This is a genomic window from Pseudomonas sp. MPB26 (assembly GCF_046605355.1).
Taxonomy (GTDB): domain Bacteria; phylum Pseudomonadota; class Gammaproteobacteria; order Pseudomonadales; family Pseudomonadaceae; genus Aquipseudomonas; species Aquipseudomonas cedrina.
Genome location: NZ_CP176793.1, coordinates 1,071,938 through 1,126,799, shown reverse-complemented (window position 1 = coordinate 1,126,799; position 54,862 = coordinate 1,071,938). Strand labels below are relative to the sequence as shown.

Annotated in this window: 55 protein-coding genes and 5 tRNA genes (2 of these 60 cut by a window edge); 36 read left to right on the top strand and 24 right to left on the bottom strand. The window is 61.2% G+C overall.

The window, feature by feature from the left end; translation table 11 throughout:
- The 5 genes from prfA to ACLH0H_RS05285 form a co-directional block, all read left to right on the top strand.
- Positions 1–808, top strand: the 3' portion of a protein-coding gene (gene prfA, locus ACLH0H_RS05305; protein WP_076951063.1) for a peptide chain release factor 1. Its footprint begins 275 nt before the window's first position; only the last 808 of its 1,083 coding nucleotides appear in the window; its start codon lies beyond the left edge, outside the window; it ends in the stop codon at positions 806–808.
- Positions 809–820: 12 nt separating this feature from the next.
- Positions 821–1,651, top strand: a complete 831-nt coding sequence (gene prmC / locus ACLH0H_RS05300) for a peptide chain release factor N(5)-glutamine methyltransferase (protein WP_307387233.1) — start codon at positions 821–823, stop codon at positions 1,649–1,651.
- Positions 1,645–2,400 carry a molybdopterin-synthase adenylyltransferase MoeB gene (locus tag ACLH0H_RS05295; RefSeq protein ID WP_411381240.1) on the top strand — a complete coding sequence of 252 codons (756 nt, stop codon included), beginning with the start codon at positions 1,645–1,647 and terminating at the stop codon, positions 2,398–2,400. Before prmC ends, ACLH0H_RS05295 begins: the two co-directional genes overlap by 7 nt.
- Complete coding sequence (gene murI, locus ACLH0H_RS05290; protein ID WP_411381239.1) at positions 2,393–3,187, top strand: glutamate racemase; 795 nt, start codon at positions 2,393–2,395, stop codon at positions 3,185–3,187. The genes ACLH0H_RS05295 and murI overlap by 8 nt, the downstream gene beginning before the upstream one ends.
- Positions 3,188–3,300: 113 nt before the next feature.
- The gene (locus tag ACLH0H_RS05285) at positions 3,301–3,819 is read left to right on the top strand and encodes an acyloxyacyl hydrolase (protein WP_065875195.1); all 519 of its coding nucleotides are present in this window, start codon (positions 3,301–3,303) and stop codon (positions 3,817–3,819) included.
- A 136-nt stretch (positions 3,820–3,955) separates the two neighbouring features.
- Here ACLH0H_RS05285 and ACLH0H_RS05280 read toward each other — a convergent pair whose 3' ends face one another.
- The 7 genes from ACLH0H_RS05280 to ACLH0H_RS05250 form a co-directional block, all read right to left on the bottom strand.
- Positions 3,956–4,261: a YkgJ family cysteine cluster protein gene (locus ACLH0H_RS05280; protein WP_076951068.1), complete on the bottom strand. Its 306-nt coding sequence runs from the start codon at positions 4,259–4,261 to the stop codon at positions 3,956–3,958.
- 75 nt (positions 4,262–4,336) lie between these two features.
- Positions 4,337–5,116, bottom strand: coding sequence for an SDR family NAD(P)-dependent oxidoreductase (locus ACLH0H_RS05275; RefSeq protein WP_411381238.1), 780 nt, complete (start codon positions 5,114–5,116; stop codon positions 4,337–4,339).
- A gap of 153 nt (positions 5,117–5,269) precedes the next feature.
- Complete coding sequence (gene phrB, locus ACLH0H_RS05270; RefSeq protein WP_411381237.1) at positions 5,270–6,715, bottom strand: deoxyribodipyrimidine photo-lyase; 1,446 nt, start codon at positions 6,713–6,715, stop codon at positions 5,270–5,272.
- Positions 6,716–7,645, bottom strand: a complete 930-nt coding sequence (locus ACLH0H_RS05265; RefSeq protein ID WP_411381236.1) for a MerR family transcriptional regulator — start codon at positions 7,643–7,645, stop codon at positions 6,716–6,718.
- Positions 7,646–7,648: 3 nt separating this feature from the next.
- On the bottom strand, positions 7,649–8,608 hold the full coding sequence (locus tag ACLH0H_RS05260; RefSeq protein ID WP_411381235.1) for a YbgA family protein: 960 nt from the start codon (positions 8,606–8,608) through the stop codon (positions 7,649–7,651).
- Positions 8,609–8,722: 114 nt separating this feature from the next.
- On the bottom strand, positions 8,723–8,938 hold the full coding sequence (locus ACLH0H_RS05255; RefSeq protein ID WP_411381234.1) for a TIGR02450 family Trp-rich protein: 216 nt from the start codon (positions 8,936–8,938) through the stop codon (positions 8,723–8,725).
- The gene (locus ACLH0H_RS05250) at positions 8,935–9,921 is read right to left on the bottom strand and encodes an NAD(P)/FAD-dependent oxidoreductase (protein WP_411381233.1); all 987 of its coding nucleotides are present in this window, start codon (positions 9,919–9,921) and stop codon (positions 8,935–8,937) included. Before ACLH0H_RS05250 ends, ACLH0H_RS05255 begins: the two co-directional genes overlap by 4 nt.
- A 211-nt stretch (positions 9,922–10,132) precedes the next feature.
- Here ACLH0H_RS05250 and ACLH0H_RS05245 point away from each other — a divergent pair, with 211 nt between their 5' ends.
- Positions 10,133–11,032 (top strand): TIGR01777 family oxidoreductase, encoded by a 900-nt coding sequence (locus tag ACLH0H_RS05245; RefSeq protein ID WP_411381232.1) that lies wholly within the window; start codon positions 10,133–10,135, stop codon positions 11,030–11,032.
- Positions 11,033–11,046: 14 nt separating this feature from the next.
- A complete protein-coding gene (gene hemH / locus ACLH0H_RS05240; RefSeq protein WP_411381231.1) occupies positions 11,047–12,072 on the top strand; it encodes a ferrochelatase in 1,026 nt (341 codons plus the stop codon).
- Between the two features lie 326 nt (positions 12,073–12,398).
- Here the strand turns inward: hemH and ACLH0H_RS05235 are convergent, their stop codons facing one another.
- The gene (locus ACLH0H_RS05235) at positions 12,399–14,495 is read right to left on the bottom strand and encodes a TonB-dependent siderophore receptor (protein WP_411381230.1); all 2,097 of its coding nucleotides are present in this window, start codon (positions 14,493–14,495) and stop codon (positions 12,399–12,401) included.
- 112 nt (positions 14,496–14,607) lie between these two features.
- Positions 14,608–15,762, bottom strand: coding sequence for a Do family serine endopeptidase AlgW (gene algW / locus ACLH0H_RS05230; protein ID WP_186688092.1), 1,155 nt, complete (start codon positions 15,760–15,762; stop codon positions 14,608–14,610).
- A 101-nt stretch (positions 15,763–15,863) separates the two neighbouring features.
- Between algW and ACLH0H_RS05225 the strand changes: the two genes are divergently transcribed.
- The 3 genes from ACLH0H_RS05225 (at position 15,864) to cysN (ending at position 19,705) form a co-directional block, all read left to right on the top strand.
- Complete coding sequence (locus tag ACLH0H_RS05225; RefSeq protein ID WP_307387220.1) at positions 15,864–16,622, top strand: Nif3-like dinuclear metal center hexameric protein; 759 nt, start codon at positions 15,864–15,866, stop codon at positions 16,620–16,622.
- Between the two features lie 257 nt (positions 16,623–16,879).
- Positions 16,880–17,797, top strand: a complete 918-nt coding sequence (cysD, locus tag ACLH0H_RS05220; protein WP_186688095.1) for a sulfate adenylyltransferase subunit CysD — start codon at positions 16,880–16,882, stop codon at positions 17,795–17,797.
- A gap of 9 nt (positions 17,798–17,806) precedes the next feature.
- A complete protein-coding gene (cysN, locus tag ACLH0H_RS05215; protein WP_186688098.1) occupies positions 17,807–19,705 on the top strand; it encodes a sulfate adenylyltransferase subunit CysN in 1,899 nt (632 codons plus the stop codon).
- A 115-nt stretch (positions 19,706–19,820) separates the two neighbouring features.
- On the opposite strand, the gene ACLH0H_RS05210 is transcribed toward cysN, so the two are convergent.
- The 3 genes from ACLH0H_RS05210 to ACLH0H_RS05200 all read right to left on the bottom strand — a co-directional run bounded on the left by ACLH0H_RS05210 (position 19,821) and on the right by ACLH0H_RS05200 (position 23,190).
- Positions 19,821–20,720 carry an acyltransferase gene (locus tag ACLH0H_RS05210; protein WP_411381229.1) on the bottom strand — a complete coding sequence of 300 codons (900 nt, stop codon included), beginning with the start codon at positions 20,718–20,720 and terminating at the stop codon, positions 19,821–19,823.
- On the bottom strand, positions 20,721–22,820 hold the full coding sequence (gene pta, locus ACLH0H_RS05205) for a phosphate acetyltransferase (RefSeq protein WP_411381228.1): 2,100 nt from the start codon (positions 22,818–22,820) through the stop codon (positions 20,721–20,723). It lies immediately after the preceding gene.
- A 79-nt stretch (positions 22,821–22,899) separates the two neighbouring features.
- Positions 22,900–23,190 carry a DUF3565 domain-containing protein gene (locus ACLH0H_RS05200; protein WP_411382370.1) on the bottom strand — a complete coding sequence of 97 codons (291 nt, stop codon included), beginning with the start codon at positions 23,188–23,190 and terminating at the stop codon, positions 22,900–22,902.
- Here ACLH0H_RS05200 and ACLH0H_RS05195 point away from each other — a divergent pair.
- Positions 23,189–23,674, top strand: a complete 486-nt coding sequence (locus ACLH0H_RS05195) for a peptidylprolyl isomerase (RefSeq protein ID WP_003171645.1) — start codon at positions 23,189–23,191, stop codon at positions 23,672–23,674. The two genes, ACLH0H_RS05200 and ACLH0H_RS05195, sit on opposite strands and share 2 nt — an antisense overlap.
- Before the next feature lie 293 nt (positions 23,675–23,967).
- Here ACLH0H_RS05195 and rpsT read toward each other — a convergent pair whose 3' ends face one another.
- Positions 23,968–24,246 (bottom strand): 30S ribosomal protein S20, encoded by a 279-nt coding sequence (rpsT, locus tag ACLH0H_RS05190; RefSeq protein WP_003188401.1) that lies wholly within the window; start codon positions 24,244–24,246, stop codon positions 23,968–23,970.
- Between the two features lie 253 nt (positions 24,247–24,499).
- Between rpsT and murJ the strand changes: the two genes are divergently transcribed.
- The 6 genes from murJ (at position 24,500) to ispH (ending at position 32,017) form a co-directional block, all read left to right on the top strand.
- Positions 24,500–26,038, top strand: a complete 1,539-nt coding sequence (gene murJ / locus ACLH0H_RS05185; RefSeq protein WP_411381227.1) for a murein biosynthesis integral membrane protein MurJ — start codon at positions 24,500–24,502, stop codon at positions 26,036–26,038.
- 119 nt (positions 26,039–26,157) lie between these two features.
- Entirely contained in the window at positions 26,158–27,096 is a 939-nt protein-coding gene (ribF, locus tag ACLH0H_RS05180; protein WP_057725854.1) for a bifunctional riboflavin kinase/FAD synthetase, read from the top strand.
- Positions 27,097–27,110: 14 nt separating this feature from the next.
- Positions 27,111–29,942: an isoleucine--tRNA ligase gene (ileS, locus tag ACLH0H_RS05175; protein WP_411381226.1), complete on the top strand. Its 2,832-nt coding sequence runs from the start codon at positions 27,111–27,113 to the stop codon at positions 29,940–29,942.
- A complete protein-coding gene (gene lspA / locus ACLH0H_RS05170; protein ID WP_411381225.1) occupies positions 29,935–30,444 on the top strand; it encodes a signal peptidase II in 510 nt (169 codons plus the stop codon). Before ileS ends, lspA begins: the two co-directional genes overlap by 8 nt.
- Positions 30,437–30,889, top strand: a complete 453-nt coding sequence (fkpB, locus tag ACLH0H_RS05165) for an FKBP-type peptidyl-prolyl cis-trans isomerase (RefSeq protein ID WP_186688113.1) — start codon at positions 30,437–30,439, stop codon at positions 30,887–30,889. The genes lspA and fkpB overlap by 8 nt, the downstream gene beginning before the upstream one ends.
- Before the next feature lie 180 nt (positions 30,890–31,069).
- Positions 31,070–32,017: a 4-hydroxy-3-methylbut-2-enyl diphosphate reductase gene (gene ispH, locus ACLH0H_RS05160; RefSeq protein WP_411381224.1), complete on the top strand. Its 948-nt coding sequence runs from the start codon at positions 31,070–31,072 to the stop codon at positions 32,015–32,017.
- On the opposite strand, the gene ACLH0H_RS05155 is transcribed toward ispH, so the two are convergent.
- Positions 31,971–32,552: a GspH/FimT family pseudopilin gene (locus tag ACLH0H_RS05155; protein WP_411381223.1), complete on the bottom strand. Its 582-nt coding sequence runs from the start codon at positions 32,550–32,552 to the stop codon at positions 31,971–31,973. The genes ispH and ACLH0H_RS05155 overlap by 47 nt on opposite strands.
- Positions 32,553–32,745: 193 nt before the next feature.
- On the opposite strand from ACLH0H_RS05155, the gene pilV reads away from it, so the two are divergent.
- From pilV to thiO, 5 genes are all read left to right on the top strand, one after another.
- The gene (gene pilV, locus ACLH0H_RS05150) at positions 32,746–33,231 is read left to right on the top strand and encodes a type IV pilus modification protein PilV (RefSeq protein ID WP_411381222.1); all 486 of its coding nucleotides are present in this window, start codon (positions 32,746–32,748) and stop codon (positions 33,229–33,231) included.
- Positions 33,228–33,935, top strand: coding sequence for a PilW family protein (locus ACLH0H_RS05145; RefSeq protein WP_411381221.1), 708 nt, complete (start codon positions 33,228–33,230; stop codon positions 33,933–33,935). The genes pilV and ACLH0H_RS05145 overlap by 4 nt, the downstream gene beginning before the upstream one ends.
- Before the next feature lie 7 nt (positions 33,936–33,942).
- Positions 33,943–34,473: a PilX N-terminal domain-containing pilus assembly protein gene (locus tag ACLH0H_RS05140; protein ID WP_411381220.1), complete on the top strand. Its 531-nt coding sequence runs from the start codon at positions 33,943–33,945 to the stop codon at positions 34,471–34,473.
- An 11-nt stretch (positions 34,474–34,484) separates the two neighbouring features.
- On the top strand, positions 34,485–34,886 hold the full coding sequence (locus tag ACLH0H_RS05135) for a type IV pilin protein (protein WP_411381219.1): 402 nt from the start codon (positions 34,485–34,487) through the stop codon (positions 34,884–34,886).
- Positions 34,887–34,948: 62 nt separating this feature from the next.
- Positions 34,949–36,058 carry a glycine oxidase ThiO gene (gene thiO / locus ACLH0H_RS05130; protein ID WP_411381218.1) on the top strand — a complete coding sequence of 370 codons (1,110 nt, stop codon included), beginning with the start codon at positions 34,949–34,951 and terminating at the stop codon, positions 36,056–36,058.
- On the opposite strand, the gene ACLH0H_RS05125 is transcribed toward thiO, so the two are convergent.
- Positions 36,045–36,278, bottom strand: a complete 234-nt coding sequence (locus ACLH0H_RS05125) for a PP0621 family protein (RefSeq protein WP_034102076.1) — start codon at positions 36,276–36,278, stop codon at positions 36,045–36,047. The two genes, thiO and ACLH0H_RS05125, sit on opposite strands and share 14 nt — an antisense overlap.
- A gap of 122 nt (positions 36,279–36,400) precedes the next feature.
- The gene (locus ACLH0H_RS05120; protein WP_314560830.1) at positions 36,401–37,426 is read right to left on the bottom strand and encodes an outer membrane protein assembly factor BamD; all 1,026 of its coding nucleotides are present in this window, start codon (positions 37,424–37,426) and stop codon (positions 36,401–36,403) included.
- Positions 37,427–37,575: 149 nt separating this feature from the next.
- Between ACLH0H_RS05120 and rluD the strand changes: the two genes are divergently transcribed.
- From rluD to ACLH0H_RS05085, 7 genes are all read left to right on the top strand, one after another.
- A complete protein-coding gene (rluD, locus tag ACLH0H_RS05115) occupies positions 37,576–38,538 on the top strand; it encodes a 23S rRNA pseudouridine(1911/1915/1917) synthase RluD (protein WP_005784662.1) in 963 nt (320 codons plus the stop codon).
- Positions 38,535–39,260 carry a peptidoglycan editing factor PgeF gene (gene pgeF / locus ACLH0H_RS05110; RefSeq protein WP_411381217.1) on the top strand — a complete coding sequence of 242 codons (726 nt, stop codon included), beginning with the start codon at positions 38,535–38,537 and terminating at the stop codon, positions 39,258–39,260. Before rluD ends, pgeF begins: the two co-directional genes overlap by 4 nt.
- A gap of 147 nt (positions 39,261–39,407) precedes the next feature.
- On the top strand, positions 39,408–41,972 hold the full coding sequence (gene clpB, locus ACLH0H_RS05105; RefSeq protein ID WP_411381216.1) for an ATP-dependent chaperone ClpB: 2,565 nt from the start codon (positions 39,408–39,410) through the stop codon (positions 41,970–41,972).
- 301 nt (positions 41,973–42,273) lie between these two features.
- Positions 42,274–42,349 (top strand) — tRNA-Asn (locus tag ACLH0H_RS05100).
- 9 nt (positions 42,350–42,358) lie between these two features.
- Positions 42,359–42,435 (top strand) — tRNA-Pro (locus ACLH0H_RS05095).
- Between the two features lie 5 nt (positions 42,436–42,440).
- Positions 42,441–42,516: transfer RNA gene (locus ACLH0H_RS05090), tRNA-Lys, on the top strand.
- Between the two features lie 94 nt (positions 42,517–42,610).
- Positions 42,611–42,687 (top strand) — tRNA-Pro (locus ACLH0H_RS05085).
- A 176-nt stretch (positions 42,688–42,863) separates the two neighbouring features.
- Here ACLH0H_RS05085 and ACLH0H_RS05080 read toward each other — a convergent pair.
- The 3 genes from ACLH0H_RS05080 to ACLH0H_RS05070 are packed head-to-tail and all read right to left on the bottom strand — an operon-like array spanning position 42,864 to position 45,082.
- On the bottom strand, positions 42,864–44,162 hold the full coding sequence (locus ACLH0H_RS05080; protein WP_411381215.1) for an NAD(P)/FAD-dependent oxidoreductase: 1,299 nt from the start codon (positions 44,160–44,162) through the stop codon (positions 42,864–42,866).
- A 60-nt stretch (positions 44,163–44,222) separates the two neighbouring features.
- Entirely contained in the window at positions 44,223–44,396 is a 174-nt protein-coding gene (locus ACLH0H_RS05075; protein ID WP_411381214.1) for a DUF3094 family protein, read from the bottom strand.
- Between the two features lie 56 nt (positions 44,397–44,452).
- Entirely contained in the window at positions 44,453–45,082 is a 630-nt protein-coding gene (locus tag ACLH0H_RS05070) for a DUF1780 domain-containing protein (protein WP_411381213.1), read from the bottom strand.
- A 103-nt stretch (positions 45,083–45,185) separates the two neighbouring features.
- Between ACLH0H_RS05070 and ACLH0H_RS05065 the strand changes: the two genes are divergently transcribed.
- Positions 45,186–45,875, top strand: coding sequence for an energy-coupling factor ABC transporter permease (locus tag ACLH0H_RS05065; protein WP_411381212.1), 690 nt, complete (start codon positions 45,186–45,188; stop codon positions 45,873–45,875).
- A gap of 64 nt (positions 45,876–45,939) precedes the next feature.
- Positions 45,940–46,155, top strand: a complete 216-nt coding sequence (locus ACLH0H_RS05060) for a hypothetical protein (protein ID WP_003171680.1) — start codon at positions 45,940–45,942, stop codon at positions 46,153–46,155.
- Here ACLH0H_RS05060 and yacG read toward each other — a convergent pair.
- From yacG to ACLH0H_RS05040, 4 genes are read right to left on the bottom strand one after another with little or no spacing between them, the layout of a single operon-like run.
- Positions 46,152–46,352 carry a DNA gyrase inhibitor YacG gene (gene yacG / locus ACLH0H_RS05055; RefSeq protein ID WP_003188437.1) on the bottom strand — a complete coding sequence of 67 codons (201 nt, stop codon included), beginning with the start codon at positions 46,350–46,352 and terminating at the stop codon, positions 46,152–46,154. The genes ACLH0H_RS05060 and yacG overlap by 4 nt on opposite strands.
- On the bottom strand, positions 46,349–46,972 hold the full coding sequence (gene coaE / locus ACLH0H_RS05050) for a dephospho-CoA kinase (protein ID WP_411381211.1): 624 nt from the start codon (positions 46,970–46,972) through the stop codon (positions 46,349–46,351). The genes yacG and coaE overlap by 4 nt, the downstream gene beginning before the upstream one ends.
- Positions 46,969–47,835, bottom strand: coding sequence for a prepilin peptidase (locus tag ACLH0H_RS05045; RefSeq protein WP_411381210.1), 867 nt, complete (start codon positions 47,833–47,835; stop codon positions 46,969–46,971). The genes coaE and ACLH0H_RS05045 overlap by 4 nt, the downstream gene beginning before the upstream one ends.
- A complete protein-coding gene (locus ACLH0H_RS05040) occupies positions 47,832–49,040 on the bottom strand; it encodes a type II secretion system F family protein (RefSeq protein WP_411381209.1) in 1,209 nt (402 codons plus the stop codon). Before ACLH0H_RS05040 ends, ACLH0H_RS05045 begins: the two co-directional genes overlap by 4 nt.
- A 202-nt stretch (positions 49,041–49,242) precedes the next feature.
- On the opposite strand from ACLH0H_RS05040, the gene ACLH0H_RS05035 reads away from it, so the two are divergent.
- The 4 genes from ACLH0H_RS05035 to ACLH0H_RS05020 all read left to right on the top strand — a co-directional run bounded on the left by ACLH0H_RS05035 (position 49,243) and on the right by ACLH0H_RS05020 (position 51,680).
- Positions 49,243–49,656, top strand: coding sequence for a pilin (locus ACLH0H_RS05035; RefSeq protein ID WP_411382369.1), 414 nt, complete (start codon positions 49,243–49,245; stop codon positions 49,654–49,656).
- A 35-nt stretch (positions 49,657–49,691) separates the two neighbouring features.
- Positions 49,692–51,092 (top strand): O-antigen ligase family protein, encoded by a 1,401-nt coding sequence (locus ACLH0H_RS05030; RefSeq protein ID WP_411381208.1) that lies wholly within the window; start codon positions 49,692–49,694, stop codon positions 51,090–51,092.
- A gap of 48 nt (positions 51,093–51,140) precedes the next feature.
- Positions 51,141–51,216 (top strand) — tRNA-Thr (locus tag ACLH0H_RS05025).
- Between the two features lie 158 nt (positions 51,217–51,374).
- A complete protein-coding gene (locus ACLH0H_RS05020) occupies positions 51,375–51,680 on the top strand; it encodes a DUF6388 family protein (protein WP_076951111.1) in 306 nt (101 codons plus the stop codon).
- A 143-nt stretch (positions 51,681–51,823) separates the two neighbouring features.
- Here the strand turns inward: ACLH0H_RS05020 and nadC are convergent, their stop codons facing one another.
- Positions 51,824–52,672, bottom strand: coding sequence for a carboxylating nicotinate-nucleotide diphosphorylase (gene nadC / locus ACLH0H_RS05015; protein WP_411381207.1), 849 nt, complete (start codon positions 52,670–52,672; stop codon positions 51,824–51,826).
- A gap of 191 nt (positions 52,673–52,863) precedes the next feature.
- On the opposite strand from nadC, the gene ACLH0H_RS05010 reads away from it, so the two are divergent.
- Positions 52,864–54,862, top strand: partial view of a DUF1631 domain-containing protein gene (locus ACLH0H_RS05010; protein WP_411381206.1) — the 5' portion only. It continues 134 nt past the right edge of the window; 1,999 of the gene's 2,133 nt are visible here — the first part of the coding sequence; it begins with the start codon at positions 52,864–52,866; its stop codon lies off the right edge, out of view.

Genomic DNA, 54,862 nt, shown 5'->3' with positions numbered 1-54,862 from the left:
CGAGCTGGAAGGCGACCTGCAACGCATGCTGCTGCCCAAGGACCCGAATGACGGGCGCAACGTGTTCCTTGAAATCCGTGCCGGTACCGGCGGCGACGAGGCGGCGATCTTCTCGGGCGACCTGTTCCGCATGTATTCGCGTTATGCCGAGCGTCGCGGCTGGCGGGTCGAGATCCTGTCTGAAAACGAAGGCGAGCATGGCGGCTATAAAGAAGTCATCGCCCGAGTCGAAGGCGATAACGTCTACGGCAAGCTCAAATTCGAGTCCGGCGCGCACCGCGTCCAGCGCGTGCCGGCGACCGAATCCCAAGGCCGTATCCATACCTCGGCCTGCACCGTCGCCGTTTTGCCCGAGCCGGACGAACAGGAAGCCATCGAGATCAACCCGGCCGACTTGCGCGTCGACACCTACCGCTCGTCGGGCGCCGGTGGCCAGCATGTCAACAAGACCGATTCGGCGATCCGCATCACTCACTTGCCTTCCGGCATTGTGGTCGAGTGCCAGGAAGAACGTTCCCAGCATAAAAACCGTGCACGCGCCATGTCCTGGCTGTCGGCCAAGCTCAACGACCAGCAGACCAGCGCCGCCGCCAACGCGATCGCCAGCGAGCGTAAGCTGCTGGTGGGCTCGGGCGATCGCTCCGAGCGCATCCGTACCTACAATTTTGCCCAAGGCCGGGTGACCGACCACCGGGTCAACCTCACCCTGTATTCCCTCGACGAGATCCTCGCCGGTGGCGTGGATGCGGTGATCGAGCCGTTGCTCGCCGAGTACCAGGCCGATCAGCTCGCGGCGATAGGCGAATAAGCAGGTGATTAAATGACCATCATCGCCAGCCTGCTGCGCGCCGCCGACCTGCCCGATTCGCCGACCGCACGCCTGGACGCCGAATTGTTGCTGGCGGCAGCTTTAGGCAAATCGCGCAGCTACCTGCATACCTGGCCGGAGAAAATCGTCAGCAGTGAAGACGCGCTGGCCTTTGCCGGTTACCTGCAGCGCCGTCGTGGTGGTGAACCGGTGGCTTATATCCTGGGCCAGCAGGGGTTCTGGAAGCTGGACCTGGAGGTCGCGCCTCATACGCTGATCCCGCGTCCGGATACCGAATTGCTGGTGGAAGCCGCCCTGCAGTTATTGCCCGCCACGCCCGCCAAGGTCCTTGACCTCGGCACCGGCAGTGGCGCCATTGCCTTGGCCCTGGCGAGTGAGCGTCCGGCCTGGCGGGTTACTGCCGTCGACCGCGTGCTGGAAGCCGTGGCCTTGGCCGAACGCAATCGCCAGCGCCTGCACCTCAATAACGCCAGCGTACTGAACAGTCATTGGTTCAGCGCCCTGCAAGGCCAGGTCTATGACCTTATCATCAGCAACCCGCCGTACATTGCCGACAACGACCCGCACCTGGCGGCGGGCGATGTGCGCTTTGAACCGGCCAGCGCGCTGGTGGCCGGTCATGACGGCCTGGACGACCTGCGCCACATTATCAAACAAGCGCCGGCCCACCTGAATGCCGGCGGCCGGCTGCTGCTGGAGCACGGTTACGACCAGGCTTCAGCGGTGCGCGACCTGCTGTTGAGCGAGGGTTTCGAGGACGTACACAGCCGCATCGACCTCGGCGGCCACGAGCGTATCAGCCTGGGGCGCCGGCCGTGTTGAGCGATGAGGAGCTGTTGCGCTACAGCCGGCAAATCCTGTTGCAGCATGTCGACATCGACGGCCAATTGCGTCTGAAAAACAGCCGCGCGTTGATCGTCGGCCTCGGCGGGCTGGGCGCACCCGTTGCGCTGTACTTGGCCGCCGCCGGTGTGGGCGAGTTGCATCTGGCGGACTTCGACACCGTCGACCTGACCAACCTGCAGCGCCAGATCATCCACGACACCGATAGCATTGGGCAGACCAAGGTCGATTCTGCCCTGCGCCGCCTCACCGCCATCAACCCCGGGATCACACTGATCGCCCACCGCGCCGCACTGGATGCCGACTCCCTGGCGGCGGCGGTAGAAGCGGTGGATGTGGTACTCGATTGCAGCGACAACTTCTCTACCCGCGAAGCGGTCAATGCGGCCTGCGTCGCCGCGGGCAAGCCTTTGATCAGCGGCGCGGCGATTCGCCTTGAAGGCCAACTGTCCGTATTCGACCCGCGTCGCGCCGAAAGCCCGTGCTACCACTGTTTATACGGGCACGGCAGCGATACCGAACTCACTTGCAGCGAAGCGGGCGTAGTCGGCCCGCTGGTGGGACTGGTCGGTAGCCTGCAAGCCCTGGAAGCCCTGAAATTGCTGGCCGGTTTCGGTGAACTCCTGGTCGGCCGCTTGTTGCTCATCGATGCCTTGACCACGCGTTTTCGCGAGTTGCGCGTCAAGCGCGACCCCGGTTGCAGCGTATGTGGGACCGAGCATGGTTAAGGACGCGCCCATTGGTGTGTTCGATTCCGGTGTCGGCGGCTTGTCGGTATTGGACGAGATCCAGCAGCTACTGCCCCATGAGTCGCTGCTGTATGTGGCCGACTGCGGGCACATCCCCTATGGCGAGAAAACCCCGGCCTTTATTCGTGAGCGTTCGCGGCAAGTCGCGGCATTTTTTCGCGAGCAGGGCGCCAAGGCGTTTGTGATTGCCTGCAACACCGCAACCGTCGCGGCGGTTGCCGAGCTACGCCAGGAGTACCCCGACTGGCCGCTGGTGGGCATGGAACCTGCTGTCAAACCCGCGGCCGCCGCCACCCGCAGCGGCGTGGTCGGCGTGCTCGCCACCACCGGCACCCTGCAGAGCGCCAAGTTCGCTGCGCTGCTGGACCGCTTTGCCACCGATGTGCGGGTCATCACCCAGCCCTGCCCGGGCCTGGTGGAACTGATTGAAACCGGCGACCTGAACAGCCCCATCCTGCGCCAGATGTTGCAGGGCTACATCGAGCCGCTGCTCAGCGCCGGTTGCGACACCATCATCCTGGGTTGCACCCACTATCCCTTCCTCAAGCCGCTCCTGGCCCAGATGCTGCCTTCCAACATCATTCTCATCGACACCGGCGCCGCCGTGGCCCGTCAGCTCAAGCGTTTGCTGGGCGAGCGCGACCTGCTGGCCGTCGGCAACCCTGCGCCTGCACGGTTCTGGACCAGTGGGGATGTGCCTCATTTCAGAAACATCCTACCTACACTATGGAAATTTCCCGGAAATGTGGGTAATTTCGGGTCGTGAAAATTTCGTGAAATAAACACGGTTTTCCACTGAACTTCTGCATTAACGGCGACTTCTATAGCAAGTTAGCCGGTAAATAAAATCTTACAACGTCGTTAGAAGGGATGTTTCATATGAAGCGTTTTCTCTGTTTGGCTGCGCTTGCGGCCGCGGTAATGGGACACTCTTTTTCGGCGCAAGCGGCCGGGCTGGAGTTTGGTCTGGGCGCCACCAGTGATTCGACGCTGACCTATCGGTTGGGGTTGACGTCGGACTGGGACAAGAGCTGGATGCAAAGCGACACAGGTCGCCTGACCGGTTACTGGAGCGGTGCCTATACCTATTGGGAAGGTGATGACCGTGCGGGCGCGAGCAGCCTGTCGTTCTCGCCAGTCTTTGTGTATGAGTTTGCCGGGCAGTCGGTCAAGCCTTACATCGAAGCCGGCATCGGCGTGGCCGTGTTCTCCCGCACCAAACTGGAAGACAACAACATCGGCCAGGCTTTCCAGTTCGAAGACCGCCTGGGTTTCGGCCTGCGCTTTACCGGCGGGCATGAAGTGGGCATTCGTGCCACGCATTATTCCAATGCAGGCATCAGCAGCAACAACGATGGGGTAGAGAGTTACTCGCTGCACTACACCATGCCGCTGTAGTTCTCCGGAGCACCGAAGCCCCCCTGTGGGAGCGGGCTTGCTCGCGAAAGCGGTGTGTCAGTTGATACATGTCTGACTGATACACCGCTTTCGCGAGCAAGCCCGCTCCCACATTTAGCGCTCAACTCAACCACCATCAGCGATACGCCGTCGCAATCCCCTTGCGCTCTTCCAGGCACTCCGGCGCGCCCATCTCGAACTCCCGGCAAATCAGCGGCCGTCGCTCGTAAATCGTACACATCATCGTGTCTCGGTCCAGCGCCGCGCACCATCCATCGTCCAGGCGCAGCATCACTTCGCCGCCCCAGTCGTCGGTGTCGATATAGCGCTCCGGTACGCCCGTGTCGGTGATCAGCATGACTTCCAGCTGGCAGCAACAGGCCGCGCACGTGGAGCAGGTGACGGCGGGTTCGGCGATTTGGGTGTGGGGGATGTGGGTCATGGCCGCAGCTTCAAGCTTTGAGCGGCAAGCTGCAAGTAAAAGTACGGCCGTTTGTCGCTGGGTTGGTGGCGATCTTCACCGGTCGTCCTTTCTCGGCGGCGGGTTGCGTGACATGCGCTTGCCAATAATGAGCTGCGCGCGGTCCGGCAGTTTCGACAGCGGCCAGAGGGTCGCGATAGACAGCGCAGGGAAGGCGATTTCCAGCGGGCGTTTTTCCAGCGTGGCGAAAATATGCTTCGCGGCTTTGTCCGCCGACCAATTGAGAGGCATGGGAAAGTCATCGCGGTCGGTCAGCGGTGGGGCGTCAAAACCCGGGCTGATTACCGTGACGTCGATGTTGTCCGGCGCCACGCTGCTGCGCTGGGAGTCGAACAGGTAACGCAAGCTGACCTTGGCCCCGCCGTGGGCTTCGGCGCGCGGCATCGCCAGGCAGGTCACGGCGCTGGCGACGCCGACCAGGTGCGGACTGTGACCGGCGCGCAACAGCGGCAGGGCGGCTTCGATGCAATAGCTGCTCGCCAGCAGGTTGGTGCGCACCACGTGTTCGATGATCGAGGAATCAAACTGTCGGGCGTCCACGTACTCGCAGGTGCCGGCATTGATGATCACCGTGTCCAGCGAGCCCCAGACCACACCGATACGTTCGCCGATCTCGCGCACGGTCTGGCTGTTGGTCAGGTCGCCAGCCACCACCAGCACCTGGCCGGGATAACGTTGGGCGAGCGCTTCCAAAGGGCCCTTGGTGCGAGAGCTGAGCGCCACATGGGCGCCGCTGTTGAGCAACTCCACGGCCAGCGCGGCGCCGATGCCATTGCTGGCGCCCGTCAACCAATAACGGCGCGGTGTCAGGCTCATCCGATTCTCCTCTTCAAGTGGCGGTAAACCTTACGCGCGCAAGCCTGCACCCACTGCCCCCCACGGATATGGAGTCTGGCGAATTTCAATTCGTTTCTTTTTTTAACCTGCCGTGCAGGCCCTGCGGCTGCCAGACCAACGTGCGGACATAAATCACTCATGCTCGCCGCCTGCAGCGTGGCGCGACGGCAGGCTGCGGAAAGCGGCCAACGCGCGGTCACGGGATTTTTTCAGGTCGACAATCGGACGTGGGTAATCGGCTACGCCAAACAGGCCGCCAGCGGCTTCGGGATTATGCACATCCTTTTTATTCAACGCTGCCAGTTCCGGCAGCCAGCGTTTGATGAAGAGGCCTTCGCTGTCGAACTTCTCCGACTGGCTCAACGGGCTGAATATGCGGAAGTACGGCGCCGAGTCGGTGCCGGTGGACGAACTCCATTGCCAGCCACCGTTGTTGGCGGCCAGGTCGCCGTCGATCAAGTGACGCATAAAGAAGCGCTCGCCTTCGCGCCAATCGATCAACAGGTTCTTGGTCAGGAACATCGCCACGACCATGCGCAGGCGGTTGTGCATCCAGCCGGTTTCGAGTAATTGCCGCATGGCGGCATCGATGATCGGCAGGCCGGTGCGCGCTTGCTGCCAGGCCGCGAGTTCCCCGGGCGCGTTGCGCCAGGCCACGGCCTCGGTTTCGGGGCGGAACGCACGGTGGCGCGATACACGCGGGTAACCCACCAGAATGTGCTTGTAGAACTCGCGCCACAGCAGTTCGTTGACCCAGGTGATAGCACCCTTGTCGCCGCTTTCGAACTCGCCGCCGTTGGTTTGCAGCGCGGCGTGCAGGCACTGGCGTGGCGAGACCACGCCTGCCGCGAGGTAGGCGGAGAGCTGACTGGTGCCGGGTTTGGCGGGAAAGTCGCGCTCGTCCTTGTAATAGCTGATCTGTTGATCGGCGAAAGCGTCGAGGCGGCGCCGGGCTTCGTCTTCACCGGCGGGCCAGAGGGCGCGCAGCGCATCGCTGGACGGTGCGAAACCTTCGACTGTCGGCGGGATCGCATCGCTCTTGAGCGGGATCGGCGCCTGCGCCTTTGGCGGCGCAATCATCCGTGGGAGGGCGCTGTGCAGGCGGTTATAGCAGACCTTGCGGAACTGGCTGAACACCTGGAAGTAGGTACCGGTTCGGGTCAGCACGCTGCCGGGTTGGAAGAACAATTGGTCCAGGTAGCTGTGAAAAGTGACGCCTTGCTCTTCCAATAGCTTGGCCACGGCCGCATCGCGACGGCTTTCGTGAATGCCATATTCTTCATTGACATGCACCGACGCTACCGACAGTTCGCGGCACAGCTGGCTCAGTACGCGAGGCGCCTGGTCCCAGGTGGCGACGGTGCGGATCAGCAGGGGAATGTTCAGTGCGCCCAGCGTCTTGCTCAGCGCTTGCAGGTTGCGCAGCCAGAAGTCGACTTTGCACGACGCATCATCGTGGGCCAGCCACTGCTCGGGCGTGATCAGGTACACCGCCGCGATCGGGCCCCGCTGGCTCGCGGCGGTCAAGGCGGTATTGTCATGCAGGCGCAGGTCGGTGCGCAGCCAGATCAGATGCATTTAAAGAAGTCCACGCTGGATCAATAGCTGGTGCGCCGACAACATCTCTTCGGCGACGAACAATTCAGGGATGTCACGGGTCAATACCGCCAGCTCGGCGTGGTGGATGCAGACCGTTGGTCCGACAATCAGTTTCGGGCAATCGATACCGCCCAGCAGCTTTGCAAACGCCGGTAACTGCATCGGCTTGCTTGAATACAGCAGCACCGCGCGCGGTCGCAGGTGTTCCACCGCCAGGGCCAGCTCACCCGCGGGCAGCGGCCAGTCGAATACTTCCACCGGGCAGTCGGCACTGCTGGCCAGCCAGGCGCTGAGCCACAGATGCGGCTCCAGCGGCAGGTCGGATTGATTGACCAACAACAGGGGCGCACCGTGCAACTGGCGATTGTTGTGGTAGATGCGTGCACCGAACTTGCTGCGCAGCCAGGACAGGAAAAATACTCGCTCCATCTGCGCGCCGAACTGGCCCTGCCAGCGTTGTTCCAGTTCCTGCAGCAGCGGCAACAACAACTGCTCGCACAAGGTGCGCGGCGGATAGAGCGCCATGGCCTGGTTGAAAATGTCGTCGACGCGGCGTTCCGTCAATTCGCTGATGGCGTGCACCAGGTTCTGGCGCAAGCCGTGCCATTCATTTTCCACTGCATCCGGCAGGGCCTGGGCCGAGTCGATCAGGCCTTTTACCTGGCTGACCGGTACGCCACGATTGAGCCAGGTGAGGATGGTATGGATACGTTGCACATGCGCGGCGCTGAACAGCCGATGCCCCTTGGGCGTGCGCTGGGGCACGATCAGGCCATAGCGGCGTTCCCAGGCGCGCAGGGTCACAGCGTTGACGCCGGTCTGGCGCGCCACTTCGCGAATCGGCAGCCAGCCGTCCTTGAGGGCTTGGGCGATGTCTTCGCCGGGTTCGTCTTGCAGGGCAGCTTTCATCGTCTAGATCGCATTACGTAGGCTGAGGTTTTCCGGGTGCGGCTGCAAATAAGCCTGCTGCGCGATATAGCGGTCCGGGTGCTGGCGAAAGTGGTGTTTGAGCAGAGTCAGCGGCACCACCAGCGGCACGATGCCGTGGCGATATTGGTCGATGACGGTTTGCATTTCCTGCTTGTCATCGGCGCTGATGGCTTGCTTGAGGTAGCCGCTGATGTGCTGCAGCACATTGGTATGGGTGCCACGGGTCGCGCACTTGGTGAGGCCGGTCATCAGCTCGCTGAAGTAGCAACTGGCCAGTTCATCCAGGTTGGTGTCCTTGTTCATGCTGCCCAGCAGGTGGCCGAGGCTTTTGTAGTGCGCCGGGCTGTGGGCCATCAACAAGTATTTGTAGCGCGAATGAAAGGCCAGCAGGCCGTGGCGGGTCAGGCCTCGCGCGAGCAATTGCTGCCAGCTGGCATACACGAAGACGCGGGTCAGGAAGTTTTCCCGCAGCACCGGGTCGTTCAGCCGGCCGTCTTCTTCCACCGGCAGGTTGGGGTGACGCGCGCAAAACGCCTGGGCATAAATGCCGCGCCCGCCACCGTCCACCGGGGTGCCGTTTTCGCGGTACACCTTGACCCGCTCCAGGCCGCAGGAGGGCGATTTCTGCATAAAGATGTAGCCGCACAGGTCAGTGTGTTCCGAGGCCATTTGCCGGCCATAATCGTCCAGCGGCCGGGTCACGTTCAGCTCGCGATTGACCGTGCCCACGGCCTGCGGCTGGGCGGGGTCGCCGACCAGGCGGATCGGTTCGCGAGGAATGCCCAGGCCAATGGCGACTTCAGGGCACAACGGCACGAAGTCGAAATAGTCGACGAGGGTCTGGCTGCACAGCAAGGATTGTTTATGGCCGCCGTTGAAGCGCACGTTCTCACCCAACAGGCAGGCGCTGATGGCGATCTTCGGTTTGGTGGTGTCGGACATAAACAACCCCTCGGCAAAATCCTGTACAAGGTTTTTACCTTGTACAACTAAATCTCATCATAGATTCGATGCTGTACAAGTCAATTTTTTTGTATAGGTATTTTCGAGGCAGGTTTATTTCCAGCCGATTTTCCAGGCGTCGGCGTCTTGTAGAACCTGCCAGGCGAGGCGTTGAGCGCGATGGGTCATGATGGCTTGCAGCTCGATCTCCAGCACAATACCTTCTTCGTCACGAAACACCTCTGTGACCAGGAAGTGTTTTTCTTTGTTCCGTGGGCGTGCTGCTGTCCATTTTGACAGCAGCAATTTGGCGGGATTGATGCGGTTCATTGCAGATGCTCGATCAAACGCCGCGCGGCTTCCTGACCACTGAGCCATGCGCCCTCGACCCGGCCCGACAGGCACCAGTCGCCACACACGTACAGCCCCAGGTCGGCGTCGGCAAGCACGCCGAACTCGTGGGCACCGGCCGGACGCGCATAGAGCCAGCGGTGCGCCAGGCTGAAGGACGGCGCCGGCATGGCGCTGTGCAGCAGTTCGGCAAACGCGCCGTGCAGGTACTCGATCACGCTTTCCCTGGGCAGGTCCAGGTGCGCCTTGCTCCAGGCGCTGGTGGCATGCAGCACCCAGGTATCGAGGCTGCTGTCGCGCCCTGGCTTGCTGCGGTTTCGCGCGAGCCAGTCGAGGGGGCTGTCTTGTACGAAGCAACCTTCCATCGGCGTGTCCAGCGGCTGTTCGAAGGCCAGGGCGACGGCCCAGGTCGGTTCCATCTTCACCGCGGCGGCCACGCTCGCCAGCTTGGGCGCCGCAGCTAGCAGGGCGGTGGCCTGTGGCGCGGGCGTGGCAATGATGACCTGGCTGAACGGGCCGTGGCTGCCGCCGTCCGCATCCAGCAAACTCCAGTGCTGTTTGCCTTGGAAAACCTCGGTGATACGGCAGCCGAACTGCACCGGCAAATCATCGAGCAAGGCCCGTGTGATTGCGCTCATGCGCGGCGTGCCGACCCAGCGGATCTGCTCATCGGGGGAAGGTGTGAGCTGCCCGGATTTGAAATGGTAGAGCTGCGGTTGCCATTGCTCGGCAACCCCCAGCGCCTGCCAGCGTTGCACTTCGTTGACGAAGCGCCGGTCGCGGGTGGTGAAGTACTGGGCGCCCATGTCCAGCGCGCCGGCATCGCTGCGTTTGCTGGACATGCGACCGCCGCTGCCGCGGCTTTTATCGAAGAGTTGTACAAGGTGCCCGGCCTCTTTCAGTGCTCGGGCGGCGGAAAGTCCGGCGATGCCGGTACCGATAATCGCGATGGGTAGAGTCATGGTGAGCCTCGTTTACCGTTGCATACAGGCTACGCCGACACCAATAGCTGTACAATATTGTTTTTTGGTATAAGTTTTGGCGTACCTGATTGTCTGGCGTGGCCTATGGTTAAAGCTGCGGCTATAACCGAAACCACGCCCGATTACACATTGATCCCTGCTTATAAAATAGACCAGTGATCGGCGGCGAACGTTACATGAGGAGCGTCCCATGCATATTTTGCTGACCGGCGGTACCGGCTTGATCGGTCGCCGACTCTGCCAACACTGGCTTGCCCAAGGGCATCGCCTGACCGTATGGAGCCGTCACCCTGAAGAGGTCGCCGCTTTGTGCGGCGCCCAAGTGTTGGGTGTGGCTCGGCTGGAGGAGGTAATCGGCGCAGTGGACGCGGTCGTCAACCTGGCCGGCGCGCCGATTGCCGATCGTCCCTGGACCCATAAGCGCAAGGCGCTGCTGTGGAGCAGTCGCATCAGCCTCACCGAAACCCTGCTGTCCTGGCTGGAGAGCCATGCGCAAAAACCTGCCGTATTGATTTCCGGATCGGCGGTGGGTTGGTACGGCGACGGCGGCGAGCGCGAACTGAGCGAAGCCAGCGGCCCGGTGCAGGACGATTTCCCCAGCCAGTTGTGCATCGCCTGGGAAGAAACCGCCCAGCGCGCCGAAGCCCTGGGTATTCGCGTGGTGTTGGTGCGCACCGGCCTGGTGCTGGCTGCCGAAGGCGGCTTTTTGTCGCGCCTGTTGTTGCCGTTCAAACTGGCGCTGGGCGGGCCTATCGGTAACGGTCGGCAGTGGATGCCATGGGTGCATATCAAGGATCAAATCGCCCTGATTGATTTTCTTCTGCACCAGCCTGACGCCAGCGGTCCTTATAATGCCTGCGCGCCGCACCCGGTGCGCAATCGCGAGTTTGCCAAGACGCTGGGCCAGGTGCTGCACCGCCCGGCGTTCATGCCGATGCCGGCCTTTGCGTTGAAGGTGGGGCTGGGCGAATTGTCCGGCCTGTTGCTGGGCGGGCAGAGGGCGGTACCCGAACGGTTGCTGGCCGCCGGTTTCACTTTCCAGTTCACTGAATTGCGTGCGGCTCTGGACGACTTGTCCAGCCGCCTCTGAAGATAGGATGTTGCATGACGGATCACGCGTTGTTACTGGTCAACCTGGGCTCGCCAAAGTCCACTTCGGTGGCCGATGTGCGCAGCTACCTCAATCAGTTCCTGATGGACCCCTATGTGATCGACCTGCCGTGGCCGGTGCGTCGCTTGCTGGTGTCGCTGATCCTGATCAAGCGGCCCGAGCAGTCGGCCCACGCGTATGCCTCGATCTGGTGGGACGAGGGCTCGCCGCTGGTGGTGCTCAGTCGCCGCCTGCAACAGCAGATGACGGCGCAGTGGACCCAAGGCCCCGTGGAATTGGCGATGCGCTACGGCGAGCCATCCATTGAAACTGTACTCACGCGCCTCGCGGCCCAAGGCATCCGCAAGGTCAACCTGGCGCCGCTGTATCCGCAGTTTGCCGACAGCACCGTGACCACGGTGGTTGAAGAGGCCAAGCGGGTCGTGCTTGAGAACAAGCTGGACGTGCAGTTCTCGATCCTGCAGCCGTTCTACGACCAGCCGGAATACCTCGATGCCTTGGCGGCGAGCGCTCGGTCTTATGTCGAGCAGGATTACGACCATCTGCTGCTGAGTTTCCACGGGCTGCCTGAGCGCCACCTGACCAAGCTCGACCCGACGGGCCAGCATTGCTTCAAGGATGCGGACTGCTGCAAGAACGCCTCTGCCCAGGTGATGAAGACCTGCTATCGCGCACAATGCTTCAGCGTCGCCCGCGATTTCGCTGCGCGTCTGGGCTTGCCGGATGACAAATGGTCGGTGGCCTTCCAATCGCGCCTGGGCCGCGCCAAGTGGATCGAACCTTACACGGAAGCCCGCCTGGAAGCCCTGGCCAGGCAAGGCGTGAAAAAGCTGCTGGTGATGTGCCCGGCGTTTGTTGCCGATTGCATCGAGACGCTGGAAGAGATCGGCGATCGCGGGCTGGAGCAGTTCCGCGAGGCGGGGGGGGAAGAGCTGGTGCTGGTGCCGTGCCTGAATGATGATCCGCAGTGGGCGAAGGCGCTCAATACCCTGTGTGAGCGCGCACCGATTACGCTGTAACAAGCCTTGTAGTGATCCAATTGTGGGAGCTGGCTTGCCTGCGATAGCGGTCTGTCAGTTAGCTCATCACTGTCTGATACACCGCTATCGCAGCATAGGTATCTACACAACTTTCAAAGGCTGACAAATCTCCCTGTAGTGAGCGGGCTTGTCCCGCGCTGGGCTGCGAAGCGGCCCCAAACCAGGCGGATTGGGTTTGTCTGAAACTGCGCGGTGTCTTTATCGGGCGGCTTCGCCACCCAGCGCGGGACAAGCCCGCTCACTACAAAAATGTGTAGATACCTATGGCTATCGCAGGCAAGCCAGCTCCCACATTATTGATGTCGCTACAGGTTCAAGGTTAGGCTCACCGTGAGGTTGCGCGGTTCACCGGGGTTGATCCAGTAATTGCTATAGGACCGCTCGTAGTACTTCTCATCAAACAGATTGTTGAGGTTCAAGCCCACGGTCACATTCTTCGTGGCCTTGTAGTGGGCCAGCAGATCCACGGTGTGGTACGCCGGCAGCTCGAAACCCGTGCCTGCCTCACCGGAGCGATCGCCCACATAGGTAAACGCCGCCCCCAAGTCGGAGCCGCGCAACACGCCATCTTGGAATTCATACACGCCCAACAGACTGCCGCTGCGCTTGGCTACGCCGAGAATCCGGCTGCCGGCTGGAATGCTTTTTTCGCCTTTGGTGACTTCGGCGTCGATGTAGGCAAAGGCGCCAATCACCCGTACGGCGTCAGTCACTTGCCCGGTCAGTTGCAGGTCAACGCCCTGGCTGCGCGCCTTGCCCACGGCGCGGTTGAGGTTAGTGGCCGGGTCCAGCGTGAGCACGTTTTCCTTTTCAATGTGGAACGCGGCAAGGGTGGCGCTGAGGCGGTCGTCGAACAGTTCGCTCTTGATCCCCACTTCGTAACCCACGCCTTCTTCCGGCTTGAACGGCTTGTTGTCGGCGCCCAGGCCGCTGTTGGGTTTGAACGAAGTGGAAGCGTTGGCGAACACGCCGACTTGCGGCGTGAGCTGATAGAGCAGGCCGGCGCGCTGGGTGAATGCATCGTGGGTCTGCCGGCTTGCAGGTGCGTTGCGTGTGAAGTCGTCGATGCTCTGCTCGAAATGCTCGAAACGCGCACCGACCATGCCGCGCAGGCGATCGGTGAACACGATCTGGTCTTGCAGGTTCAGCGCATGGCTTTTGGTCTGTTCGAAAAAGTCCGTGCCGGAGCGCAGGCCGTTGGGCTTGGCCTGACCATATACCGGGTTATAGATGTCGATGGCATAAGGGCTGCCGCTGATGGCCGTCACACGTTCCTTCTTGCGGTAATCCTCATACTCGGTGCCGACCAGCAGTTCATGCTGCCAACTGCCGATGTCGAATACCCCACGCAGTTCAAGCTGGGTGATGCTGTCGTGCCAACCCATCGAGCGTTCGCGGTAGCGGCGGTTGATCGTCTGGCCATCGGGGTTCAGCGCACGGTTTTCCGAGGCGTCGCCCCACAGGCTACCTTGTTTGTAGTGGCTGGCCAGGCGCAGTTTCCAGGCGTCGTTGAGGTGGTGCTCAAGCGTGGCCTGGAGGCGGTTGTTATGGTTGTCGATATCGCCATCGTTGGGCTCGCCGAGGAAGGTGGAGCGCGACATACCCGCAGCGTCGACAATGCCACGGTCGAAGGTGGAGCTGTGGCGCACGAATTCGCTTTCCACCAACAGGCTGGTGTCCGGGTCCAGTTGCCAGCTGAACGAAGGGGCGACGAATACCCGCTTGCTCTGCACATGATCGCGAAAGCTGTGGTTGTCTTCCACCGCCAGGTTGACCCGCGACAGCACCTTGCCTTCGCTGTCCAGCGGGGTGTTGACGTCCACGGCGGTGCGGTAGCGGTCCCAACTGCCAGCGCTGGTCTGCAGGGTGGTGAAGGCTTCGGGCTGGGGTTTTTTGGTGACGATATTCACGGTGCCGCCGGGATCGCCACGCCCGTAGAGACTGGCGGCGGGGCCCTTGAGCACTTCGATGCGTTCGATATTCGCCGCGTCCGGTGTGCTCGGGTAACCACGGTTGGCACTGAAACCGTCCTGGTAGAACTCTGACGTGGTGAAACCGCGCACGCTGTATTCGTAGAGGGTGAGGCCACCGAAGTTGTTTTGCTTGGACACACCGCCGGCGAACTCCAGGGCGCGTTCCACGTTGGTACTGCCCAGGTCCTTGAGCACCGTGGCGGGAATCACGCTGATCGACTGTGGGATATCGCGAATGGCCGTGTCGGTTTTTGTCGCGCTGGCGGAACGGGTCGCGCGGTAGCCGGTGACCGGGCCGGTGGCGGATTCATATGCGTCAGTGGTGACACTGATAGCGTCGAGTTCCAGGGTGTTTTCTTCAGCGAAGGCGGGGTCGAGCAGCAAACCCAAGGCCAGGCCAGCCAGGGGGGCAAACTTTCGAGACGGCATGATAGAGCGTTCCAATGTCGATATTGAAACAATATAACATGACCAATGAGAATGAATTGCTTTGAAATATATTCTTACAGGTACCCGCGAACGGGTACCTCGGCCAGACCGCTTATTCTTCTTCCTTGACCGGCGCGGGCGGTGGGCGCAGGCCGATTTCCGCCAGCAGCTTGATTTCCTTTCCGTTGCGCATCACCTGGATCGCCACCTTGTCGGTCGGCTTGATCCGCGCCACCTGGTTCATCGACTTGCGCCCGTCGCCCGCCGGTTCGCCGTTGATGCTGAGGATCACATCCCCCAGTTGCAGGCCGGCTTTCTGGGCCGGGCCGTCACGGAAGATCCCCGCGACCACGATGCCAGGGCGCCCAGTCAAGCCAAACGACTCGGCCAGCTCCTTGGTCAGCGGCTGCACTTCAATCCCCAGCCACCCGCGAATCACCTGGCCGTGTTCGATGATCGACTTCATCACTTCCATCGCCAGCTTCACCGGGATCGCAAAGCCGATGCCCTGTGAACCGCCGGACTTGGAGAAAATCGCGGTGTTGATGCCCGTCAGGTTGCCATTGGCATCCACCAGCGCGCCGCCGGAGTTGCCCGGGTTGATCGCGGCGTCGGTCTGGATGAAATCTTCGTAGCTGTTGAGGCCCAACTGGTTACGCCCGGTGGCGCTGATGATGCCCATGGTCACCGTCTGGCCCACCCCGAATGGGTTGCCGATGGCCAGTGCCACGTCACCTACCCGCAAGCCGTCGGAGCGGCCCAGGGTGATGGATGGCAGGTTCTTCAAGTCGATCTTCAACACGGCAAGGTCGGTTTCCGGGTCGCTGCCCACCACACGCGCCAGGGTTTCGCGGCCGTCACGCAGGGCCACCACGATCTGGTCGGCGCCGGTGGTCACGTGGTTGTTGGTGAGGATGTAGCCTTCGGGGCTCATGATTACCCCGGAACCCAGGCTGGATTCCATGCGGCGTTGCTTGGGCCCGTTGTCGCCGAAATAGCGGCGGAACTGCGGGTCTTCAAACAGTGGGTGAGCCGGTTTGTTGATGACCTTGGTGGTATACAGGTTGACCACGGCCGGGGCGGCGATGGTGACCGCATCGGCATACGTGACGGGGCCTTGCACCACCGCGCTGGTCTGCGGCGCCTGTTGCAGGTTCACATCAAGGCTGGGTAGACCCACCAGCCCCGGGAAACGCTGAATAATCAGCATCGCGATCAGCACGCCAGCCAGCAATGGCCATCCAAAAAAACGCAGCGCCTTGAGCATCAAGTAAGTCCTGACAGGTTGCAGGGGGCGGGAGAGCGCCCATAATGTCGCGCATTATACGAGGCTGCGACGCCTGCGAACGGGATATTTAGGAGACTTTTATGGCCGTCCCCCTTACCACCCTCGTCGAGGAAGCGGACCGCTACCTCGGCAGTGCAAAAATTGCCGATTACTGCCCCAACGGTCTGCAGGTCGAGGGGCGCCCGCAGGTGATGCGTATCGTCAGCGGCGTGACCGCAAGCCAGGCCCTGCTGGACGCGGCGGTCGACGCCCAGGCCGATCTGATCCTGGTGCACCACGGCTATTTCTGGAAAGGCGAAAACCCCTGCATCACCGGTATGAAGCAGCGCCGCCTGAAGACGTTGCTCAAGCATGACATCAGTCTGCTGGCCTACCACCTGCCGCTGGACCTGCACCCCGACGTCGGCAATAACGTGCAGCTTGCCAGGCAACTGGACATCACCGTCGAAGGCCCGCTGGACCCGAGCAATCCCAAAATCGTCGGCCTGGTCGGCTCCCTCGCCGAGCCGCTGTCGCCCCGCGACTTCGCCCGCCGAGTACAGGAGGTTATGGGCCGCGAACCGCTGCTGATCGAAGGCAGCGAGATGATCCGCCGCGTCGGCTGGTGCACCGGCGGCGGCCAGGGCTATATCGACCAGGCGATTGCCGCCGGCGTCGACCTGTACCTGAGTGGCGAAGCGTCGGAGCAAACCTTCCATAGCGCGCGTGAAAACAACATCAGCTTTATCGCCGCCGGCCACCACGCCACCGAGCGCTACGGTGTGCAGGCGCTGGGGGACTACCTGGCGCGGCGCTTTGCGCTGGAGCATTTATTCATCGACTGCCCCAACCCGATCTAAACCACACCGCTGGACAAAATGTGGGAGCGGGCATGCTCGCGAATGCAGTCTGTCAGTTGATGCATGTGTTGACTGCCCCTCCGCTTTCGCGAGCAAGCCCGCTCCCACAATCAACCGAGTACGGCCAAACCTGGCGGTATATTGATATACCGTTTCGATCTAGCCAGCGCCCTGATTAGAAGCAGGTGCTGTGCTAGCATGCCCCGCTCGAACACGGCCCGCTGGCCGTCCATAAGATCGTTTTTCCGTGAGTAACCATGGTCGACAAACTGACGCATCTCAAACAGCTGGAGGCGGAAAGCATCCACATCATCCGCGAGGTCGCCGCCGAGTTCGACAACCCGGTGATGCTCTACTCGATCGGTAAAGACTCCGCCGTGATGCTGCACCTGGCACGCAAGGCGTTCTTCCCTGGCAAGCTGCCGTTCCCGGTGATGCACGTCGACACTCGCTGGAAATTCCAGGAGATGTACGCGTTCCGCGACAAAATGGTCGAAGAACTGGGCCTGGACTTGATCACGCACATCAACCCTGATGGCGTGGCGCAGAACATCAACCCGTTCACCCATGGCAGCGCCAAGCACACCGACATCATGAAGACCGAAGGCCTCAAGCAGGCCTTGGACAAGCATGGTTTCGACGCGGCGTTCGGCGGCGCCCGTCGCGATGAAGAGAAGTCCCGCGCCAAAGAGCGCGTGTACTCGTTCCGCGACAGCAAGCACCGCTGGGACCCGAAGAACCAACGGCCCGAGCTGTGGAACGTCTACAACGGCAACGTCAACAAGGGCGAGTCGATCCGCGTGTTCCCGCTGTCCAACTGGACCGAGCTGGACATCTGGCAGTACATCTACCTGGAAGGCATCCCGATCGTGCCGCTGTACTTCGCCGCCGAACGCGACGTGATCGAGAAGAACGGCACGCTGATCATGATCGACGACGAGCGCATCCTCGAGCACTTGTCCGACGAAGACAAAGCCCGCATCGTCAAAAAGAAAGTACGTTTCCGTACCCTTGGCTGCTACCCGTTGACGGGCGCGGTGGAGTCCGAAGCCGAGACGCTGACGGACATCATTCAGGAAATGCTCCTGACGCGAACTTCCGAGCGCCAGGGCCGTGTCATCGACCACGATGGCGCCGGCTCCATGGAAGATAAAAAACGTCAGGGTTATTTCTAAGGGGTTGTCATGTCGCACGTATCTGATTTGATCAGCGAGGACATCCTCGCCTACCTGGCCCAGCACGAACGCAAGGAAATGTTGCGCTTCCTGACCTGCGGCAATGTCGACGACGGCAAGAGCACCCTGATCGGGCGCCTGCTGCACGACTCCAAGATGATCTACGAAGATCACCTGGAAGCCATCACCCGCGATTCGAAAAAATCCGGCACCACCGGCGATGACATCGACCTGGCGCTGCTGGTCGACGGCCTGCAAGCCGAGCGTGAGCAGGGCATCACCATCGATGTGGCCTACCGCTACTTCTCCACCGCCAAGCGCAAATTCATCATCGCCGACACCCCCGGCCATGAGCAGTACACCCGCAACATGGCCACCGGTGCATCCACCTGTGACCTGGCGATCATTCTGATCGACGCCCGCTACGGCGTGCAGACCCAGACCCGTCGCCACAGCTTCATCGCCTCGTTGCTGGGCATCAAACACATTGTGGTGGCCGTCAACAAGATGGACATCAATGGTTTTGACCAGAGCGTATTCGAGCAGATCAAGGCCGATTATCTGAAGTTCGCCGACGGTATCGCGTTCAAGCCAAGCACCCTGGCGTTCGTGCCGATGTCGGCGCTCAAAGGCGACAACGTGGTGAACAAAAGCGAGCGTTCGCCCTGGTACACCGGCCAGTCGCTGATGGAGATCCTCGAAACCGTCGAGATCGCCAACGACCGCAACTACACCGACCTGCGCTTCCCGGTGCAGTACGTCAACCGTCCGAACCTGAACTTCCGGGGTTTTGCCGGCACCCTGGCCAGCGGCATCGTGCACAAGGGCGACGAAGTCGTGGTACTGCCGTCGGGCAAGAGCAGCCGCGTGAAATCCATCGTCACCTTCGAAGGTGAGCTGGAGCACGCAGGTCCCGGTCAAGCGGTGACGCTGACCATGGAAGACGAGATCGACATCTCCCGTGGCGACCTGCTGGTACACGCCGACAACGTGCCGCAAGTGACCGACGCGTTCGACGCCATGCTGGTGTGGATGGCCGAGGAGCCGATGCTGCCGGGCAAGAAATACGACATCAAGCGCGCCACCAGCTACGTGCCGGGGTCCATCACCAGCATTGTGCATCGCGTGGATGTGAACACCCTGGCCGAAGGCCCGGCGAGTTCGCTGCAGCTGAACGAGATTGGCCGGGTCAAGGTCAGCCTCGACGCCGCCATCGCCCTGGACGGTTACGACAGCAACCGCACCACCGGCGCGTTCATCGTCATCGACCGCTTGACCAACGGCACCGTGGCCGCCGGCATGATCATCGCCCCGCCGGTCACCCACGGCAGCGCGGCGCAGCATGGCAAGTTGGCCCATGTGGCCACCGAAGAGCGCGCCCTGCGTTTCGGCCAGCAACCGGCGACCGTGCTGTTCAGCGGTTTGTCGGGCGCCGGTAAGAGCACCCTGGCCTACGCGGTCGAACGCAAATTGTTCGACATGGGCCGTGCGGTGTTCGTACTCGATGGCCAGAACCTGCGTCACGACCTGAACAAAGGCTTGCCGCAGGATCGTGCCGGTCGCACCGAGAACTGGCGTCGTGCCGCGCACGTGGCGCGCCAGTTCAACGAAGCGGGCCTGTTGACCCTGGCCGCGTTTGTCGCGCCGGATGCCGAAGGCCGCGAACAGGCCAAGGCGCTGATCGGTGCCGAGCGCCTGCTGACGGTCTACGTGCAAGCCTCGCCGCTGGTGTGTGCCGAGCGTGATCCGCAAGGTCTTTACGCCGCCGGTGGGGATAACATTCCGGGCGAGTCCTTCCCGTACGACGTGCCGTTGAATGCCGATCTGGTGATCGACACCCAGGCCCTGTCATTGGAGGAGAGCGTCAAGCAAGTGCTGGCGTTGTTGCGTCAGCGCGGCGCGATCTAAACCTCGCGACGCGGTCAAATGTGGGAGCGGGCTTGCTCGCGAATGCGGTGGATCAGTCAATACATCTGGTGACTGACACTCCGCATTCGCGAGCAAGCCCGCTCCCACATTTTGATCATCGATTGTCTGGGAAATCTGTGTGCAATTTAGCGAGCAATTCGTCCTTCTCTTCCCACAACCGGTTGATCCACCCCTGGAACGCCAACCGATACTCCCCATCCTGCTCATAATTCTTGCCAATGAACTCGGCCGGGATCGGCACCTCTTCAAACTGAACCACGACTTCCTTCACCTTCCCGCACAGCAAATCCCAGTACCCAGGACGCCCGGCCGGGTAGTGAATGGTCACGTTCACCAGTGACTTCAACTGCTCGCCCATGGCATCCAGCACAAACGCAATTCCGCCAGCCTTGGGTTTGAGCAGATAACGAAACGGCGAGTTCTGCTGCGCATGTTTGCCAGGTGTGAACCGTGTGCCTTCGGCAAAGTTAAAGATGCCTACCGGATTGTGGCGAAATTTCGCACAGGTCTTGCGCGTGGTTTCCAGGTCCTTGCCCTTTTTCTCCGGGTGTTTCTCCAGGTACGCTTTGGTGTAGCGTTTCATGAACGGAAAGCCCAGCGCCCACCAGGCCAGGCCAATCACCGGCACCCAGATCAGCTCCTGCTTGAGAAAGAACTTCAAGGGGCGAATACGGCGGTTGAGCACGTATTGCAGCACCATGATGTCAACCCAGCTCTGGTGGTTGCTGGTCACCAGGTACGAATGTTGATAGTCCAGGCCCTCAAGGCCTTTAAGGTGCCAGCGCGTGCGTTGCACCAGGTTCATCCAGCCCTTGTTGTTGGTCACCCAGGCTTCGTGGGTGTGGTTCATCAGCCATTCGCTGAAGCGCTTGGCAAACGGCAGCGCCTTGAACAGCGCGACGATAAACAGGAACGAACACAGCAGGATCGTGTTCAGCGCCAGCAACAAGGACGCGATCACCCCGCGCACGGCGGCAGGTAGAAAATCCAGCATTTAGATATCCATAGGTCGGTTGGCGGCTTGGATCGCAGTGAGCGCGATGGTGTACACGATGTCGTCCACCTGGGCACCGCGTGGCAGGTCGTTGACCGGTTTGCGCAGGCCCTGCAGCATCGGCCCGAGACTGACGCAATCGGCGCTGCGCTGTACGGCTTTGTAGGTGGTGTTACCGGTGTTCAGGTCCGGGAACACGAATACCGTGGCCTTGCCGGCCACGAGGCTGTCGGGCGCCAGTTGGCGGGCCACGGTTTCGTTGGCGGCCGCGTCGTATTGCAGCGGGCCATCGATCAGCAGCGAGCTTTGCTGTTCATGGGCGAGCAGGGTGGCTTCGCGGACTTTCTCCACTTCTTCGCCGCTGGCCGAATCGCCGCTGGAATAGCTGATCATCGCCACGCGCGGCGTAATGCCGAACGCGGCGGCGGAATCAGCGCTTTGCAGGGCGATTTCCGCCAGTTCCGCAGCGCTCGGATGCGGGTTCATCACGCAGTCGCCGTACACCAGCACCTGCTCCGGGAACAGCATGAAGAACACCGACGACACCAGCGTGCAGCCCGGCGCGGTCTTGATCAACTGCAGGGCGGGGCGGATGGTATTGGCGGTGGAATGAACGACGCCGGAGACCAGGCCGTCCACTTCATCCAAGGCGAGCATCATCGTGGCGATCACCACGGTGTCTTCCAGTTGCTGCTCGGCCATCGGCGCGTTGAGGCTCTTGCTCTTGCGCAATGCGACCATCGGTTCGACATAACGCTGGCGAATCAGGTCCGGGTCGAGAATCTCCAGGCCTTCGGGCAGTTCGATGCCTTGGGCGCGGGCGACCGCTTCCACATCCACCGGCTTGGCCAGTAATACGCAGCGGGCAATGCCACGGGCCTGGCAGATGGCGGCGGCTTGCACGGTCAGCGGCTCGCTGCCTTCGGGCAACACGATGCGCTTGTTGGCGGCCTGGGCGCGCTGGATCAACTGGTAACGGAACACGGCCGGCGACAGACGCATCTCCCGTGGCGTGCCGCAACGCTGGTGCAGCCAGCGCGCATCGAGGTGGCCGGCGACGAAATCGGTGATGATCTCCGCGCGTTCGCGGTCATCGATAGGGATTTCCTTGTTCAGGCCATTGAGCTGATTCGCGGTGTCGTAGGAACCGCTGCTCACCGACAGCACCGGCAGCCCGGCCTGGAAGGCGCCTCGGCACAGCTCCATGATGCGCGGGTCGGGCAGGGTGTCGCTGGTCAGCAACAGGCCGGCCAGGGGCACGCCGTTGATCGCGGCCAGGCTGACGGCGAGAATGATGTCGTCGCGGTCGCCGGGCGTCACCACCAGCACGCCGGGCTTGAGCAGCTCTACGGTGTTGCGCATGGTGCGCGCGCAGATAATGATCTTGGTCATGCGCCGGGTTTCATAATCGCCGGCGTTGAGGATCTGCGCGCCCATCAGGTCGGCGACATCGCGGGTGCGCGGCGCGTTGAGTTCGGGCTGGTAGGGAATGCAGCCGAGCAGGCGGAAATCACCGCTGCGCAACAACGGGGAATGCTCTTTGAGGCGCGCTGAAAAAGCTTCCATGCTTTCGTCGGTGCGCACCTTGTTGAGGATCACGCCGAGCACTTTCGGATCTTTCGGGCCGCCGAACAGTTGAGCCTGCAATTCCACGCGGCCAGAGAGCTCGGTGAGCACTTCGTTTTCCGGGGCCGAGACCAGGATCACTTCCGCGTCCAGGCTCTTGGCCAGGTGCAGGTTGACCCGTGCTGCATAGCTGGCGCTGCGGGTCGGCACCATGCCTTCAACGATCAATACGTCCTTGCCCACCGCCGCCTGCTGATACAGCGTGATGATTTCTTCAAGCAGCTCGTCAAGCTGACCGTCGCCGAGCATCCGCTCGACATGGGCCAGTCCCAGAGGTTGGGGCGGCTTCAGGCCGTGAGTACGCGCGATCAGTTCGGTCGAACGCTCAGGGCCGGTGTCTCCCGGATGCGGCTGGGCAATCGGCTTGAAAAAACCGACTTTCAGGCCGGCTCGCTCAAGGGTACGCACCAGCCCAAGGCTGATGGAGGTCAGGCCCACACCAAAATCGGTGGGCGCGATAAAAAAAGTTTGCATGCGAATTCTCTGGAGTTGCATGGCTTGGGTGGTGCTCTATGGCTGAGCGCCTACCGCGAATCAGGTGCCAAGGTTATCGTTATTCGGGCTCTTGCGCACACCAGCCACACGCAAAGGGCTGGCCTATTTTTTCAATACGTTGCGCAGGGTCGAGCACCCAGGCACGCGACTGCCAGGGCGGCTGGTGACGCAAGTGCTGGGTATGACCGCAGGACAGCTCGGCCACCCAGTGTTGGTCGTCATCCTGGTGGAACCCGATGATGAAGGATGCCGTTGATCGGTTCCGTCCGTCCGGGTTCTGTTCGCTTTCGGGCAAATCCTTGTTTAGACTTGTCCGTTCTTCATTCTTATGCAAAAGGTCTCGCCCCATGACGATCGCCGCTAACAAGGCTGTCTCCATCGACTATACCCTGACCAACGACGCTGGTGAGGTCATCGACAGCTCAGCCGGCGGCGCGCCGCTGGTCTACCTGCAAGGCGCGGGTAACATCATCCCAGGCCTGGAAAAGGCCCTGGAAGGCAAGGCAGTTGGTGATGAACTGACCGTTGCCGTAGAACCTGAAGATGCCTACGGCGAATACTCGGCCGAGCTGGTCAGCACGCTGAGCCGCAGCATGTTCGAAGGCGTCGACGAGCTGGAAGTCGGCATGCAGTTCCACGCCTCCGCGCCGGACGGCCAAATGCAGATCGTCACCATCCGCGATCTGGACGGCGACGACGTGACCGTCGACGGCAACCACCCGTTGGCTGGCCAGCGCCTGAACTTCCAGGTGAAGATCGTCGCCATTCGCGACGCTTCCCAGGAAGAAGTGGCCCACGGCCACGTTCATGGTGAAGGCGGTCACCACCATTGATCGATGGTTTGATCAAGCGGTAGCAAAAACGCCCCGACTGGTTCGGGGCGTTTTTTTGTGCCTGGAAATATCTACCCGATACTCCGCGGTCAAAATGTGGGGGCTGGCTTGCCTGCGATGCAAACGACTCGATACATCAGGCATACCCAGTTGATGCTATCGCAGGCAAGCCAGCTCCCACATTTTATCGACATGCTTCAGATATGAGGCACCAACAAAAATGCCCCATACCTTTCGGTACGGGGCATTTCCTAACTGTTTCACAACCTGGGTTGTGTTGCAGTTGTTACCACTTAGGCTGCAGCAGGAACGCTCAGAGCCTTGATGTGGCCATTCAGGCGGCTCTTATGACGAGCGGCCTTGTTCTTGTGGATGATGCCTTTATCGGCCATACGGTCGATAACTGGCACAGCCAGAACGTAAGCAGCTTGGGCTTTTTCAGCGTCTTTGGTGTCGATGGCTTTAACTACATTCTTGATGTAGGTACGAACCATGGAACGCAGGCTGGCGTTGTGGCTGCGACGCTTCTCAGCCTGTTTTGCACGTTTTTTGGCGGAAGGTGTGTTGGCCACCGTCGAGCTCCTCGAAAGACTTTTTAGGAAATAGCAAACAAAATAGGCCGCGAATCATGCCGATGACTTGACGGGTTGTCAAGGGCGGCTGATGCGAACTGCTGAGTGGTCGATCTGAAGAGGCGGGTGATTTATTTCCGGCGCTTGACCTGTAAACTCGCGAGCTTTGGCTCTGTGCTGTTGCAGGCGCGCAGTATCGCATAAGTGGGCGCTTTGTTCGCCTGCTCTTTATCTATAGGCGCAAACTCTTTCAATGAATCTGCTCAAATCGCTGGCCGCGGTCAGCTCTATCACGATGATCTCCCGGGTTCTGGGGTTTGTGCGTGACACCCTGCTGGCACGCATTTTTGGCGCCAGCATGGCCACGGATGCCTTCTTTATTGCCTTTAAATTGCCCAACCTGCTGCGGCGGATCTTCGCCGAAGGCGCATTTTCCCAAGCCTTCGTGCCGATCCTGGCCGAATACAAGACCCAGCAGGGCGAGGAGGCGACCCGTACCTTCATCGCCTATGTCTCGGGCCTGTTGACGCTGGTGTTGATGCTGGTGACCATTCTCGGCATGCTCGCCGCCCCCTGGGTGATCTGGGCCACGGCGCCTGGCTTTGCCAATACGCCGGAAAAGTTTGCGCTGACCACTGATCTGCTTCGGGTGACCTTTCCTTATATATTGCTGATCTCGCTTTCGTCGTTGGCCGGGGCGATCCTCAATACCTGGAACCGGTTCTCGGTGCCGGCCTTCGTGCCGACCCTGTTGAACGTCAGCATGATCCTCTTCGCCCTGTTCCTCACACCGTACTTCGATCCGCCGGTGATGGCCCTGGGCTGGGCCGTACTGGCCGGTGGCCTGGCGCAATTGCTCTACCAACTGCCGCACCTGAAAAAGATCGGCATGCTCGTACTGCCGCGCCTGAACCTCAAGGACACCGGCGTATGGCGCGTGATGCGCAATATGCTGCCGGCGATCCTTGGCGTGTCGGTCAGCCAGATTTCGCTGATCATCAACACCGCGTTCGCTTCGTTGCTGGTGTCCGGCTCGGTGTCATGGATGTACTACGCCGACCGTCTGATGGAATTACCGTCCGGCGTATTGGGCGTGGCCCTGGGCACGATCCTGCTGCCGACCCTGGCGCGCACCTACGCCAGCAAGGATCGCCAGGAATATTCGCGCATTCTCGATTGGGGGCTGCGCCTGTGCTTTGTGCTGGTGCTGCCGTGTGCGCTGGCGCTGGGGATTCTGGCCGAGCCGTTGACCGTGTCGCTGTTTCAATACGGCCAATTCGATGCCCATGACGCCCTGATGACGCAGCACGCCCTGGTCGCCTATTCCGTCGGGCTGCTGGGCATTATCGTGATCAAGGTGCTGGCGCCGGGCTTTTATGCCCAGCAAAACATCCGCACACCGGTCAAGATCGCGATTTTCACGCTGATCGTCACCCAATTGCTCAACCTGGTGTTTATCGGCCCGTTGGCCCATGCCGGCCTGGCCCTGGCCATCAGTGCCGGTGCGTGTATCAACGCCGGTTTGTTGTTTTACCAACTGCGCAAACAGCAGATGTTCCAGCCGCAGCCGGGCTGGGGGCTGTTTGCCCTCAAACTGTTGGTCGCGGTGGCGATGATGTCGGCCGTGTTGCTGGGCCTGATGCACGTTATGCCCGCCTGGAGCGAAGGCGGTATGCTGGAACGCTTCATGCGCCTTGGCGTGCTGGTAGTCGCCGGTGTGCTGGTGTACTTCGGGATGTTGCTGCTGCAAGGCTTTCGCCTGCGCGATTTCAATCGCAAGTCGTTGAGCTAGAGAGTTTGCCGCGATAAAACGGTTGTTTTAGCGATTCGATCCATTTGGCCTGCGGTGTTGCCTGTCGTCCGGGGCCGGGTGTGGTTATAATCGACCACTTTATGAGCAAGAAGCGCGTTATGCAGCTGGTTCGAGGTCTCCACAACCTGCGCCCCGAGCATCGGGGCTGCGTCGCCACTATTGGCAACTTTGACGGTGTTCACCGTGGCCACCAGGCTATCCTGGCCCGGCTGCGCGAGCGCGCGGTCGAGTTGGGCGTGCCCAGCTGCGTGGTGATTTTCGAGCCGCAGCCGCGGGAATATTTTACCCCCGAGACTGCGCCAGCCCGTCTGGCCCGCCTGCGCGACAAGCTGCAACTGCTGGCTGAAGAAGGCGTGGACCGCGTCCTCTGCCTGGCCTTCAACCAGCGTTTGCAAAGCCTGAGCGCCGCCGAGTTCGTCGACCGTATCCTGGTCGATGGCCTGGGCGTTGAGCATTTGGAGGTCGGCGACGACTTCCGCTTTGGTTGCGACCGCGTCGGGGATTTCGATTTCCTGCAACAGGCCGGCGTCAACCAGGGGTTTACCGTCGAAGCCGCGCAAACCGTTGAACTCGACGGCCTGCGCGTGAGCAGCACCCAGGTGCGTAACGCCCTGGCCGCCGCCGACTTCGCCTTGGCCGAGCGTTTGCTCGGTCGCCCGTTCCGCATTGCCGGTCGGGTCCTGCACGGCCAGAAGCTGGCGCGCCAATTGGGCACGCCAACCGCCAACGTGCAACTCAAGCGCCGTCGTGTGCCGCTGACCGGGGTTTACCTGGTGAGCGTCGACATCGACGGCCAATCGTGGCCGGGAGTCGCCAACATAGGCGTCAGGCCCACGGTTGCAGGTGATGGCAAGGCCCACCTGGAAGTTCACCTTTTGGATTTTGCCGGTGATTTATACGACCGGCGTTTAACGGTGGTTTTCCACCAGAAGCTGCGTGAAGAGCAGCGTTTCGCCTCCCTCGAGGCGTTGAAAACGGCGATCAATGCGGATGTCGCCGCCGCCCGTGCACTAGCCGCACCTAGCGCCCATCGCTAACCGAAGAGCCTTAAATGACCGACTATAAAGCCACGCTAAACCTTCCGGACACCGCCTTCCCAATGAAGGCCGGCCTGCCACAGCGCGAACCGCAGATCCTGCAGCGCTGGGACAGTATTGGCCTGTACGGAAAGTTGCGCGAAATTGGCAAGGATCGTCCGAAGTTCGTCCTGCACGACGGCCCTCCTTATGCCAACGGCACGATTCACATCGGTCATGCGCTGAACAAGATCCTCAAGGACATGATCCTGCGCTCGAAAACCCTCTCGGGCTTCGACGCGCCGTATGTCCCGGGTTGGGATTGCCACGGCCTGCCGATCGAGCACAAGGTCGAAGTCACCTACGGCAAGAACCTGGGCGCGGACAAGACCCGCGAACTGTGCCGTGCCTACGCCGCCGAGCAGATCGAAGGGCAGAAGTCCGAATTCATCCGCCTGGGCGTGTTGGGCGAGTGGGACAACCCCTACAAGACCATGAGCTTCAAGAACGAGGCCGGTGAAATCCGCGCCTTGGCCGAAATCGTCAAGGGTGGTTTCGTATTCAAGGGCCTCAAGCCCGTGAACTGGTGCTTCGACTGCGGTTCGGCGCTGGCCGAAGCCGAAGTCGAGTACGAAGAGAAGAAATCCTCGACCATCGACGTGGCCTTCCCGGTCGCCGACGAGGCCAAGCTGGCCCAGGCGTTCGGTCTGGCGTCGCTGGCCAAGCCCGCGGCCATCGTGATCTGGACCACGACCCCGTGGACCATCCCAGCCAACCAGGCACTGAACGTGCACCCGGAATTCACCTACGCCCTGGTGGACGTCGGTGACCGCCTGCTCGTGCTCGCTGAAGAAATGGTCGAGGCCTGCCTGGCCCGCTACGAGCTGCAAGGTTCGGTCATCGCCACCACCACCGGCTCCGCGCTGGAACTGATCAATTTCCGCCACCCGTTTTATGACCGCCTGTCGCCGGTGTACCTGGCTGACTACGTTGAACTGGGCTCGGGTACCGGCATCGTTCACTGCTCGCCTGCCTACGGCGTCGATGACTTTGTGATTTGCAAGCAGTACGGCCTGGTCAACGACGACATCATCAACCCGGTGCAAAGCAACGGCGTGTACGTGCCGTCGCTGGAGTTCTTCGGCGGCCAGTTCATCTTCAAGGCCGACCCGGCGATTATCGAAAAGCTGCGTGAAGTCGGTGCGCTGATGCAAACCGCCACCATCCAGCACAGCTACATGCATTGCTGGCGCCACAAGACCCCGCTGATCTACCGCGCCACCGCGCAGTGGTTTATCGGCATGGACAAAGCGCCGACCAGCGGCGAAACCCTGCGTAACCGCGCGATCGAAGCCATCGAAGACACCAAGTTCGTCCCGGCCTGGGGCCAGGCGCGCCTGCACTCGATGATCGCCAACCGCCCGGACTGGTGCATCTCCCGCCAGCGTAACTGGGGCGTGCCGATCCCGTTCTTCCTGAGCAAGGAAAGCGGCGAGCTGCACCCACGTACCGTCGAGCTGATGGAGGCCGTGGCCCAGCGCGTTGAGCAGGAAGGCATCGAAGCCTGGTTCAAAATGGACGCCGCCGAACTGCTGGGCGATGAAGCGCCGCAGTACGACAAGATCAGCGACACCCTAGACGTGTGGTTCGACTCGGGCACTACCCATTGGCACGTGCTGCGCGGTTCCCACCCGATGGGCCACGAGACCGGCCCGCGTGCCGACCTGTACCTGGAAGGTTCGGACCAGCACCGTGGCTGGTTCCACTCGTCGCTGCTGACGGGTTGCGCCATCGACAATCACGCGCCGTACCGCGAATTGCTGACCCACGGCTTCACCGTCGATGAAAACGGTCGCAAGATGTCCAAGTCGCTCAAAAACGTGATCGAACCGAAAAAGATCAACGACACCCTGGGCGCCGACATCATGCGCCTGTGGGTCGCCTCGACCGATTATTCGGGCGAAATTGCCGTCTCTGAGCAGATCCTTGCCCGTAGTGCCGACGCCTACCGTCGCATCCGCAATACCGCACGCTTCATGCTGTCGAACCTGACCGGCTTCAACCCGGCCACCGACATCCTGCCGGCCGAGGACATGCTCGCCCTGGACCGTTGGGCCATGGACCGCGCGCTGTTGCTGCAGCGCGAGTTGCAGGAAAGCTACGGCGAATACCGTTTCTGGAACGTCTACTCGAAGATCCACAACTTCTGCGTGCAGGAGCTGGGTGGGTTCTACCTCGACATCATCAAGGACCGTCAGTACACCACCGGCGCCAACAGCAAGGCGCGCCGCTCGGCGCAGACCGCGCTGTACCACATCAGCGAGGCGCTGGTGCGCTGGATCGCGCCGATCCTGGCCTTCACCGCCGACGAGCTGTGGGAGTACCTGCCGGGCGAGCGCAACAAGTCCGTCATGCTCAACACTTGGTACGAAGGCCTGACCGAACTGCCGGCCGACTTCGAACTGGGCCGCGAGTACTGGGAAGGCGTGATGGCCGTGAAGGTTGCGGTGAACAAGGAACTGGAAGTGCAGCGTGCGGCCAAGGCCGTCGGTGGCAACCTGCAAGCCGAAGTCACCTTGTATGCCGAGGAAGGCCTGAGCACCGACCTGGCCAAGCTGAGCAACGAGCTGCGCTTCGTGTTGATCACCTCTACCGCCAGCCTGGCGCCGTTTGCCCAGGCGCCGGTGGACGCGGTCGCCACCGAAGTGCCGGGCCTCAAGCTCAAGGTGGTCAAGTCGGCCTTCCCCAAGTGCGCCCGCTGCTGGCATTGCCGTGAAGACGTCGGCGTGAACCCTGAGCATCCGGAAATCTGCGGTCGTTGTGTCGACAACATCAGCGGTGCCGGCGAGGTTCGCCACTATGCTTAAAACCAGTCGTTTCGGACGTCTGGGCTGGCTCGCGCTGAGCCTGCTGGTGCTGGTCATCGACCAGGTCAGCAAGGCTCATTTCGAAGGCTCCCTGCAGATGTTCCAGCAAATCGTGGTGATCCCGGATTACTTCAGCTGGACCCTGGCCTACAACACCGGCGCTGCCTTCAGCTTTCTGGCTGATGGCGGTGGCTGGCAGCGCTGGCTGTTCGCCGTGATCGCCCTGGTGGTCAGTGCGGTGCTGGTGGTGTGGCTCAAGCGCCTGGGGCGCGATGACACCTGGCTGGCCGTCGCCTTGGCGTTGGTGCTGGGCGGCGCGCTGGGCAACCTGTACGACCGCATTGCCCTGGGCCATGTGATCGACTTTATCCTGGTGCACTGGCAGAACCGCCATTACTTCCCGGCCTTCAATTTCGCCGACAGCGCCATCACCGTCGGTGCAATCATGCTGGCGCTGGATATGTTCAGAAGCAAGAAAACCGGAGAGACCGTCAATGACTGATCAGGTATTGGCCGGGCAACGCATCGGCCAGAACACGGAAGTCACTTTGCATTTCGCACTGCGTCTGGAGAACGGCGACACGGTCGACAGCACGTTCGACAAAGCCCCTGCGACCTTCAAGGTTGGCGACGGCAACCTGCTGCCGGGGTTCGAAGCGGCCCTGTTCGGCTTCAAGGCCGGCGACAAGCGTACCCTGCAGATCCTGCCGGAAAACGCTTTCGGCCAGCCCAACCCGCAAAACGTACAGATTATCCCGCGCTCGCAGTTCCAGGACATGGACCTGTCGGAAGGCTTGCTGGTTATCTTCAATGATGCGGCGAATACCGAGCTGCCCGGTGTGGTGAAAACCTTCGATGACGCGCAAGTGACCATCGACTTCAACCACCCGTTGGCCGGTAAGACACTGACCTTTGACGTCGAGATTATTAACGTCAAAGCGCTGTAACTGACCGCGCGCGGTCTAGAATGTGGGAGCGGGCTTGCTCGCGAATGCGGTGGTTCAGTTAAAACATCTGTGACTGACACACCGTATTCGCGAGCAAGCCCGCTCCCACCTTTGATCTTCATTGTCAGTTGGGTTAGCGTCAAACCTGACCCAAAGTGGCTGCAAGACACGAGGCACAGCATGCAAATCAAACTCGCCAACCCCCGTGGCTTCTGCGCCGGTGTGGACCGGGCGATCGAAATCGTCAATCGCGCCCTGGAAGTCTTCGGGCCGCCGATCTACGTGCGCCACGAAGTCGTCCACAATAAATTCGTGGTCGAAGACCTGCGCGCGCGCGGCGCCATCTTTGTCGAAGAGCTGGACCAGGTGCCTGATGACGTGATCGTCATCTTCAGCGCCCACGGCGTCTCCCAGGCGGTGCGTACCGAAGCGGCGGGCCGTGGCCTGAAAGTCTTTGACGCCACCTGCCCACTGGTGACCAAGGTACACATCGAAGTCGCGCGCTACAGCCGTGACGGTCGCGAGTGCATCCTGATCGGCCATGCCGGGCACCCGGAAGTCGAAGGCACCATGGGCCAGTACGACGTTGGCAATGGTGGCGCCATTTACCTGGTTGAAGACGAAAAAGACGTCGCCAACCTGCAGGTGCATAACCCCGAGCGTCTGGCATTCGTGACCCAGACCACCTTGTCCATGGACGACACCAGCCGCGTGATCGACGCCCTGCGCAGTCGCTTCCCGGCCATTGGCGGGCCGCGCAAGGACGACATCTGCTACGCCACTCAAAACCGCCAGGACGCGGTCAAGCAATTGGCGGATGAATGCGATGTGGTCCTGGTAGTCGGCAGCCCTAACAGCTCCAACTCCAACCGCCTGCGCGAACTGGCTGAGCGCATGGCAACGCCGGCGTACCTGATCGATGGTGCCGAAGATATGCAGCGCAGCTGGTTCGAGGGCGTCGAGCGTATCGGCATCACGGCGGGCGCTTCGGCGCCGGAAGTGCTGGTGCGTGGTGTGATCCAGCAACTGCACGTCTGGGGGGCCACCGGTGCCGATGAGCTGGCTGGCCGCGAGGAGAACATCACCTTCTCCATGCCCAAGGAGCTGCGGGTTCGCTCGCTGCTTTGACTGCCCGGGTGCCGGAGTCTCTCCGGCACAATGGCTGCTCGGCTCTTTCGCTGCGCAGGCTGATGCGCCCGCTGGGCGCCAGGACTACCTGGAACCGGCTCTCTGCCTGGTCCCTGGCACACACATGTACAGTGCCGGCACGAAACCCTCCCCCTGAAAACACTGGTTCGCCCAACCCGCTGAAGCGCACCTGGTTCTTCAGCGGCCCATTGCCCACGACCGGTACCTGCCTGCTGTCCTGGCGCTCCAGCAGCACGGGATTTGTATCGTCCAGGTGGCCGCGTCCGCTTAGGTCCACGATTACCCGCCAACCTCGACCCCAGTCTTCGTCCAGGGCGTGAATGACCACCGCCTGGTTGCGGGCGATGGCTTCGGTGCGTGCGTAGCGCAGCCCTCCCGCCAGCGACTGTGCCGCGCTATGTCGTTGCTGTGATTCCAGCAGGTTCTTGAAGCCGGGCACGGCCAGGTTGGCCAGGATGCTGCTGACGATCAGTCCGAGCAGCAGTTCTATCAGGGTGAAACCTCGTTGTTGCATGCACCATCCCCTCCGTGGATTCAGGTCGAGCCTTAGGTATAGCGCCCGGACCGCGGCGCTGGATGGTGGCCTTTATGTCCAAAGTATTTCCCTTTGTTCCTGGAGCGGCGCAGGCGAAAAACCAGCGCTAGTCTTGGGTCGCACAGCAGATTTCAGCTGCTTTTTTTCGGCCTCGACACGGATGACGACGGTAATGCTTGCCTGCCCCCGCACCGGTTTCTCCCAGGATTTCCCTCGGCACCAAGTTGGCATGACGCTGATCGAGGTGCTGGTCGCAGTCCTGATTCTCGCCGTTGGCCTGCTGGGCTCGGCGGTGATGCAACTCAATGCGCTCAAATACACCGACAGTGCCAGGATGACCAGCCAGGCCAGTTTCATTGCTTATGACATGCTTGATCGCATCCGCGCCAATTCGGCGGCCGACTACACATGGGGGCGGTCCGAGCGTGCCCTGGCGAACAGCGCTTACGCCAGCGTGCGCGATCTGGACCTGCATGATTTCGAGGCGAATATTCTTGGCTTTGCCGGGGAGGACGGCAAAGGCTCGGTGTCGGTCAGCGCAAATGAAGTGACTGTCAGCATCAGTTGGGATGACAGCCGAGGGGCTAACAGGCCGGGCGCCAGGGAAACGTTCACCCTGACCAGCCGTATCAGTGATGAGCCGGGGGTGGCTCAATGAGGCGGCGTATTCGAGGTTTCAGCCTGGTGGAGTTGCTGCTGGCGTTGGCAATGGGCTTGGTGCTGGTGCTTGGGGCCAGCCAGGTCGTGATAAGTACAAACGCCAACCACGCCAGCCAGCAGGCCGCCATGCTGCTGCAGGATGATGCGCGGTTCGTGCTGGGCAAGATAACCCAGGATATCCGCCAGGCCGGCATGTTCGGCTGTCTGGCGACGGAGGTTATCGAAAACGCCCCGCCAATCTTTGACCAGCCTGTCAGTTGGGCTGCCGGGGCAGGCGCGAAGTCGCTCACGCTGGTGACTGCGGATGTCGGTAATGAAAACGGCAAGCCGGACTGGACCGTGTTGTCCGACTGTACAGGCAGCGCCCGGGCGTATGCCGCAAGCGCCCCAGCGTCTGCGCCCGGTCAGATCCGTTTTGCATTGCGTCAACTCACCTACGCCTTCGAAGCTGGGCAATTGAAGGTCAGCACCCCTGCGGCTCCGGCCAAGGCGGTGTTGGTGGATAACGTGCAGGCATTCGATATCAGCTTTGGCGTGGCCGCCAAGCCTTCATCGGCGGAGGTAGTGCGCTACGACGCGAGCCCGGCCGACCTGTCCCTGGTGCGCAGTGTGCGCATCCTGATGACGCTGCAAGACCCGACCGGTCGGGTAAAAGATCAAACCTACAGCGTCGTAGCGGCGCTGCGAAACCGTCTGGGGTAGGGCGACCATGATGCTCACAGAAGGTTTTCGTCTGCGCCAGGCTGGCATGGTGTTGGTGATCAGTCTGGTGTTCCTGTTGCTGGTGTCGCTGGTGGGTATGACATCGATGCAAAGCGCCATTACCCAGCAAAAGATCAGCGCCAGCCTTTGGCACCGCAATCAGTCGCTGCAAAGTGCCGAAAGCGGTTTGCGGCACGGAGAGTCTGCCGTACGGCGGTCCTTTGCAGCGCTGCCGTTGTGCCAGTCGATTGCCTCCTGTGCGCCACCGCAAGCGTCTTTTTCTGTGGTCGGGTCTGGCGTGGACCCTATTTCGGGCATGACGTGGGTGGCGCTGAAGGGCGGCCTGTACGGCATCCAGTTCCTGGGGCCTGCGGTAGGGCTGGCGCATTTACCGCCACACACCCAGGCATCGGTTTATCGAGTGACGGCAGTCGGGCTGAGCGGCCAGGTGCGTACGGTGCTGGAGAGCGTCTATGCGCGGGTAGAAGAGGATAGCGGCGCGCGATTTCGGCGTGTGGCATGGCGGCAACTTCAATAAGGAGCAATGGAATGGGCATGGATAGCCAGGGTTTTACCCTGATTGAGTTACTGATAGTCGTAGCGATCATCGCGGCATTGGCCGGGATCGCTTACCCCGGGTACACCGGCCACATGAAAAAGGTCTATCGCGCCGAGATCGTCGCGTTGTTGACGGAGCAGGCTCAGCACCTGGAGCGCTTTTATACGAGGAACGGCACTTTTATTGACGCAGACGGCCTCAGTGCGGGCAATGATCGCTATAGAATCAGCGCTGCATTGAACCCTCGGGATTTCCAACTGGTGGCCACGCCCACCGTCGACTCAGTCATGCTCGGCGACCCTTGCGGTGACTTCAGCCTGAGCAGTACCGCTGCGCGGGAAAACCCAGGCGCGGCACCGGGAATGTCGCGCAAGCTGTGCTGGGGGCAATGATGAGGATGCTGGATGACTGGGCGCCGCGTGCGCTTGTTCCTATTTATCGGCTGGATCAAATGATGGCAGAGCAGCAGCAGATAGTGATTGTCGGTGGCGGAGTCATCGGCTTGTTGACGGCGTTCAACCTGGCGACCCAAGGGCAAGCAGTGGTGTTACTGGAGCGCGGAGGGTTGGGCCAGGAGTCATCCTGGGCGGGCGGTGGCATTGTTTCGCCGCTGTATCCGTGGCGCTACGGCCCGGCCGTCACTGCGCTGGCGCATTGGTCCCAGGATTTTTATCCACAACTGGCGCAGCGTCTGTTTGCCGCGACGGGTGTTGACCCCGAGGTGCATACCACTGGCCTGTATTGGCTGGACCTGGACGACGAAGCCGAAGCCCTGGCCTGGGCTGCACGGGAAGGGCGCCCATTGAGCAAAGTAGATGTCTCGGCGGCCCTTGATGCCGTTCCGGTTCTGGGCGGCGGGTACTCCCAGGCGATCTACATGGCCAATGTCGCCAATGTGCGCAACCCGCGCCTGGTCAAGTCCCTCAAGGCGGCGCTGTTGGCGTTGCCTGGCGTGACTGTTCATGAGCAGTGTGAAGTGACCGGGTTTGTTCTGGATTCCGGCGATGTGGTGGGCGTGAACACTGCGGATGGTCCGGTGCTGGGCGATCAGGTCGTGTTGGCGGCAGGAGCGTGGAGCGGTGAGTTGCTCGGCACGCTGGGCTTGTCGTTGCCGGTCGAGCCCGTCAAAGGCCAGATGATCCTGTACAAATGCGCCTCGGACTTCCTGTCGAGCATGGTCCTGGCCAAGGGGCGTTATGCGATTCCTCGACGTGACGGGCACATCCTGATCGGCAGTACCCTGGAGCATGAAGGGTTCGACAAGACCCCCACCGAAACGGCGCTGGAAAGTCTCAAGGCCTCAGCGGTGGAGTTGATCCCCGCCTTGGCCGATGCCGAAGTGGTAGGTCACTGGGCGGGATTACGCCCTGGCTCGCCGCAGGGTATCCCGTACATCGGCCGGGTGCCGGGCTTCAAAGGGTTGTGGCTCAACTGCGGGCATTACCGCAATGGCCTGGTGCTTGCGCCCGCGTCCTGCCAATTATTTGCCGATTTGCTGCTGGCGCACGCGCCGATTATCGACCCCACGCCTTACATGCCCGAAGGCCGGCTCAGCGCTGGATAGACTTGGGCCCTTGTTCCAGGTGCGCCTGGGTGCAATACCATTCTTGGCGCGAGCTCAAGGCGCGATCCTGCGGCAGGTGCACGCCGCAGTGGGCGCAGCGCACCATTAGCGCGGCGCCGGGCTCGTTGGCGCGCTGTTGTTTAGCGGCCGGGCTTTTGAATTTGCGCCAGAACCATACCGCGGCGGCAATGACGGCAATCCAGAACAGTAGACGAAGCATGATGGCGGTTTCTCGACAAGGAATGCGCCAGTTTAGCCAAGGACCTGCCAAGCGCACAGCGCAATAATACCGCCCACAAAAAAGGAGCCTCGAAAGGCTCCTTCTCGTGGCGCGGGATGCAATCAGTCGAACACACCAAAGGTCATGTAGCTGAACCACGAGCGGTCCTGGTTGTTGCCCAACGCTTGCGGCTCTTCCTCTTCGATCACGTCGCCGTTCTCATCATGGGGCTTGAGGTCCGAAGGGATGGCGTCCTTGGCGTCCTGATACTGCTTGATCACGTCCTGGTTGGCGCGGGTTTCGCCCGGCGGCAACGGTGGACGGGACTCGATCAGGCCCAGGGTGTACTTGCTCAGCCACGAACGGTTGTCCGCCTCGTCAACCTGAGGCACGAACTGGCCATCTTTCAGGCTTGGGTGATCCGGGTAGTTGAGCTTCAGGGTTTCCAGGCTGGTGCTGGCCAGGTCGTCCAGGTGCAGGCGCTGGTAAGCCTCGGTCATCACGGCCAGGCCGTCACCCACCGATGGGGTCTCCTGGAAGTTCTCCACCACGTAGCGGCCACGGTTGGCGGCTGCTACGTACGCCTGACGGGTCAGGTAGTAGTGAGCTACGTGGATCTCGTAGGACGCCAGCAGGTTGCGCAGGTAGATCATGCGCTGCTTGGCGTCCGGCGCGTAGCGGCTATTAGGGTAGCGGCTGGTCAGCTGGGCGAACTCGTTGTAGGAGTCGCGGGCGGCGCCCGGATCACGCTTGGTCATGTCCAGCGGCAGGAAGCGCGCCAGCAGGCCGACGTCCTGGTCGAACGAGGTCAGGCCCTTCATGTAGTAGGCATAGTCGACGTTCGGGTGCTGCGGATGCAGGCGGATGAAACGCTCGGCGGCGGACTTGGCAGCTTCCGGCTCGGCGTTCTTGTAGTTGGCGTAGATCAGCTCGAGCTGGGCCTGGTCGGCGTAGCGCCCGAACGGATAACGCGACTCCAGTGCCTTCAGCTTCGCTGTGGCGCTGGTGTAGCTATTATTGTCCAAGTCTTTCTGAGCCAATTGGTACAGCTCGACTTCGCTCAGGTTTTCGTCGACGACTTCCTTTGTTGACGAGCAAGCAGCAGTCATGGCGAGGATGGCGATCAGCAGCAGGTGTTTCACTTGCATGGCGGCTTGCGTCCCTATGACGGCCGCTGTCTTGGGCGGGGCCGTCCTGTTATGATGAGCGCCCCGTTGAAAGCCTCGGGGCAAAAGACGCCGTATTTAACCACAAGCGCGCAGCCGAAACCAAAGGCTGTGCCACGCCTAGTCTGAGCATGTCCGATAAAATTGAACTTCGCGCAGAGGTGCCGTCCGAATTGGGCGGCCAACGCCTCGATCAAGTCGCCGCACAATTATTCGCTGAGCACTCGCGCTCGCGCCTTTCCGCCTGGATCAAAGACGGCCGCCTGACTGTGGATGGAGCGGTTATCCGCCCGCGAGACATAGTCCATGGCGGTGCGATTCTTGAGCTGACCGCCGAGCAGGAAGCCCAGGGAGAATGGGTCGCCCAGGACATCGAGCTGGACATCGTCTATGAAGACGACGACATCCTGGTCATCAACAAACCCGCAGGCCTGGTGGTTCATCCGGCAGCCGGGCACGCTGATGGCACTTTGCTTAATGCCTTGCTGCACCACGTGCCGGACATCATCAATGTCCCGCGCTGCGGCATCGTGCACCGTCTGGACAAGGACACCACCGGCTTGATGGTGGTGGCCAAGACCATTCAGGCGCAGACGCAGTTGGTCACACAATTGCAAAGCCGCAGCGTCAGCCGCATCTACGAATGCATCGTGATCGGCGTGGTGGTGGCCGGTGGCAAGATCAACGCGCCGATCGGTCGTCACGGCCAGCAGCGCCAGCGCATGGCGGTGATGGAGGGCGGCAAGCAGGCCGTCAGCCACTACCGTGTACTTGAGCGTTTCCGCTCCCACACCCATGTGCGGGTCAAGCTGGAAACCGGGCGTACCCACCAGATTCGCGTGCACATGGCCCACATCAACTTCCCGTTGGTCGGGGATCCGGCCTACGGCGGCCGCTTCCGTATTCCGCCGGCAGCCAGCCAAACCATGGTTGAATCGCTCAAGAGCTTCCCGCGCCAGGCACTGCATGCACGTTTCCTGGAACTGGACCATCCGACGAGCGGTAAGCGTATGAGCTGGGAATCGCCTCTGCCGGACGATCTGGTCTGGTTGTTGTCGCTGCTCAAGCAGGACCGCGAGGCGTTTATCGGATGAGTGACTGGCTGATTCCTGACTGGCCTGCGCCGGCTCGGGTGAAGGCCTGCGTCACCACCCGCTCGGGCGGCGTCAGTCTGGCGCCGTTCGACAGCCTCAACCTGGGCGATCACGTCGATGACAGCCTGGAAGCCGTCCTTGAAAATCGTCGTCGTCTTACCGATGCCTTCGCGATCCAGCCGGCCTGGTTGCGTCAGGTCCACGGCGTGACCGTGGTCGAGGCCGACCCGAGCCGTACGGTCGAAGCCGACGGCAGTTGGACCGGCACGCCTGGCATCGCCTGTACCTCAATGACCGCCGATTGCCTGCCCGCGTTGTTCTGCAACCGCGGCGGCACCCGCGTGGCGGCGGCCCATGCGGGCTGGCGCGGCTTGGCGGCGGGCGTGCTGGAAGCGACGGTCGAGCGCCTCGATGCAAGGCCTGAAGACGTGTTGGTCTGGCTCGGCCCGGCAATCGGTCCGCAAGCCTTTGAGGTCGGCCCGGAAGTGCGTGAGACCTTCATGCAGCAACTGCCGGCCTGCGCCGAACCCTTTGTGCCGAGCCACAATCCCGGCAAGTTCATGGCCGACATCTATCAGCTGGCCCGCCTGCGCCTCGCCGCACGCGGCGTCACTGCTGTATATGGTGGCGGTTTGTGCACGGTGACCGACCCGCGTTTCTTTTCCTACCGGCGCAGTTCGCGCACCGGACGTTTTGCCTCCCTTATCTGGCTTGACCGCTAGACTCTCCTGATCTGGGTCAACACTGATCCATATCACCTGTCGCTCGCTTGAATCCTCCAGAATCCACCCCATCTATAAGGGTATCTGGCAGGTTTCTTCATTCAGGAATGTTTTATAGCTCCGGCCTGCTCAAAAGGAAGGTGACTAATGCGTATTGATCGTTTAACCAGCAAATTACAGTTGGCGCTGTCTGACTCCCAGTCCTTGGCGGTGGGCCTCGACCACCCGGCCATCGAGCCTGCGCACTTGATGCAAGCGCTCCTGGAACAGCAAGGTGGTTCCATCAAGCCCTTGCTGATGCAGGTGGGTTTCGACGTCAACAGCCTGCGCAAGGAGTTGAGCAAAGAGCTCGACCAACTGCCAAAAATCCAGAACCCGACCGGCGACGTGAATATGTCCCAGGACCTGGCGCGCCTGCTCAACCAGGCAGACCGCCTGGCGCAGCAAAAGGGTGACCAGTTCATCTCCAGCGAGCTGGTGCTGCTTGCCGCGATGGACGAAAACAGCAAGCTCGGCAAGTTGCTGCTGGGCCAGGGCGTGAGCAAAAAAGCCCTGGAAAACGCCATCAACAACCTGCGTGGCGGCGATGCCGTCAACGACCCTAATCACGAGGAGTCGCGCCAGGCCCTGGATAAATACACCGTCGACCTGACCAAGCGCGCCGAAGAAGGCAAGCTTGACCCGGTGATCGGCCGTGACGATGAAATCCGGCGCACCATCCAGGTCCTGCAGCGTCGCACCAAGAATAACCCGGTGTTGATCGGCGAGCCTGGCGTGGGCAAAACCGCGATCGCCGAAGGCCTGGCCCAGCGCATCATCAACGGCGAAGTGCCGGACGGCCTCAAGGGCAAGCGCCTGCTGTCGCTGGACATTGGGTCACTGATCGCCGGTGCCAAGTTCCGCGGTGAATTCGAAGAGCGCCTCAAATCCCTGCTCAATGAGCTGTCGAAGCAGGAAGGGCAGATCATTCTGTTCATCGACGAATTGCACACCATGGTCGGCGCCGGTAAAGGCGAAGGCTCGATGGACGCCGGCAATATGCTCAAGCCCGCCTTGGCGCGGGGTGAGTTGCACTGCGTGGGTGCCACCACGCTCAACGAGTATCGCCAGTACATCGAAAAGGACGCCGCCCTTGAACGGCGCTTCCAGAAAGTGCTGGTGGAAGAGCCGAGCGAAGAAGACACCATCGCGATCCTGCGTGGCCTGAAAGAGCGCTATGAGGTACACCACAAGGTGGCCATCACTGACGGCGCGATCATTGCGGCGGCCAAATTAAGCCACCGCTACATCACCGACCGTCAATTGCCCGACAAGGCCATCGACCTGATCGACGAAGCGGCCAGCCGTATCCGCATGGAGATCGACTCCAAGCCGGAAGTGCTCGACCGCCTGGATCGGCGCCTGATTCAACTGAAAGTCGAGTCCCAGGCGCTGAAGAAAGAAGAAGACGACGCGGCGAAGAAACGCCTGGAAAAACTCCAGGAAGAAATCGTCCGCTTGGAGCGCGAGTATTCGGACCTGGAAGAAATCTGGACCTCGGAGAAAGCCGAAGTGCAGGGCTCTGCACAGATCCAGCAAAAGATCGAGCAGTCTCGCCAGGAACTGGAAGCCGCGCGCCGTAAAGGCGACCTGAACCGCATGGCCGAGTTGCAGTACGGGGTGATCCCGGATCTGGAACGCAGCCTGCAGATGGTCGATCAGCACGGTAAGAGCGAGAACCAGTTGCTGCGCAGCAAGGTGACCGAGGAAGAAATTGCCGAAGTCGTCTCGAAATGGACCGGCATCCCGGTGTCGAAAATGCTCGAAGGCGAGCGCGACAAGCTGCTGAAAATGGAGAGCCTGTTGCACCAGCGCGTCATCGGCCAGGAAGAGGCGGTGGTCGCGGTCTCCAACGCGGTGCGGCGTTCCCGGGCCGGGCTGTCCGATCCGAACCGTCCGAGCGGCTCGTTCATGTTCCTCGGCCCGACCGGTGTGGGTAAGACCGAGTTGTGCAAGGCCCTGGCCGAGTTCCTCTTCGATACCGAAGAGGCGATGGTGCGGATCGATATGTCCGAGTTCATGGAAAAACACTCGGTGGCTCGCTTGATCGGTGCGCCACCGGGCTACGTGGGCTACGAGGAAGGTGGTTACCTGACCGAAGCCGTGCGGCGCAAGCCTTACTCGGTGATCCTGCTGGATGAGGTCGAGAAGGCGCACCCGGATGTGTTCAACATCCTGCTGCAGGTGCTGGAAGATGGCCGCCTGACGGACAGCCACGGGCGTACCGTGGACTTTCGCAACACGGTGATCGTGATGACCTCCAACCTGGGCTCCTCGCAGATCCAGGAATTGGTCGGTGATCGCGAAGCCCAGCGCGCCGCGGTGATGGATGCACTGACCAGCCACTTCCGCCCGGAATTCATCAACCGGGTCGACGAAGTGGTGATCTTCGAGCCATTGGCGCGGGATCAGATCGCGGGCATTACCGAGATCCAGCTGGGTCGCCTGCGCAGCCGTCTGGCCGAGCGCGAGTTGTCGCTGGAACTGAGCCGCGAGGCGTTGGACAAGCTGATCGCGGTGGGTTACGACCCGGTGTACGGCGCACGGCCGTTGAAGCGTGCGATCCAGCGCTGGATCGAAAACCCGCTGGCCCAACTGATCCTGTCGGGCAGCTTTATGCCGGGCACCAGCGTCGAAGCGACCGTGGAAAACGACGAAATCGTCTTCCACTGAGCCTGGGCTGCAGGCCGATAAGACAAGGCCCCGCATTGCGGGGCCTTTTTTTTCGATAGGGCGTTGAACTGTAAGGCAAAGGCTTGTAAAGTGCGCCCCGCAGCAACGTCAGCCCATGGGTTTCTTCTCCCCAAGAAGAAATCAGAAAGAAGCGCAAATCATTGTCTTAAAAGCAATTTAAAGGGTTGACAGGGGTTTTTAAGATTGTAGAATAGCGCGCCTCAGACACATGAACGTAGCGATACGGGCAAGTCGAAGAGAAGGTTACACCGCTGTAAAGTTGCACTTTGAAATATGTAGTTCCGTGATAGCTCAGTCGGTAGAGCAAATGACTGTTAATCATTGGGTCCCAGGTTCGAGTCCTGGTCACGGAGCCAATTTCAAACCGGGGTATAGCGCAGTCCGGTAGCGCGCCTGCTTTGGGAGCAGGATGTCGGGAGTTCGAATCCCCCTACCCCGACCATATTTGGGTCGTTAGCTCAGTTGGTAGAGCAGTTGGCTTTTAACCAATTGGTCGTAGGTTCGAATCCCACACGACCCACCATTTTTGAGACCAGTTAACGCTGGAATCAGATCTTAAGATCAGAGGCCAAAAGCGCTGATCGAAGAAGGCGACTGAAAGGTCGCCTTTTTTTTACCGGGGTATAGCGCAGTCCGGTAGCGCGCCTGCTTTGGGAGCAGGATGTCAGGAGTTCGAATCCCCTTACCCCGACCATATTAAAAATCCTCGTATCGAAAGATACGGGGATTTTTTTTGCGCGCACAAATCCTGAACTCACCGCAAAGAAAATGTGGGAGCTGGCTTGCCTGCGATTGCATCACCTCGGTGTGCCTGATACACCGAGTCGTCTGCATCGCGGGCAAGCCCGGCTCCCACACTGTTTTGTGGCGTTAGTGGAGCTTGAGTCTAGGCTCGGTGCCGCGCCCAATCTTGCTGCCCAACATCAACATCGCCGTACGGAAAACCCCATACAGCGCCATCTGGTGCATGCGGTACAGCGACACATAAAACATCCGCGCCAACCAGCCTTCCAGCATCACGCTTCCCGTCAGGTTACCCATCAAGTTACCCACCGCCGAAAACCGCGACAGCGAGATCAGCGAGCCGTAGTCGGTGTACTTGTAGCTTGGCAGCGCCTTGCCTTCGATACGCAGCTTCAGCGACTTGGCCAGCAGCGAGGCTTGCTGGTGCGCCGCCTGGGCCCGTGGCGGCACATTGCGGTCGGTGCCGACTTGCGGGCAGGCAGCGCAGTCGCCAAAGGCAAAGATGTTTTCGTCGCGGGTGGTTTGCAGTGTCGGCAACACTTGCAGTTGATTGATGCGGTTGGTTTCCAGGCCATCGATGTCCTTGAGGAAGCCTGGGGCGCGAATGCCGGCGGCCCAGACCTTGAGGCTGGCGGGGATGACCTGGCCGCCGCTGGTGATCAGGGCATCGGCCGTCACTTCACTGACCGCCGAGTTTGTCAGTACCGTTACCCCGAGCTTCTCCAGGGTTTTATGCACAGGCACGCCGATACGCTCCGGCAGCGCGGGCAATACCCGTGGGCCGGCTTCGATCAGGGTGATGTGCATGTTTTCCGGCTTGATGCGGTCCAGGCCATAGGCGGCCAGTTCGTGGGCGGCGTTATGCAGTTCGGCGGCCAGCTCGACCCCGGTAGCACCTGCGCCGACGATGGCGACGCTGATTTTTTCCACCACGTCGGTCTGCCCGGCGTGGGCGCGCAGGTAGTGGTTGAGCAGTTGCTGGTGGAAGCGCTCGGCCTGCTTGCGGGTATCGAGGAACAGGCAATGTTGCGCCGCGCCTTCGGTGCCGAAATCGTTGGTCGTGCTGCCGACCGCAATGACCAGGCTGTCATAGCCCAGCACGCGCGCAGGCACCAGCTCACGGCCTTCCTCATCGAGGGTGGCGGCCAGCTGGATCCTCTTATGCTCACGGTCAAGCCCGCTCATGCGCCCCAGTTGGAACTCGAAGTGGTTCCATTTGGCCTGGGCGACATAGTTGAGTTCGTCTTCCGACGAGTTCAGCGAGCCGGCCGCCACTTCGTGCAGCAAGGGCTTCCAGATGTGAGTCAGGTTGGTGTCCACCAGCGTGATGCTGGCCGTGCCGCGCTTGCCCAGGGTTTTCCCCAGGCGGGTCGCCAACTCCAGGCCGCCGGCGCCGCCGCCGACGATAATAATACGATGGGTCATGGGGATATCTCGCAAGGCTAAAGGAAATCGGAGCAGTTACCCCCGCGAGCGCCAGGCAGCTCATAGCGTCAGGTAACTCAAAAGGCGACTCAGCAGGCCGAGGCCGATCACCACGGCAAGCACTACACCAAGGAGCAGCCACGGCCGGAAAGGCTTGCGCTCGACCTGATGTTGAGAGAGTTGCAGGTACTCTTCGACACGCTGTTGGTCATCGGGGTTCAGGCGGCTGGTCATAAAGGCCTCGTCAGGTAGACGTTGCAAAAGAGCACCACGTTACAGTCGCGCCGGCATCAGAGGCTGATGCCCACGTCGAATACTACGCTGCGGCCCAGGTTATTGCGCAAGAAGTCCGGCGCGTCCGGATGAGCGAACAGCACCCGGGCAAAGGTCGGCCCCACCAGGGATAGCGATCGCCAGCCCTGGCGCAGGTATTCCGTCGGCGGCGGGAAGTGGCTGTTCAGGTCGAGCACTTCACGCTTGAGGCTGGCGAAGGCGACGATATCCAACTCCCCCAGGTCCATGCCGCGTTCTTTATAGTTATGCGCCTTCTTGCGCAAGGTGGGCGCCAGGCGCAATAGAAATTCATGGGCCGGGATGCGTCGCGGCTTGGCTTCGCGCCGCACCAACTGGCTGAGGGAGAAGGCACTGCGTCGACGCAACAGTTCGTCGCGCCATTCATCGTTCAGCCGGCGGCCTTCGTCGAGTACGAAAAACACCTCGAAACTGGCATCTCGAAACAACACGTCCGGCGGTTCTTGTCCGGCGGCGTGAAAATCTTCGGCCCGGTAAGGCACGTTCAGGCCCTGCAACAGCCGCTGGCAGACCCAACGCTCACGCTCCCATTTGCGGGCATTGGACAAGAACGCGTTGGCTTGTTCGGCCGCTACGGTGAGCAGGCGCAAGTAGTCTGAGTCATCCATGGTTAGCAGCTTAGCGCCCAAATCATGACCGCAGGAAGTCCCGCTAACAAACGTCGGTGTAGACTGACCATTCAACTAAGGGTCCAACAGGGAGAGTGCTGCCGTGATCAGTGCCGCGATGCTGGCGCCGACAACCCTGGGTGTCGGCTGGCTGTTGTCTACGCCCGTGATGCTGTGGGCGCTCCTGCGCTCACCCTGGGTCGAGTTGTTTGCCGACCGGCGGCGCCAGCATTTGCTGTTCGGCACCGTGTTCGCGGTGTTCATGCTGTGGCTGGTACGACGGGATTTCGATACCGGTGTGTCCTACCACTTTATCGGCATGACCGCGGTGACTCTGCTGCTGGATTGGCCCTTGGCGATTGTCGGCGGCTTTGCCGCCCAGTTGGGCCTGGTCTTGTTGGGGCGTCAGGACCTGGCCGCCCTTGGCGTCAACGGCCTGCTGCTGATCGTGCTGCCGGTGCTGGTCACCGAAGCGTGCGCGTTGCTGGTCGAGCGCGCGCAACCGCGTAACCCCTTTGTGTATATCTTCTGCTCCGGTTTTTTCGCCGCCGCGCTGTCAGCCTTGCTCTGTCTGTTGGTCGGGCTGGGGCTTTTGTGGTTCGACGGGCGCTTTGCCATGCCCGAATGGCTCGAGGACTTCGTCGGCTATCTGTGGCTGATCATCTTTCCCGAGGCTTTTATCAACGGCATCGTGATCAGCGCTTTGGTGGTGTTCTGTCCGGAATGGCTGGAGACCTTCAACCGTACCCGCTATCTATCCGCCCCCTGGAAAGATGACGACCCGTCGGGTTGATCCAGATCAAATCCCGGGCGGACGCGCAGGCTCATGCTTTCCGAAATTTTCAGGAGCACCAATCATGAGTGTGTACGAATGGGCACGGCAAGAGTTGCGCAGAAGCCAGGACGCTGCACAGGAAATCGGTTTTGACCCCGGCTTGACCCTGCGCGCCATGCTGAGCGCGGTAGTACAGCAGAGCAAGGGCGTGCGCAGTTTCGAGGACCTGGCCGACGAGCTGCAATACCTTGCAGAGAACCTCGACGACCAGCAGGAATACGCCTTTATGCGCCCTTAATGGCGCGGCGGCAGGTCTTCGGAAAACAACTCGTCCTCGGCATCCGGAGCCACGGGGATCTTGTGTTCCTCAGCGGCCCAGGCGCCCAGGTCGATCAGTTTGCAACGGTCCGAGCAGAACGGCCGGTTGAGGTTGGTCGCTTTCCATTCCACGGGGGCGCCGCAGGTTGGACAGTCGACGGTCAAGGGTTGGCTCATGTTCGGCCTCCACGCAAAGTAAGGTAAAAGTGGTGCAGTCGCTCGACCTCGCCGTGCAGCCAGGCAAGGTCCCGGTCATTGACCAATATGTCGTCGGCATGGTTCAGGCGGTCTTCACGGCTGGACTGGGCCTTGAGAATCGCCTGTACCTGTTGTTCGCTGATGCCGTCGCGCTGCAGGGTACGCTGAATCTGCAGCGATTGCGGCACGTCGATCACCAGGATGCGTTGGGTCATGCTGTACTGGCCTGATTCGATCAGCAGTGGCGACACCAATATGGCGTAAGGCGACTGCGCGCGCGCCAGGTGGCTGTGAATCTCCTCGCCAATCAGCGGGTGCAGCAAGGCTTCGAGCCAACGGCGCTCTTCGGGTACTTCAAAGATCAGCTTGCGCAATGCGCCGCGGTCCAATTGGCCGTCGGGCAGCAGCACGCCGGCACCAAAGTGTTCGGCGATGCGCGCGAGCGCCGGCCGGCCAGGCTCCACCACCCAGCGGGCGGCATGGTCGGCGTCTACCAGATCGATACCCAGGTCGATGAAGTGCTGGGCGGCCGCGCTTTTGCCGCTGCCAATGCCACCGGTGAGCCCGAGAATCCAGGGTGTTGCAACAGAAGTGGTCATCTGAAACCGACAGACTGCAAATAGAAGTCGGTTATTTGACCACCCCAGAGCAATGCAATCCAGCCGGCAATCGCCAGATACGGACCAAATGGCATGGGTGTCGACGCCTGGGCCTTGCGCAGGCGCATCAGGATCAAGCCCACCACCACCCCGACCAGTGATGACATCAGCAGTGTCAGCGGCAGGATCTGCCAGCCCCCCCATGCGCCGAGCAGCGCCAGCAACTTGAAGTCGCCGTGGCCCATGCCGTCTTTGCCGGTGACCAGTTTGAACAGCCAGAACACGCTCCAAAGGCTCACGTACCCGAGCACTGCGCCCCACAGGGCATCGGGCAATGTCGTCAGCAGGTCGAACCCGTTAGCGATGAGTCCCAGCCACAGCAGCGGCATCACCAGCACATCCGGCAACAGCTGATGGTCCGCATCGATCAGGCTCATTACCAGCAACCCCCAGCTCAGCACCAGCATCGCGCCTGCCTGCCAGCCAAAGCCGAAATGCCCGGCCACCAGGGCCGAGATCAGCGCGCAGGCCAGTTCGGTCAGCGGGTAGCGGGCGCTGATCGCCCCCTGGCAATGGGCGCAACGGCCTCTGAGCAACAGGTAACTGAGCAGCGGAATATTTTCCCAGGGACGTATCGGGTGATTGCAGTGTGGGCAGCAGGAATTGGGCTGCATGAGGTTGTAGGTCGGCCCGCCGGGCTCGGCGGGCAGGCCGAGTACCTCATGGGCCTGGGCGCGCCATTCGCGCTCGAGCATTTTCGGCAGGCGCCAGACCACCACGTTGAGGAAGCTGCCGACGATCAGCCCCAACACCGCCGCCATCACGACAAAAGCCCATGGGTATGCAACCAGCAGCAGGCTCAAAACGCGCTCCCCAGTTGGAAGACCGGCAAATACATGGCGATCACCAGGGCGCCGACAATGCTCCCCAGAACCACCATGATCAGTGGCTCCATCAGGCTGGTGAGATTATCGACGAGGTTGTCCACGTCGGCCTCGTAATGGTTGGCGACTTTTTCCAGCATGCGGTCCAGCGTGCCAGACTCTTCGCCGATGGCGGTCATCTGGATCGCCATGGCGGGGAACAGGCCGCTGGCCAGCATGGATTGATTCAATGACATGCCAGTGGAGACCTCGTGTCGCATATGTTCGATTGCCTGTTTGAACGGCCCTGATCCCACGGCGCCAGCGACCGAATCCAATGCCTGGACCAATGGAACCCCAGCGGCAAAGGTGGTGGAAAGCGTTCGGGCGTAACGGGCCACGGCGGATTTGCTCAACAGTTTGCCTGCCAGGGGCGCTTTCAACAAACCGGTGTCCACCCAGAGGCGCAAGGCAGGCAAGGTCCTATAGGCATGGCGCAGCCCCGTACCTGCCGCCAAAAAGCCAAGTGCCAGGATCCACCAGGCTCGCTGCACGAACTCGGACAGGGCAATCACCTGCAACGTGAAACCGGGCAGCGTGCCGTCGACCCCGGCGAACAGGTTCTGGAACTGTGGCACGACGTAGATCAACAGAATGCCGGTGACAAGGCTGGCCACCACCAGCACTGCAATCGGGTAGGTCATGGCTTTTTTGATTCTGGCCTTTAAGTGCTCGCTCTTTTCCCGATGGATCGCCACGCGTTCCAGCAGCGTTTCAAGCGCCCCGGCCTGCTCGCCGGCGGCCACCAGATTGCAATACAGCGCATCGAAATAGCGCGGTTGTTTGCGCAGCGCTTCAGTCAGGCTGGAGCCGGCGGCGATTGCCTGCTTCAAGCCGTGCACCTGTTCACGCATCGCTCGGTTGTCGAAGCCTTCGCTGATGATGTCGAAGGCTTGCAGAAGCGCAATGCCGGCTTTGAGCAGCGTAGCCAGTTGGCGCGTGAACAGGGTGATGTCCGTCGATTTGATCGACGGTGCCAGGCTCTGCAGCACTGGGGATTGCTTGCGCACCTGCTCGGGGCTGATGCCTTGCCGGCGCAATTTAGCCTTGACCAGGGCAAGGTTGTGGCCTGTGGTTTGCCCGGACACCCTGCGTCCTTTGCGGTTGATGCCTTCCCAGGCGTACATCGTCGGAGCGTTGTCCATGTCTCGGTTCCGCACAGAGGTCGTCGAAGATTTATAGCGTAGTCAGGTGACGGATTCGGGCAGGCCGACAGCCCCGGATAAAATGTCAGAATATGCGTCTTGTGCGCGATCAAGCGCCTGCGGATGAGTACACTGGCGCCGCTGCACAACACGGGGCGCAGGAAGCGCCTTGTCATGAGTTCTGTCCTGGAGAGTGAATGTGATACGTCAAAAAGGCTTTACCCTGATCGAGCTGTTGATCGTCGTGGCAATCATCGGCATCTTGGCCACCATCGGCCTGCCGATGTATACCACCCACCAGGCCAAGGCCAAGTTCACCGCCGGCCTGGCTGAAATCACCGCGTTGAAGCCCGGCTATGAAGACACCATCAACCAGGGCACCGTTCCCACCCTGGCCTTGATCGGCGGCACCAGCCCGACCGCCAATTGCAAGATCGACGTGGCAGGCGATGTGGCGACGGGGGCGGGCTCCATCAGTTGCGAAATACTCGATGCGCCAGCGCCGGTGCTGGGCAAGACCATCAGCCTGACGCGCAGCGCCACCAGCGGTTGGAAATGCATCACCACCGCCGACGCAAAATATGTCGCCAAGGGTTGCGCCGCGGCCGGTGCATAACTGCTGAACCCTCCACAGGGAAGTCGAGGTGGTCGATGACGTTGTCCGTTCAACAGCGTGGCGGTATTTTTCTGATAGCCGTGGTGTGCCTTCTAGTGTTGGGCATTTGTGCTCCGTTCGGCGGGCATGATTTGCAGCGCGCGATGCAGATCACTATCGGGGCTTGTGCGGTGCTCTATGGGCTGTCAGTCGCACGCGTTGGACGGCTGGTGGATCGGCCTACCGCACAGGGGCTGGCGCTGATTGTCGTGTTGGGCCTGGCGTCCGCAATGCTGGCCCACCAGCCGCTCTGGGCGCTTGCCGAAATGGCGTTGTTTATCAGCTGCGGCGCGATTGCCGTGGCCTTCGCCTTGCTGCGTCGCCACGGGGGAGAGCGTCTGGATCGTGCCTTGATCCTGATCGTAGTATTGCTGTGCCTGATCAAGTCGATTCAATACCTGTATGAGGGAACCCTTGCGTTCGCCGGCGCCGAACGGACGCTGGACCCTGACCTGTTGCTCTCGGGCTTTTCCAACAAGCGTTTCTACGGCCAGTTCCAGACGTTCACCCTGCCATTGCTGGCGCTTCCCTTGTTGATCCCGGGGCTTTCCCGTTCACTCAAAGCCTGGGTGTTTGCGTTGCTGTGCGGGTGGTGGCTGATCGCGATCGGCGGCGGCACGCGTGGCACCTGGCTTGGCATGGGCGCGGCGGGCATGGTGCTGGCGGTGCTGGGGCCATGGGGGCGGCGCTGGCTGGGTTGGCAATTGGCCGCATTGCTGGGCGGGCTGTTGTTGTATTGGCTGGTGTTTACGATGCTGGCGGATTACCTGGGGATAGCGGTCGTCAATGGCGCCAGTGATCGCCTCACCACCTCCCTGTCGGGGCGCGGCCCGATCTGGCAGCAAGCGTGGCATATGCTAGCCGAGCGGCCCTGGTTGGGCTTCGGGCCGATGCATTTTGCCGATATTGCCAACAAAATTGCGGCCCACCCCCATCAGGCGGTCCTGCAATGGGCCAGTGAATGGGGTGTGCCATCGGCTTTGTGCGTCGCTTTGCTGGCGTGGCGCGGGGGCTGGGCCACGGTCGGTGTGCTGCGTGAACGTGCGTTGAGCGCCGAGCGGGCAGACCTGCTGCGGCTGTGCTTGTTTGCCGCCTTGGTCGGCGCGGTGGTGCAGTCCATGGTCGATGGCGTGATAGTGATGCCCAACTCCCAGGTATGGCTGGCGCTGGTGGTGGGCTGGTTGATGGGGCTCCACATGTGGCGTACGTCGCGAACCGCTGAAATGCCTATGGCCTGGGCTGCCTGGAAAGCCCTGGGTGTACTGGCCGTTGGTCTGTTGATCTTTATAGCCGCGCGCGATGTACCTCACATCAAGCAAGCGCAGCAGCAGTACCTGGACGCTCATGGCAGCTTGCTGCAACCGCGCTTCTGGGCCCAAGGCGTGATCGCCCGCTAACGGCCGTAAGTTGCCGGACGCCCGATGCGGTGCTAGCTTTAGCCCACTGCCCGTGTAGCTCAGCCGGTAGAGCAGCGCACTCGTAACGCGAAGGTCGCAGGTTCGATTCCTGTCTCGGGCACCAAGGCAACAAAGGCAGCACCGTTTTCAAAGGCAATGTTTTCAGATGATCCCAGAATGGTTCTGAAGGCCAGACGAGCCGGCATGTAAGCCCGCTCTTTTGTATCTGCGCAACCTTGATGACCCAGATGCATCCCCATTCCTCGATCTAAGAGAACGCACATGACCACGACTGAAATGACCCAGCAAGCGCGGCACGAAGAAGCACTCAATAAATACCTTGAGGCCACGCCGCAGCTTAAGGAAGAGATCAAGGACCTGAGCGCCGATGACCAGCGCGACCAGATTCAGTGGGCATTCGAAGACGAGGCCGAGAGCCAGAATCTTCAGCCTTGGGAGCTGACCCTCAAGTACACCTCGACGCCGGAAGAATTCGAAACGGCACGGCTGGCCTTGCACAAAGAGGCGGCCGAGGTGCTGGGCGTCGAATGGGACGAATATTGCGAAATGAATAACCTGGTGGTCTGAGGTTGTAGTGAGCGGGCTCGCCCCGCGCTGGGTGGCGAAGCCGCCCCAAACCAGGCGACCTGATTCTACCTGGAACTCAGCGAAGTCCTTATTGGGGCGGCTTCGCCACCCAGCGCGGGGCAAGCCCGCTCACTACACGATGTTTAGATGCTGAGGCGCATCGATAAATCCACCGCCTTCACATCCTTGGTGATCGCGCCAATGGAGATGTAATCCACCCCGGTCTCCGCAATGGGCAGCAGGGTGCTCTCATTGATCCCGCCGCTGGCCTCCAGTTTTGCCTTGCCACCGTTCAGGCGCACGGCTTCGCGCATATCGTCCAGGCTCAACTCGTCGAGCATGATGATATCGGCACCCGCCGCCAGGGCTTCGCGCAGTTCATCCAGGCTCTCCACTTCGATTTCCACAGGCTTGCCGGGTGCGATCCCATGGGCGGCCGTGATTGCCTGGGCAATGCCACCGCAGGCGGCAATATGGTTTTCCTTGATCAGGAACGCGTCATACAAACCGATACGGTGGTTATGACAACCGCCGCAGGTGACGGCGTACTTCTGCGCCAGGCGCAGGCCCGGCAGGGTCTTGCGGGTATCCAGCAATTTGACCTGAGTGCTGGCGACCCTATCGGCCAGGAACCGGGCGCGAGTGGCGACCCCGGACAGCAGCTGGAGGAAGTTCAGCGCGCTGCGTTCGCCGCTGAGCAGCGAGCGTGCGGGACCTTCAAGATGGAACAGCACCTGGTCGGGACTGACGCGGTCGCCATCGATTACCTGCCAATGCACGGCGACGCGTGGGTCCAGCTGGCGAAAGACCGCATCCACCCAGGCGGTACCGGCGATCACTGCTGCGTCACGGGTAATGATAGTGGCCGTGGCCAGCCGTTCGGCCGGGATCAACTGCGCAGTGATGTCGCCGCTGCCGATGTCTTCCAGCAGTGCACGGCGCACGTTGGCTTCGATTTCGGCGGTGAGGTCGGCAAGACGGAGATTCGGCATAACAGGCTCCACAGACAAAGTGCGCCGATTATAGGGGCAGTGTGCGTCCGAACCCAGGCTCACCACTCATTTACCGTGCAACGGCAGAGTTTGCTGGCGCAACCGGCCACATTTGCAAGATAATCTGGCGCCTTGCAATTGGCGTCATAGCTTTGACGTTGACACCCATACCGCCGTTTCAGGAGGCCAGGATGCACAATGACGGAAAGGTGGTGCCGATCAACAAGGCACACGCTACGCCATCGCCGCTCGCCCGACTGCCGGTGGTGTTGCTGCAGGTCCGCGACAAGGCGGCGCAACAGTTGCAGCAAGGGCTGCAGGACCTGTTCGATAACGCCGACGACACCTTGTTCGAAATGGCCGATAAGTCGCGCAACAATCTCGACCAGCATATTTTCTTTGAGGCCATGCGCGACCTGCGCCTCAAGCGCAAGAACTTCGAGCGCGTGTTCATGGCGCGCCTGTTTGAAGCTTTCGCCCGCCTGGGCCAGGCGGGGCGGGGTGAGGCGCCACTGGTGCCGGTGGTTTCCTATGAGGCGGCATCAGGGGCATCCAAGGATGACCTGGAAAAAACCGTGGCGCTGGAGGCCATGTTGGGCCGGGTGCGCCACCGTGACGGCCTGGCCCTGGGGCAACTCACTGCACGGTTGAGCGCTTTGCTGGGCAACCGCCTGGATGACCGCGAGAACCCGCTGGGACCAGCGCTGCTGTGTGAATTTTTCCTGCACGCGGGGCGCAGCCTGGGCGTGGAAATTCGCGTCAAACTGATCATGCTCAAACTCTTTGAAAAATACGTGCTCAGTGACGCCGACCAGCTCTACGGCGAAGCCAATCAATTGCTGCTCGCAACGGGCGTGTTGCCTGAACTCAAGGCCGTGCCGTCGCGTCGCCTTGAGGCGCGGGCGGCCCGTGATTACCCGCGCCAGGAAAGCTTGCCCGCCGCCGATCAGCCCGTGGGCGCAAATGATCAGGAAGCCTTTGCCGCGCTCCAGACGTTACTCACGGCGGTACGCGGTAGCGTTGCGCCGACGCTGGAGGCCAGCGCCGATCCCTCGCCCATTTCTACCCGCGACCTGTTGCGCCTGCTTTCCCACCTGCAGCAGTACGTACCGGAGCCTGAGGTCGAGGACGATTTCGACCTGCGTAACCAGCTTGAGCAACTGCTCACCCGCGTCAGCGTCAAGAGTGGCAAATCGCGGGTGGTGGAAGAGGCGGATGAAGACGTGATCAACCTGATCGCGTTGCTGTTCGAATACATCCTGAACGACCGTGCGCTGCCCGATGCCTTCAAGGCTTTGATCGCGCGCCTGCAGATCCCGATGCTGAAAGTGGCGCTGCTCGACAAGCGTTTCTTCAGTCGCGCCAGCCACCCGGCGCGGCGCCTGCTCAATGAAATCGCGGCCGCGGCCATCGGCTGCAGCGAGCGTGACCCCCTGTACCTGCGCATCGAGCAAGTGGTGCAGCGCCTGCTCAATGAGTTCGGCGAAGACCCGGTAATATTTTCCCAGCTGCTTTGCGAGTTCAGCGCGTTTACCGCCGATGAGCGGCGGCGCAGCGACCTGCTCGAACAACACACCCGCGATGCCGAAGCAGGGCGCGTGCGCACCGAAGCTGCCCATCAGCGCGTGGCCGACGTACTGAATAAACGGCTGCTGGGCAAGGTCCTGCCGCGCCCGGTCGTGCAGTTCCTGCAACAGGCCTGGAGCCAGGTGCTGTTGCTGGCCAGCCTCAAGCACGGCGAGCAGTCGGTGCAATGGCAAGCGGGGTTGCGCACCATGGACGAGTTGATCTGGAGCGTCAGCCTGCAGCAAGACACCGAAGCCGGGCGCCATCTGGCGGAGCAACTGCCAGGCTTGCTCAAGGCCCTGCGCGACGGTTTGACCAGTGCCGCGTTCGACTCTTTCAGCACCCGCGAATTCTTTTTGCGCCTGCAGGCCCTGCATATCCAGGCGCCTGAAGGCGGCGATGAGTTGATCGAAGTCACTGAGCCGTTTGTGCCGGGCGCGACGACAGCCGATCCGATCACCCTGTCGGACAGTGACCCCGACCTCCACAAGGTTCACCAGCTCAAGGAGGGTAGCTGGGTGGTCTTCGAGGAAGACAATGCCTGCGCACTGCGGTGCAAGCTGACGGCGATCATGGCGCCGGCCAATGCTTACATTTTTACCAATCGCACGGGACTCAAAGCGC

Coding starts and splice junctions, on each gene's coding strand:
- ACLH0H_RS05075 (WP_411381214.1), bottom strand. CDS start 44,396: ATGACCAGCCGCCTGAACCCCGATGACCAACAGCGTGTCGAAGAGTAC.
- ACLH0H_RS05195 (WP_003171645.1), top strand. CDS start 23,189: ATGACGATCGCCGCTAACAAGGCTGTCTCCATCGACTATACCCTGACC.
- cysN (WP_186688098.1), top strand. CDS start 17,807: ATGTCGCACGTATCTGATTTGATCAGCGAGGACATCCTCGCCTACCTG.
- ACLH0H_RS05275 (WP_411381238.1), bottom strand. CDS start 5,116: ATGAGCCTGACACCGCGCCGTTATTGGTTGACGGGCGCCAGCAATGGC.
- lspA (WP_411381225.1), top strand. CDS start 29,935: ATGCTTAAAACCAGTCGTTTCGGACGTCTGGGCTGGCTCGCGCTGAGC.
- ACLH0H_RS05285 (WP_065875195.1), top strand. CDS start 3,301: ATGAAGCGTTTTCTCTGTTTGGCTGCGCTTGCGGCCGCGGTAATGGGA.
- clpB (WP_411381216.1), top strand. CDS start 39,408: ATGCGTATTGATCGTTTAACCAGCAAATTACAGTTGGCGCTGTCTGAC.
- ACLH0H_RS05235 (WP_411381230.1), bottom strand. CDS start 14,495: ATGCCGTCTCGAAAGTTTGCCCCCCTGGCTGGCCTGGCCTTGGGTTTG.
- yacG (WP_003188437.1), bottom strand. CDS start 46,352: ATGAGCCAACCCTTGACCGTCGACTGTCCAACCTGCGGCGCCCCCGTG.
- fkpB (WP_186688113.1), top strand. CDS start 30,437: ATGACTGATCAGGTATTGGCCGGGCAACGCATCGGCCAGAACACGGAA.
- ACLH0H_RS05080 (WP_411381215.1), bottom strand. CDS start 44,162: ATGACCCATCGTATTATTATCGTCGGCGGCGGCGCCGGCGGCCTGGAG.
- ACLH0H_RS05070 (WP_411381213.1), bottom strand. CDS start 45,082: ATGGATGACTCAGACTACTTGCGCCTGCTCACCGTAGCGGCCGAACAA.
- murJ (WP_411381227.1), top strand. CDS start 24,500: ATGAATCTGCTCAAATCGCTGGCCGCGGTCAGCTCTATCACGATGATC.
- ACLH0H_RS05135 (WP_411381219.1), top strand. CDS start 34,485: ATGGGCATGGATAGCCAGGGTTTTACCCTGATTGAGTTACTGATAGTC.
- ACLH0H_RS05250 (WP_411381233.1), bottom strand. CDS start 9,921: ATGACTCTACCCATCGCGATTATCGGTACCGGCATCGCCGGACTTTCC.
- ACLH0H_RS05030 (WP_411381208.1), top strand. CDS start 49,692: ATGACGTTGTCCGTTCAACAGCGTGGCGGTATTTTTCTGATAGCCGTG.
- ACLH0H_RS05210 (WP_411381229.1), bottom strand. CDS start 20,720: ATGCTGGATTTTCTACCTGCCGCCGTGCGCGGGGTGATCGCGTCCTTG.
- ACLH0H_RS05245 (WP_411381232.1), top strand. CDS start 10,133: ATGCATATTTTGCTGACCGGCGGTACCGGCTTGATCGGTCGCCGACTC.
- thiO (WP_411381218.1), top strand. CDS start 34,949: ATGGCAGAGCAGCAGCAGATAGTGATTGTCGGTGGCGGAGTCATCGGC.
- pta (WP_411381228.1), bottom strand. CDS start 22,820: ATGCAAACTTTTTTTATCGCGCCCACCGATTTTGGTGTGGGCCTGACC.
- nadC (WP_411381207.1), bottom strand. CDS start 52,672: ATGCCGAATCTCCGTCTTGCCGACCTCACCGCCGAAATCGAAGCCAAC.
- ACLH0H_RS05125 (WP_034102076.1), bottom strand. CDS start 36,278: ATGCTTCGTCTACTGTTCTGGATTGCCGTCATTGCCGCCGCGGTATGG.
- ACLH0H_RS05145 (WP_411381221.1), top strand. CDS start 33,228: ATGAGGCGGCGTATTCGAGGTTTCAGCCTGGTGGAGTTGCTGCTGGCG.
- pgeF (WP_411381217.1), top strand. CDS start 38,535: ATGAGTGACTGGCTGATTCCTGACTGGCCTGCGCCGGCTCGGGTGAAG.
- ACLH0H_RS05265 (WP_411381236.1), bottom strand. CDS start 7,645: ATGAAAGCTGCCCTGCAAGACGAACCCGGCGAAGACATCGCCCAAGCC.
- algW (WP_186688092.1), bottom strand. CDS start 15,762: ATGCTCAAGGCGCTGCGTTTTTTTGGATGGCCATTGCTGGCTGGCGTG.
- ACLH0H_RS05040 (WP_411381209.1), bottom strand. CDS start 49,040: ATGGACAACGCTCCGACGATGTACGCCTGGGAAGGCATCAACCGCAAA.
- pilV (WP_411381222.1), top strand. CDS start 32,746: ATGCTTGCCTGCCCCCGCACCGGTTTCTCCCAGGATTTCCCTCGGCAC.
- prmC (WP_307387233.1), top strand. CDS start 821: ATGACCATCATCGCCAGCCTGCTGCGCGCCGCCGACCTGCCCGATTCG.
- ACLH0H_RS05280 (WP_076951068.1), bottom strand. CDS start 4,261: ATGACCCACATCCCCCACACCCAAATCGCCGAACCCGCCGTCACCTGC.
- ribF (WP_057725854.1), top strand. CDS start 26,158: ATGCAGCTGGTTCGAGGTCTCCACAACCTGCGCCCCGAGCATCGGGGC.
- cysD (WP_186688095.1), top strand. CDS start 16,880: ATGGTCGACAAACTGACGCATCTCAAACAGCTGGAGGCGGAAAGCATC.
- ACLH0H_RS05255 (WP_411381234.1), bottom strand. CDS start 8,938: ATGAACCGCATCAATCCCGCCAAATTGCTGCTGTCAAAATGGACAGCA.
- hemH (WP_411381231.1), top strand. CDS start 11,047: ATGACGGATCACGCGTTGTTACTGGTCAACCTGGGCTCGCCAAAGTCC.
- ACLH0H_RS05260 (WP_411381235.1), bottom strand. CDS start 8,608: ATGTCCGACACCACCAAACCGAAGATCGCCATCAGCGCCTGCCTGTTG.
- ACLH0H_RS05140 (WP_411381220.1), top strand. CDS start 33,943: ATGATGCTCACAGAAGGTTTTCGTCTGCGCCAGGCTGGCATGGTGTTG.
- ileS (WP_411381226.1), top strand. CDS start 27,111: ATGACCGACTATAAAGCCACGCTAAACCTTCCGGACACCGCCTTCCCA.
- ACLH0H_RS05020 (WP_076951111.1), top strand. CDS start 51,375: ATGACCACGACTGAAATGACCCAGCAAGCGCGGCACGAAGAAGCACTC.
- murI (WP_411381239.1), top strand. CDS start 2,393: ATGGTTAAGGACGCGCCCATTGGTGTGTTCGATTCCGGTGTCGGCGGC.
- ACLH0H_RS05200 (WP_411382370.1), bottom strand. CDS start 23,190: ATGGGGCGAGACCTTTTGCATAAGAATGAAGAACGGACAAGTCTAAAC.
- phrB (WP_411381237.1), bottom strand. CDS start 6,715: ATGCATCTGATCTGGCTGCGCACCGACCTGCGCCTGCATGACAATACC.
- rluD (WP_005784662.1), top strand. CDS start 37,576: ATGTCCGATAAAATTGAACTTCGCGCAGAGGTGCCGTCCGAATTGGGC.
- ACLH0H_RS05120 (WP_314560830.1), bottom strand. CDS start 37,426: ATGCAAGTGAAACACCTGCTGCTGATCGCCATCCTCGCCATGACTGCT.
- ACLH0H_RS05155 (WP_411381223.1), bottom strand. CDS start 32,552: ATGCAACAACGAGGTTTCACCCTGATAGAACTGCTGCTCGGACTGATC.
- coaE (WP_411381211.1), bottom strand. CDS start 46,972: ATGACCACTTCTGTTGCAACACCCTGGATTCTCGGGCTCACCGGTGGC.
- ispH (WP_411381224.1), top strand. CDS start 31,070: ATGCAAATCAAACTCGCCAACCCCCGTGGCTTCTGCGCCGGTGTGGAC.
- ACLH0H_RS05225 (WP_307387220.1), top strand. CDS start 15,864: ATGGCCGTCCCCCTTACCACCCTCGTCGAGGAAGCGGACCGCTACCTC.
- ACLH0H_RS05060 (WP_003171680.1), top strand. CDS start 45,940: ATGAGTGTGTACGAATGGGCACGGCAAGAGTTGCGCAGAAGCCAGGAC.